Genomic DNA, 57671 nt, shown 5'->3' on the forward strand with positions numbered 1-57671 from the left:
GCTCGACCCGCAGGCTCGGCGCGGCGAGCTTCTTCGGAAAACCCCAGAGCTCGCGCCCGCCCGAGATCGGCGGATCGTCGTCAAGAAACATGGCATGGACATAGCCGCCGGACTGGTGGCCGCCCTTGCCGTCCGGAAACCGCACCGGAATGACCTGCCCGGATTCCGTATAGTCGCCGAAGCCCGTGGAATCCGGCATGCGAATGAACTCGTATTTGACGATCGGTTCGACGATTTCGAGCGGTTCGGGCACGACCCGCTCGAGGGCCTCGCGGCTGGTGCGATAGGTGATGATCAGGAATTCCCGATCGACAAAACGGTAGGGCCCGGGCGGGAAGGACGGGTTTTCCAGGGGCATGGCATAGGCGTTGGCGACGATCTCGGCAGGTTCCATCTCGAGGCATCCTTGGTCTGATGTCAGCAGGCTCAGGCGAGGTAGTCGTGGACGACCGTGCCGAGATCGAGCGTGTAGTCGGCGACGAGGTGCAGGCCCGCCACGTCGCCCGCGACGGGCAGGTCCGTGAGCGGCGCCAGCGCATGCGGGCCGAGGCGCAGCGCGGCAGGCCCGCTCCAGGCCCCCTTCAGACGCACGCCGCTCTTGGTGACGCGCACCAGTTCGCAGATGCGCGGGCGGCCATCGACATGCGGAATGACCTTGAGAAGGAAGCTCGGCTCGACGAAGGCCGCCTCGACCGCGGCCAGGTCGGCCTCCGCGTGCTTGTAGCCCATGCTGCCGGTGGCGACGCGGATACGGCCGAAATCGAGCGTGCCGACCAGCGTGTCGTGCTCGACGGCAAGCTTCGGCCCGGCGAGCTTCTGCGGGAATCCCCAGAGCTCGCGGCCGCCCGAGATCGGCGGGTGGGTGTCGAGAAACATCAGCCTGACATAATTGCCGCTCTCGCCACCCAGCCGCACGGGAATGACCTGGGCCGCGCCGCTATAGGCGCCGAAGCCGGTGGAATCGGGCATGCGCACGAACTCGATGCGCACTGTCGCATCGGTCAATTCGAGCGGCCGCGGTACGATCCGCCGCAGCCTTTCGAGGTCGGTGCGGTAGCTGACGACGAGATATTCTCGGTCGACGAAATGGTATGGCCCGGGCGGAAACGAAGGCCGGTGCAGTGGCATGGCGAATGCGGATGCTCTGATATCCTCAGCCTTCATGAGATCACCTCGGCGCATGGATCGGCGGCGCGGGTCGGTTCGGCATTGCCCGCGCCAGAGATCTATGACGCCGCCCGCGACAGGCCGATGTCACATCACGAGGCGGTGTCCGCCCGCCCCGCCCAGGACGGCCGCTCGGTGCGCCGGTCCTCGAGCTCCATCCGCTGGCGCGGCAGGCAGTAGGGATGCTCGGCCTGCAGGAAGGCGATGAGTTGCTCGCGGATGTCGCAGCGCAGGTCGAAGGCGCGCCCGGAATCGGAGGCGGTCGCGAGAATGCGCACCTGCAGCGTGGTCGTGCCGAAATCGGTCACCTGGACGTTGACCACACGCCTGTCCCAGAGCGGAGAAGCGGCGACGATCTCGCCCACCTTGGCGCGGATCGCCGAAATCGGCGCGGTATAGTCGAGATTGATCATGACCGTGCCGATCAGCGTCGCCTCCTCGCGCGTCCAGTTCTGAAACGGCTTCTCGATGAAATAGCTGAGCGGCAGGATGAGCCGGCGCAGATCCCAGATCTTGACCACCACATAGGTCGAGGTGATCTCCTCCACCCTGCCCCATTCACCCTCGACCAGCAGCGCGTCGTCGATGCGGATCGGCTGGGTGATGGCAAGCTGGATGCCGGCGAAGATGTTCTTGAGCACCGGCTGCAGCGCAAGACCGGCAATGATGCCCGCCGCGCCGGCCGAGGCCAGCAGGCTGACGCCATACTGCCGGACGCTGTCGAAGGTCATCAGGCAGGCCGAGACCGCGAGGGCCACGATCAGGCTGGTGGCGACGCGGCGCAGGATATGGGTCTGGGTGACGTGTTTGCGGGCGGCGAGATTGTCGGTCGAATCCAGCGTGAAGCGCCGGAGATAGACCACCGTCCAGATATGCAGTGCCGTATAGGCAGCCCAGGCGACCAGGACGATGGAAGCCAGGGCGATGCCCTGCCGGAACAGCGCCGCCTGTTCCGGCGTCAGCGGCAGCAAAGGCTGAACGAGCAGGAGGCCGGCAACCACGAAAGCCAGGCGCAGCGGCCGCCGGTTGCGCGAAACGAGCGAGCGCCAGAACAGATCGCGGCCCCGGACGAGACGCGTCGCGAGGCGAAAGGCGAAGCGATGCAGCAGGACCGCCACGAGAATGGTGGCGCCGAGCAGGGCGAGGCTGATTGCCCAGGCCGGCGCAAAGTGGAGATGGTCGACGAGCTGGCGGTAACTGACCATGAAGCCCTCATGAAGCGATCGGCGGGCAGGCGCCGCGGCGGTGCCCGCGGAAACAACAGCCCGCGCGCCGTCGGGTTCATTCGCGGGGCCGCACGCCGCAGGTCTGGTCCGGCTTTTTGCCACTTGCCCGGCGGGCTCCGCCGGCCGACAACGCCATCGGACCATCGCTCAGGATCATAGCCCGTGAACCATCCATCGCCGACCGACGACGCGGCCTACCGGGTCGCGACCGAAGGCCCGCTCGAAAGCCTGCGCTTCGCCGGCCTGGATGCCGGACCAGACCTCCTCGTGCTCGGCGCGGTGCACGGCAACGAAGTGTGCGGGCCGCGGGCGATCGAGCGCGCCATCGCCGCGTGCCGCGCGGGCGAGCTGCTGATCCGCCGCGGCGCGGTTACCTTCGTGCCGGTCGCCAATCCCAAGGCCTATTGGCAGCGCAGCCGCGAAGGTGACCGCAATCTCAACCGCAGCCTGGCGGAAAAGCCGGTCCCGGCGGACTACGAGGACCGCATCGGCAACCGCCTGTGCGACCTGCTGCGCCGCCACGACGTCCTGCTGGACATCCACTCGTTCCGCAGTGAAGGCGAACCCTTCACCTTTTTCGGCCCCGAGGAAGGCTCCGCCGCGCTTCGCCCGTTCCGCCATGCGGCGGCGGAAGGCGCGCTCGCGGCCGCGCTCGGCACGCGCGTCGCGATCCACGGCTGGCTCGAAAACTACGAACGGCTCATCGCCATCCGCAATCGCTTAGGGTTTCCGCCCGGATCGATCGCGGAAGGCTATGGGACCACCGAATATATCCGCTTCCAGGGCGGCTACGGCGTCACGCTGGAATGCGGCACCCATGACGATCCGGCGGCGATCGAGGTTGGCTACCGGGCGATCGTCAACACCTTCGCCCATCTCGGTCTGACGGACGATACGCCGGCGCCGCGGCCGGAACAGACGGTCATCCATATCGTCGACATCGTCGTCTGCGAGGCGGCAGGCGACCGGCTCGAGGGCCGCTGGCGGACCGGCGATCCGGTCGTGGCTGGCACGGTCATCGCTCGCCGCGCCAGCGGCGAGGCGGTCCATGCCCCGTCCGACGGCTTCATCATCTTCCCACATCCCGGCGCAAAACCCGGCGAAGGCATCTGCCATTTCGGCGTGACGAGCCGGCGCGCCATCTGACGCCGCGCCGATCGGTCATTGTTCGAGCACGAGGCTGTTCTGCGCGAATTCGAACCGGCGCAGACGCGACAGGTAACTCATGCCGAGCAGGTTCGTCGACAAGGTGCCGGCCGGCATGACCACGGCCGGCACGGAAGCGACCGCCAGCCCCTCCACTTCGAGCCGCGGGATCGTCACCCGCCGGCCATAGGCGCGGCCGGAGGCCGTCTGCATGACCACGTCCATTTGATCGCCGGGATGGATCAGGTTGAGGTCGAGCGCGGTCTGCCAATTGAGCGCGACGACGCTCGCACCGGTATCGACCATCGCATCGAAGGTGCGACCGCCGACTCTCGCCCTGACCCGGTAATGGCCGTCGCGGTCGGCAATCACCCGGCGCGGGCCGTAAGGCGCAGGAGTTGCGGCCTGCGCCGATCGCGGCTGCTGGGCGACGGCGGCAGGCGCCGGCTGGCGGACCATCTGCGCCATCAGCACGGCATAGATATCCGGCTTGGCGATGGCCACGACGCCGACGGGCAGCATCAACCAGTAGAAGGCCCGAGGCAGCATGGCATTGGGGCTCCGGACGCGGTGATGAAGCTTATCCGCGAACCGCCTGCCGGCCGGTAAACCCTGAGCTGCATTCTCGGACAGGGTGAACGAACGCTGAGGACGGATGCAGCAGACGGGTCAGGGCCGCTGCCTTGACCCGCGCCTCACCGGCGGTCGCGCTGGAACAGCGCCCATTCGTCGATGCGTTCGCCACTGGGCAGCAGGCAGTCGTTCCGATCCCCCTGTGGCGTGCGGACGGCAATGAGTCGCCCGCCCCGCTCGATGCAATGGACCGAAGCCGGGTTGGCCATGCTCGGCCGCGGCCTCTCGCTGCCGCCGGCGGGCATGCAGGCCGCCAGTGCCGCAAGGCCCGCGGCCAAGCCCGCAGCCAGCCCAACGCGCCGTATCGGCCGGATTGCTGCCGGTTTCATCGCCGTCATGCCTCACCAAGTGTAGCGGAGCCCCACCGTACCACGGATCGCGTAGCTGTCGCCGAAACGGTTGAGGCTGGTATCGACGGTGCCCTCGCCATAGAGCGCATAGCGGCCGTTGCCCCAGCTATAGGTGCCGCCCACGCCGATGCCGCCCATCAGCCGTTCGCCGGCGCTGATCAGCCTGGCTCCCGACACGTCGGTGCGCATGCCGCCGAGGAACTCGTAGGTGAGATTGGCGATGCCGTAGACCCGTGAGCGCGACAGGCTGCCGGAGGCATCGCGCCAGCTCTGTTCGAAATCCACGGCGAGGCCGAAACGACCGCGCAGGCTTTCGCCGCGGTCGAGCGAGACCTGGGCGCCGAACGGATCGGCGAAGCGGTCGAACCGGACCGCGGAATAGACGAGCTGGGCCTGGGGCGTCAGGCCAAGCTGCGGTCCGATGGCGAAACGCCGCCCCGCCTCGACGCCGAGCGCATAACCGAAGCCGCCATTGCGGCCCGGATTCATCACGCGGCTCAGCGTGTCCGAGGTCAGCTTGCTGTCGAACCAGGTGGCCTGCGCCTGCGCGTCCACATAGAAGCCGTTCTGGCCGTACCAGGTCAGCGTGCCGCCGAAGCCATAGCCCTGGGACCTGATCCAGCCATTGCCGAACAGCGAGGCGACCTGAGCGGAGATCTCGCCGTAATGCGCGGTGACGCCCGCAATGAGGCTGCCGGCATTGGCCTCCACCAGCCGGCCGTCGAGGCCGATCTGGGCGCGCCAGAGATTGGAGGTGAAGCCGGTGCCACTGGTCGAGGCGGCTGGCGAGAAGCGGTTGTGCGCACCTTCGATACGGCCCCACAGGCCCTGCCGGTCGAAGGCCGCCCAACCCTCGCCCGCCGGCGAAACCGTGGTCTCGCCACCGCTCCAGGTCCGGTTTCCGACGCGCTGCTGCAGGGTCGGCAGGCCATTGAGCTGCGACAGCGCCTGGGCATAGGCCTCGTAGAGCGGCACACCCGGCTGATAGATAGGCTTAGGTGGCGGAGGCGGCTCGGGCGGCTGGGGAGGCGTCGGCAGCAGCGTCGAACGCAGGTACCAGTCGCCGTCGCCGGGCGTCGACACGCCGCCCTTGTGCAGCTGATAACCGTAGGCGCCCGCGATGAGGGTCGGAGCGCCCATGAACATGTAGTCACCGACAAGCGCGAAGGTGCCGTTGGACGCGCCGGCGACGTCGATGACCTTGATGCCTTCGACGGTCGGCGCGCCGATGCCGCCCCGGTTGACGACGGCGAGCATCGTGGCGCCGGACGTGTCGCCCGCAACCACCAGGCGGTCGGTCGGCGAGGCGTCGCCGGCGAGATGCGTGTTGAGCCGCAATGTGCCGCCCGCGCCGGCATAGTCGCCCGTCACGGTCAGCGTCGTGCCCGGCGCGCCGCCGAGGCTGACGAGACCCGCATTGGAGAGCGCCGCGACTCGCTGGTCGAAGCCGTTGAGGGCGAGCGTGCCGGCCGGCAGGACCGAAAAGGCCGAGGCGGCGCTCAGGATGCCGGCCGCGCCCGGTGCGAGCGTGCCCGCCTCGACGATGGTAGGGCCGCTATAGGCACCCACCGCGGTGAGCGTGGTCGTGCCGGGTCCGATCTGGCGCACTGTGCCGGCACCTGAGATCGTGCCGGCAAAGGTGAAGGCATCCGAGCGGTTGAAGGCGAGCGTGCCCGCGTTGGCGACGTCGCCGACGATGCTGCCGGTCGTCCCGCCGACGCCGAGCTGCAGGATGCCGGCCGCGATCGTCGTGCCGCCGGCATAGGTGTTGGCATTCGCGAGCGCCAGCGTGCCGTCGCCCGCCTTGGTCAGCGCGCCCGGCCCGGCGATGACCCCGGCCTGGGTCAGCGTCGTACCCGCCGCCGTCTCGATCGTGCCGCCCCCCGCTTCGAGCGTCGTGGCCCGGCCGGTCGCAAAGCTCGCCGTGGTCCGCAGCGTCGCGCCATCGATGGTCACGCCACCCGAGGCCGCGCCGAGATTGGCATCGCTCGCGACCTGCAGCACGCCGGCACGGATGAAGGTGCCGCCGGAATAGGTATTGGTGCCGGCCAGCACCAGCGTGCCGTCGCCGGTCTTGGTCAGCGCGCCGGGTCCCGACACCACGCCGTCATGGGTCAGCGTGGTGGCCGCGAGCGTCTCGACCGTGCCGCCGCTGCCGCCGAGCAGGGTGGCGCGGCTCAGCGTGAAGCTCGCAGTGGTGCGCAGCGTGCCGTCGTCGATGGCGAGGCCGCCGGCGGAAGTGCCGAGATTGGCGTCGCGCGCGATCTGCAGCACGCCACCGAAAATCGCCGTGCCGCCGGTGTAGGTATTGTCGGCGTTGAGGACCAGCGTGCCGAGATCGGTCTTGACCACCCGCGTGCTGCCGGCCAGCACCGCGTCGATCGTCGCGGTATAGCCGGCGCCGGCCGCGGTACCGTCGCCGACCTTGATGATCGAATCCGGCGCGCCGACCAGCGTCAGCGTGCCACCCTGGATGACATATCCGTCGCTGGCGAACTGCATGCCGACGGCGGCGACGGGACTGGCGGAGTTGATGCCGTTGTCGACCGTCACGGTGCCCGGCGCGGCCATGAATACGGCGAAGGCAGCGGGCGCCCAGGGCGCGTTCGGCGTTCCGCTGACGGTCGTCCAGTTGTCCAGGGCGCCGGCATTCTGCCAGACGCCGTTGCCGCCATTGACCGCGCCGTCATTCTTCGGGCCCCCATTGCCGTCCCAGAAGTTCAGCGTCAGGCCGGCCGTGTTGACGAGATTGACCTGGTTGGCGACCGAGGTCTGGACGAAGAACGTTCCGGGCGGCGTGCCCGGCGGCAGCGACGCGATGGTCAGCGTATTGTCGGTGAGCGTCCCGCCGTAGTTGATGATGCGGTAGACGCCCGGATCGAACGAGCCGCCCGGCGTCAGGTTGACATTGAGCCGCCCCGACAGGTTGAGGTCGCCGGCGACGGTCGTCAGGTCGTTGAACGGGCCGCCCGGCACGTTCGCGCGACCGAAATTGTAGTGGAGCTCGGAGGTCGGCTGCAGCGTCAGGCTGCCGCGAATGGTGAGCTCGCCGGGTACGACGCCGACATTGCCGGGCGCCAGCGCACCGCCGCCAGCGATCGACACGCCGCCGCCGATCGTGCCGGTGCCGCCGATGGTCGCGCCGCTCTGGACCGTCGTCGGGCCGGTCGCCGCGCTCTGATTGCCGTTGACGATCAGCGTGCCGGCTTCGACTGACGTCGCGCCGGCATAGCTGTTGCTGCCGGTCAGCGTGGTGATGCCGGTGCCAATCTGGCGCACCGTGCCGGAGCCGGAAATGACGCCGCCGAAGGTGATGGCGTCGGAACGGTTGAAGATCAGCGAGGCATTGTTGACGACATTGCCGACGATCGAACCCGAGGTGCCGCCATTGCCGAGCGCGAGAGCGCCGCCGGATATGGTCGTGCCACCCGTATAGGTGTTGGCATTGGTGAAGGTTGTGGTGCCGGGACCGATCTGGTCGACCCTCCCGGAACCCGAAATGACATTGCCGAAGGTGACATTGTCGGATCGGTTGAAGGCGAGCGCAGCATTGTTGGTGATGTCACCGATGACCGAGCCGGTGGTGCCGCCATTGCCCAGCTGCAGCGTGCCGCCGGAAATCGTCGTGCCGCCGGTATAGCCGTTCGCCGCCGTGAGGATCAGCGTGCCGGCGCCCGCCTTGGTGAAGGCCCCTGCCCCGGTCATGGCCTGGCTGAGCGTCGACGTCAGCCCAGTCTGGACGTCGATCGTTCCGCCCGGCGCATTCAGTGTGATCGCGCGGGCCGCGCCGATATCGAAGCTGGAGGTGAGGCGCAGCGTACCGCCGTTGAAGGTGAGGCTGCCGGTGGCCGCGCCGAGCGCGCTGTCGGCGCCGACCGCGACGACGCCCTCGTTGAGCGACAGGCCGCCCGAGAAGGTATTGCCGGCTGCCGCCACCGGGGCCAGCGTCAGGACGCCGCCGCCGAGCTTCACGACCGAACCGGTACCGGTGATCTGGCCGATATAGGTGCCGTCGTCACCTTGCGTGAACCGCAGAAGGCCGTTGTTCTGCACGTTGTCGATATTGGTCGCGGCGCCGCCTGCCTTGGTCGGCAGGCTTTGCGCGCGCGCTTCCAGCGTGCCGGCCGGATCGATGATGAGATTGCCGGTATAGCCGGCATTGTTGCCGGTAAGCGCCAGCACACCGTGCTTCACCGTGACGATGGTGAAGCCCGACAGGCTGCCCGACACCGTCCAGCGGCCTTCCCCCTCCTTGGTCAGGGTGGAGAAATTGGTGATGCTGCCGGGCAAGGTGTCGCTGGAGCCGGCGGCGCCCTGCAGCGTCAGATTGTTTGTGCCGGCCCCGCCGTTGATGCTGCCGCTGGCGGTCGAGCCGGCCTCGAAGATCAGGTCATCATTGCCGGCGCCGAAGGAGAGATTGCCGAGAATCCGTCCACCCGTGCGGTTGTAGAAGACGATGCCGGCGCCGACGCCGCTGCCCATGACGGCCCCGCCCCCGACACGCTCGATCGTGCCGTAATTGTCGACCGTGTTGCGCGCGCCGGTGACCTGATCCTCGAACCAGATCGCGGCGCTGTTGGTCGCCTGGATCAATCCGCGATTGATGATGGTGTTGCCGAAGCCCGTCGGATTGATGGCCTCGGAATTGCCCGAACTGCCGTCGGCGATGATGCTGCCGCCCGGCAGGATGGTCAGCGTGCTGTTGCTGCGGAACTCGACCGTATTGTTGCCGGTGCCAGCGGTTCCGACGCCGCCGCTCGACGTCGTACGGACGGTGCCGCCGATCGTGATGGTCGCATTGTTGCCGAGGCTGATGGCATTGGTGTTGACCGTCGCGATGGTCGCGCCGGCATTGACGTCGACCGTGCGGCCGTTGTCGGCCTGCCCCGTGCCGACGCGGCTCGTATAGGGGTTCGGCGCCGTCGTGCCGCAGGTCGTCGCAGCGCCGCTCGTGACGCAGTTGGCGAAGGCCGCCGAGGGAAGGAGCAGGCCCGCCGGCGCGAGTGCTGCCATGACGCCCAAAAGTGCCGTCGACGAGGTCAGCCTGGCCCTGATATGACGCATGATAATTCCCCAACGTAAGATAACGTCATTCTATGCAATCGTCGGATTGCAACCGATTGGCGGTATCATAAGAAATACAAGCGGTATCCTGATCCGACCCGCGGGAAATTATTTTAGTCAAAGTGATTTGGCTAGAACGGGCCCGATGTCCGCTGGCAGCCGTGTCCGCCGAGACACACCGTGTGTATGAGCTGGACGTCCCGCCGCTTGGCGCTCGTCGCACTCGTGGGCGTTGTCCCTGGGGAGCATCCGCTCGCGTTCTTCAGTGGCAGCCCGCCGGAGGGCTCGCCGCGCATGGCGTGCAGCCGCCGGGCGAGCGCCCCCGGGGCGGGACGGCGCCGCTGCTGTCGCAGGCGGCGCGGTTCGGTGAAGAAGATCAACCGTGCTCGGCCGTCACGCCGGCCCTGCGGCGTGATCACGCGGCCGCCGATGCCGGATGCCGGCCGCCACCGGCGCGGGATAAGGCCGGGATGTGGCGCCGCCGGCATCGCATGCCCGCAGCGCGGGCCGAGCGGCAGCCCTGCTCGACGCAGCCGGGGCGGCTCCGATCGACGATCCAGCCAGGCTTGCGCCGGCCGAAGGCGGAGGACCGCGCAAGGCGCGCCTCATCGCCGAGCAGATACGCGGAGCAAAGCGCCTGTTCAGGCCGTCAGGCGCCCGAGCCGGCGGCTGGCAGGCCACGATAGCCCATGGCGAGCACGTAGAGCTCGCTCGAATCGGCCCGGCTCGCCTGCGGCTTGATGTGCTTGACGGTCGTGAAATCGCGCTTCAGGTCGGCCAGCAGCTGCCCTTCGGTGCCGCCCTGCAGCACCTTGCACAGGAAATGGCCGCCGGGCGCCAGCACCTGCCGGGCGAAATCGATGGCGAGTTCGGCGAGATAGACGATCTTCAGGTGGTCGGTCTGCTTGTGGCCGGTGGCATTGGCGGCCATGTCCGAGAGGACGACATCGGCTTCGCCGCCGAGCAGTTCCTTCAGCCGGTCCGGCGCGTCCTCGGCGGTGAAATCGCCCTGGATGAAGGCAACGCCCGGCACGGGGTCGATGGCGAGCAGGTCGATGCCGACGATCTTGCCCTGCCCTTTCTCGAGGCCGATGCGTTTGGCCGCCACCTGCAGCCAGCCGCCGGGCGCGGCGCCGAGATCGACGATCCGCTGCCCCGGCTTGAGGAGCCGCACCTTGTCGTCGATCTCGATCAACTTGTAGGCGGCGCGCGAGCGCCAGCCGTCGCGCTTGGCGCGCGCCACATAGGGGTCGTTGAGCTGCCGCTCCAGCCAGCGCTGCTGGCTGGTGGTGCGCTTCTTGGCGGTCTTCAGCCTGACCGTCAGCTCGCGGCCACCACCGCCCGATCTGGCGCTCATCGCCGGTCTCCGTCGTGATTTCTGTAGAAAGGCCGCCGCCAGACGCCGTCAGCGCGCATCAGGCCGACCAGAATGCCCTCGCGCAGGCCCCGGTCGGCCACCCGCAGGCGCTCGCACGGGAAGTGGCGGCGCATGCCCTCCAGGATCGCGCAGCCGGCCAGCACCAGGTCGGCGCGCTCGGCGCCGATGCAGGGATGGCCGATCCGCTGCTCGTAGCTCATATCCAGGAGCTGCTGCAGGATGATGTCGACCTCGCCCGCCGCCAGCCAGGCGCCGTCGACGCGGCGGCGGTCATATTTGACGAGGCCGAGATGGACGCCGGCCAGCGTCGTGACCGTGCCCGACGTGCCCAGCATGTGCAGGTGCTGCAACTGGCCGCGGATCGCCTCGCGATGGGCGAAACAGGCCACCATGTCGGCGACCTCGTCGACCATGCGCGCGAAGCTTTCGCGCGTGACGCGCTGCCCGCCGTGACGCTCGGCCAGGGTCACGACCCCCACCGGCAGCGAGGTCCAGCCGAGGATGTCGGCGCTCGGCGGCCCGCCGGAGCGGCCGGGCCCGCGCGGCAGCAGCCAGACGAGCTCGGAGGAGCCGCCGCCGATGTCGAACAGAATGACGCCGCGGGCGCGCGGGTCGGCGAGCGGCGCGCAGCCCTGTGCGGCCAGATGGGCCTCGGTCTGGCGATCGACGATTTCGAGCCTGAGGCCGGTCTCCTGCCGGACGCGGTCGATGAAGATGGCGCCGTTCTCAGCCGCTCGGCAGGCTTCGGTCGCGATCAGCCGCGCCCGCGTCACCTGCCTGTCCTGCAGCTTGGCCCGGCAGACCTTCAGCGCCTCGACGGCGCGGTCCATGGCCGCTTCGCTGAGCCGGCCGGTCTGAGCAAGGCCCTCGCCCAGGCGGACGATGCGCGAGAAGGCATCGACCACCCGGAAGCTCGCCCCTTCGGGCTTGGCCACCAGAAGGCGGCAATTGTTCGTTCCGAGATCGAGCGCAGCATAGAGCCGCCGCGGCGGGCGGCCGGACTCGGCCAAAGACCCACCGCGCGCAGCCGCGGCTGGCGCCGCCGGCTGCACGCCCGATTCCCCCGGCGAACCGCCATTCTGCGGTTCGTGGGCCATGGCAACCTTTCCACCGCCGGTTCCGGAACGCCGAAGCGCTCGACGGATCGGGCGATTGATGCTGTTCAGTTGGGCGTGAGTGTAGCAGCCGGGACGGTCGTCGCAAGCTTTGCACACATGGCTGCAATTTGGCCGTCATTCTCCTGCGCCAGGGCCTTGAACTCCGTCCGGCAATCGACTATCACCGCGCCTCGCACCGAGGCAGCGCTTCGGGGCGCCCCTGGTGGGGGATAGTTTAATGGTAGAACAGCGGACTCTGACTCCGTTAGTCTTGGTTCGAATCCAGGTCCCCCAGCCATCCAAAAAGCCCGCCCGATCAAGGATCTGGCGGGCTTTTTTGGCTCGGAACGGACGACGGCGGCGGGCGCGCAGGCGATGTCCGGGCCGGATGTCGGCCGCACATCGTCGCCCCGCACCGCGGTGAACCAGCGGCACCGGACGGAACTGTCCGGTCAGGGCGCCCGAGACCTCATGGGCTGAACACCAGCACCAGGAACACGAAGAACACACCGAGGTGCACCGCGCCCTCGAGCATGGTCGTCCGGGTGCCCGTGAAGGTAAGCGTCGACAGGACCAGCGTCATCGCCAGCAGGATCATGTTGGTCGGCGACAGGCCGAGCACGACGTTCTGGCCGGTCAGGACACCGATGGCGAGCACGGCCGGCACCGTGAGGCCAAGCGTCGAGGCCGCAGCGCCGAGGCAGAGATTGATCGCCCGCTGCAACTGGTTCGCCGTGATGGCCCTGAGCGCGGTGATGCATTCGGGCGTGAACACCACCATGGCGATCAGGATGCCGCCGAGCGCCGGCGGGGCGCCGAGGCGGGCAATGCCGAAATCGAGCACCTTGGCGAGGCTTTTGGCGAGCAGGACGATCGGCAGAATGTTGAGCAGGAGAAAGAGGACCGGCTTGGCGAGCGGGCCCCCGGCATCACCATGGTCGTGGCCGGCTTCCGCCGGCGCCGCCTGCGGGTCGTCCGAAGGCGGCTCGCGATAGAATTCGGCGTGCCGGCCGGTCTGCAGCAGCAGGAAGGCGCCGTAGAGGGCAATCATGAAGATGGAGAAGCTGATCGCCTGGAAGGAGGTCAGGGTGCCGTCATTCGTGGAGGTCGTGAAATTCGGCAGGATGAGCGGAATGACCGAGAGCGGAATGATGATGGCAAGATAGGACGAGGCGCCCTTCAGGCTGTAGCGCTGGGAGAAATGCTTCATTCCTCCGATCAGCAGCCCGACGCCGACCACCCCGTTGAGCACGATCATCAGGACCGCGAACATGGTGTCGCGCCCGAGCGTCGGGGCGCCCTTGGCGCCCAGCATCACCGCCGAGATCAGGGCGACCTCGATGATCACGATGGCCAATGTGAGAATCAGCGTGCCGTAGGGCTCGCCCAGCCGATGGGCCAGGATCTCCGCCTCGTGGACGACGCCGAAGGCGGCCCACATGATCACGGCCAGCAGCCAGGCGAAGACGGCGAGCGCGACGACCCACTGGTCGAGGCCTCCGAGCAGCGCATCGCCGAGAACAAAAAACGCGGCGACGCTGGCCCATGCGACGACGAGGCGGAGAATGACGATCGGCATGACGGGCGAACCTCGGCTGCGAATGACGGATGACGAATGAACGATGAAAAAGGGCGGCTTGACGAAAGCTGACGGCCCGGGCGGCCGCATTCCGATCTTGAAATCTGCCGGGCCGCGCGTCCAGATGGTCCTGTCAAGCCGGCAAACCGATTTGCCCGCAGGACATTCCACTCAATCAGCCGCCCTGCCCTTCAGGGCTGGCGCAGCGGCTCGGCCCTGGCGAGCACAGCCGCGGTCTCGGTGATCATGCCGTCGCTCGCCATCCGGCCGAGCACCCAGTCTCGCCGGGCCCTCGCCCGCCCGGCATTGTCGGCGAGATCGATGCGATAGAGATTCGGCGCCTTCGGCAGTGCGGCGAGCGAAGCGGCTTCGGCAACGCTGAGCGCGGCGAGCGGCTTGCCGAAATAGGTATCGGCGGCGGCCGCGACGCCATAGGCCGCGCCGCCGAAATAGATCTGGTTCAGATAGATCTCGAGGATTCGCTCCTTGGACAGAGCCGCCTCGATCCGGCCGGCGAGGATCGCCTCGCGCACCTTGCGGCCGAGCGAGCGTGGCTCGGCCGCCAGCAGCAGGTTCTTCGCCACCTGCTGGGTGATCGTGGAGCCGCCTTCGGGATCCTCGCCCCGGTTGACGATGTTGCGGACGGCCGCCCGGGCAATCGCCGGCAGGCTGGTGCCGCCGTGATCGAAGAAGCGCCGGTCCTCGGCCGCAAGGAAAGCCTTCACGACATGGGCCGGAATCATGTCGAGCGGGACGAAGTCGCGCCGCTCGAGCAGCCGGCCGGAAGCGTCGCGGCGCAGCACTGTCTGCGGGCGGTAGGTTGCGAGCTGGCCGACTTCCGGCAGGTCCTGGCCGTGGATCGCGACGAGCGCGCCGCCACCCATCCCGAAGGCGATGAGCACCATGGCGCCAGCCGCGGCGGTGCGGCGGGTCCAGCGCGCCATGCGCCCGCCGGCAACCGCGTAGGGCCGGCTCAGGAGGTCGAGCGGGATCGACCAGGCGGCCGCAAGCCGTTCCGCCATCGCCGCCGACAGCATGCGCCGCCGTCCGAGCACCTCCGAGGCGCGCGAGCGTGACCCGAGCACGGCCGCGAGGTCGCGTTGCGAGCGGCCCTGCGCCTGCATGGCGAGTTCCAGCACGGCCACGGGATCGGCCGGCGGAATGGCGGCGCTGCGCCGCTCGTAGTCTGCGACCAGGATCGCCAGCACCTCCAGCCGGTCGGCTTCAGCCGATCCCGGCTCAGCCTCGATCGCGGCGCGGATCGCGTCCAGCGCCCGCCGGTGGTCCTCGGCGGAACGGATCGGTTTCAACGGCTCCATGATTCAGCCTCCGCATCAGTCGAAGCCGGGCCGATCGCGTCGAGCACGACAAGGCCAGCGGCGAAGTTGACCCGCCAGACCAGCACGAGCGCCGGCTTGCCGAGCGTGAGATGCCAGCGCCCTGCGGCGTCGCGACGGCTCGCCGGCAGCGCCGCGGCAATATCCGCGGGGCCCGTCCAGCGCGCCGCCCCGACCAGGGCGTGGAACGCCGACAGCAATGGCGCCGCCGGCGGCTGCGCCCGGATCGCATCGTGGATGAGGGACAGACCGACAATCCGCATCAGGGGAAATTTGTTCCCAATTATGGGAACATTAAGGCGCCCGGCTCAGCCGCGGGCCGGCCGGCCCTGGCCGAAACGCCGGCGGAACCAGTCGTCGAGCATGGCCTTCTCGTAGGGCAGCGGGCCCGATGCGTTGCGCGCGCGGATATTGGAGAGATAGTTGAGGTCGGAAATGGTTTCGCTGCCGGCGGCGATCGTCCTGCCGCCCTCGGTCAGGCGATAGCTGAGCTTGACCCGGGGCGGCGTGATGTCGCGCATCACCCGGACTTCGTTGAAGCCGGTGCTGAAGGGCTCGTAGCGGCCGGCGAGATCGAGATCGGTGATCTCGAGCGTCAAGGTCTGCTGCGGCGGCAGATAGCGCTCGCCGAGCGCCTTGAGATGGAGCTCCAGCTCGCGCATCAAGGCCTCGCGCCGGACGGGCCTGCGGAAATCCTGGTCGGCGAAGCGGTCCGGCCCGACGAATTGAACGACCACCCCGGCCTTGGCAACAACCGGCGCGAGGAGGAGGGCCAGAACCGCTCCGGCAAAATGACGTCGTGTCATGGCCCGACCTGTCCTGTGCGTTGCGCGTTCACAAAGTCTAGGCCGGCCCCGGGGCGGGCGCCAAGCCGGCGGCCTGTCAGCGCGTCGATGTCTGCGGCGCGAGCGACGCCAGATGAGGCGGAACGCGCCGGCCGACCGAAACGAGATAGGCCACCATCGGGCCGACGACGGCGCGCACCGCAGGCCGCTCCAGCATGCGCGCGCGCCAGGCGACGAGCTTCGGCTGGTCGTCCGTGAGGCGGGCGCCCATGCGCTCGCCGAAGAGCTGCGCCATGAAGAAGGCGATGTCGGCGAAGGAATAGGCGCCTGCGAGGAACGGCCGGTCGGCGATCCTTGCCTCCATGTCCCCATAAAAGCTGGCCGCACTGGCGAGGGCGGTCTGCGCTGGCTCCTCGTCGAGCCGCCCCTGCAGGCCCATCAGTCTGATGATGGCGGGGAAATAGACCTCGTCCGACATGTGCTCGAGAAGGCGGGCGCGAGCTCTCGCGGCCGGCGCCGCCGGCCACAGCGCGGGCTCCGGCCGCAAGTGCTCGAAATATTCGAAGATCTGTGTCGAATCGAAGATTTCGAGGTCGCCGTCGACCAGCACCGGCACCTGGCGCTTCGGATTGATGCGCAGCACCTCGGCATGTTTGGGCTCGTAGAGCCGGTCCATGTCGAAGGGCACCATGACGAGATCGAACGCGAGCGCCTTCTCGCGCGCGGCGATCTCGGCCTTGGCTCCGAACATGCTGAGCGGTCCGGAATAAAGCCGCATGCGCGTCATGGGCCGCCTCCCTTCGGGTCCCGATGCCTTGCCATGTCCGGCTCCGCCGCAGGCGCCGGTCAGGCCGTCGCCTCGAAGCCGCCGAGCACGGCGGTCAGGTTGGGCCCGAGATTGTCGGAGAGATAGCCCCCTTCCTGCACGAACAGCGTCGGCAGGCCCATGCGCGCAATGGCCGCGCCGGCCGCGCGGAAGCCGCCCGCCGTCACCTTCGCGCCGCCGAAAGGATCGTCGGCCGAGGCGTCGAGGCCGAGTGCGATGACCAGCACGCCGGGATCGAAGGCGGCGATGGTGCGCGCCGACTGCTCGATCGCCGCGACATAGGCCGCGTCGTCGGCGCCATGCGGGATCGGCAAGTTGAGGTTGAAGCCTTCGCCCGCCCCTGCCCCGCGCTCATGCGCATGGCCCCAGAAGAAGGGATAGAAGCGGTTCGGATCGGCATGGACCGAAACGGTGAGCACGTCGGGCCGGTCGTAGAAGATGTCCTGCGTGCCGTTGCCATGATGGATGTCGATGTCGAGCACCGCCACCCGGTCGTGGACGGACCTGAGATATTGCGCGGCGACGGCGGTATTGTTGATGAAGCAGTGGCCGCCGGCCGCATCCCGGTAGGCATGGTGGCCGGGCGGGCGGCACAGCGCATAGGCGGCGCGCTCGCCCTCGATGACGAATTCGGCGGCAGTGATGGCGACGTCGGTGGCCGCGGCCGCCGCGGCCCAGGTCCCGGGCCCGATGCCGCAGGCCATGTCCTGCATGTACCAGCCGGCCCGGCCGGTCAGCGAGGTCGGGAGCGTGCCGCCGCGGCGCACCGGATGGACATTGCCGAGCACCTCGTCGGAGGCGTCGGCGAGGAGTTTCCATTCTTCCGCCGCCTCTTCCAGGAAGCGCAGATAGTCGACCGAATGGACGCCGAGGCGCGGCCCCTGGCCGAAGCTCTCCGCCGGATGAAGGCTGTGGCGGCCCGCCTGGAGGCCCGCCGCCAGGCGGTCGGCGCGCTCGGGCCGCTCCTCGCCCGGCGCGAATTTGCCGCGCAGGACGAAACGCTTCGGATCGTGGCCACGGTGCAGATCGGAGAAGGCGGCTTTCATGACGGTGTTGTCCCGGCGCTGTCCTGAGATACCAGTTGCCACTGGAATCCGAATTCGCGTGATCATCAGGCCGCGACCAAACACGCTCCAAAGCCGGGCTGCAAGAGCCGGCATGCGCAGCAAGGCTGCATATCAGGCGCTTGTCCCCACCGCCCCGGTCGCTAGGCTGAGCCGGGATCGGAGTTCTGACATGTCACTTGATGCTGCCCTGGCCGCGAAAATCCTGAAGGCGGTGGACGACAATTTCGACCGCCAGATGGCGCTGACTGCCGATCTCGTCCGCTTTGCCTCGCAGCGCGGCGCGGAAGGCCCCTGCCAGGATTTCGTGCAGGGACAGATGGAGCAGCGCGGCTGGGTCATCGACCGCTTCGCCATGGACGAGGCCGCGATCGGTCGCCACCCCGGCGGCTCGCCCTTCGCGCCGGAGCATTCGAAGGCGCCCATCGTCGTCGGCATCCACCGGCCGAAGCAGGAGACCGGCCGCAGCCTGATCCTGCAGAGCCATGTCGACGTCGTGCCGCCGGGCCCCGCCTCCATGTGGACGCGGCCTGCCTTCGAGCCGCATATCGAAGGCGACTGGTTTTACGGTCGCGGCGGCGCCGACATGAAGGCCGGCCATGCCGCCATGTTCGCCGTGTTCGACGCCCTGAAGACGATCGGCCTGCAGCCGGCCTCGACCGTCACCGTCCAGTCGGTCGTGGAGGAGGAAGCGACCGGCAACGGCGCGCTGCAGTGCCACCTGCGCGGCTACCGCGCCGATGCCGTGCTGATCCCGGAGCCGGAGGAGGAAAAGCTCATCCGCGCCAATGCCGGCGTCCTCTGGTTCCGCGTCGAGGTGGCCGGGCTGCCGGTACACGTCAGCCATGCTGGCTCGGGCCAGAACGCCATCGAGGCCGCCTTCGGGTTGATCGCCGCCCTGCGCGGCCTCGAGGCCGACTGGAACGCGAAGAAGGGCGAGCACGCCCTGTTCGCCGACGACCCGCACCCGATCAACCTGAATATCGGCAAGATCGAGGGCGGCGACTGGGCCTCCTCGGTTCCGGCCTGGTGCAGCTTCGACTGCCGCATCGCCATCTATCCGGGCGAGCGGCCGGAGGCCATGCAGCGCGCGGTGGAGGCGACCATCCAGGCCGCCTCGCGCAACGACCGCTTCCTGTCCAACAATCCGCCGCGCGTCGTCTGGAACGGCTTCACCACCGAAGGCTACGTCCTGGAGCCGGGCTCGGAGGCCGAGGCGACCCTGGGCCGGGCGCATGAGGCGGCGACAGGCAAGCCGCTCGAGACCATGGTGACGCCGGCCTATCTCGATACCCGCGTCTACGCGCTCTACGATCAGGTGCCGGCGCTCTGTTACGGGCCGATCTCGGAAAACATCCACGGCTTCGACGAGCGCTTTTCGGTCGCCAGCATGCGCCGCGTGACCCGCACGATGGCCCTGTTCGTCGCCGAATGGTGCGGCGTCGAGCCGATCTGAACACCACTACCCGCCCTCCTGCAGCATCCGTCCGGAGCCTTCCATGCCCCTCGATCCCGTTCTCGCCGACCAGATCCTCAAGGCGGTCGACGACAATTTCGCCGACCAGATCGAACTGACCAAGGCGCTGGTGCGCTTTCCCTCGCGGCGCGGCGAGGAGAACGCGGTACAGGATTTCGTGTTCCGCCAGATGAAGTCGCGCGGCTGGGCGATGGACCGCTTCGACATGGACGAGGAGGCGATCAAGCGCCATCCCGGCGGCTCGCCCTTCGCGCCCGAGCATTCGAAAGCCCCGATCGTCGTCGGCATCCACAGGCCGAAGCAGGAGACCGGCCGCAGCCTGATCATGCAGGGCCATATCGACGTCGTGCCGGAGGGGCCGACCGCGATGTGGACCAGCCCGCCGTTCGAACCACGCATCGACGGCGACTGGTTCTACGGCCGCGGCGCCGGTGACATGAAGGCGGGCCATGCCTCGATGTTCGCGGTCTTCGACGCGCTCCGGCGCATCGGCCTGCAGCCGGCGGCAACCGTCACGGTGCAGTCGGTGGTCGAGGAAGAATCGACCGGCAACGGTGCCCTGCAATGTCATCTGCGGGGCTACAAGGGCGAAGCGGCGATCATTCCCGAACCGTCGGGCGAGACGCTGACGCGCGCCAATGTCGGCGTCGTCTGGTTCAAGGTGGACGTGGCCGGCCTGCCGGTGCATGTGCGCGAGGCCGGCAACGGCCAGAATGCCATCGAGGCCGCCTACGGCATCATCCGCAAATTGCGCGAGCTCGAAGCCTTCTGGAACACGAAGACGTCGGAATACCCGCTGTTCGCCAACACGCCGCACCCGATCAACCTCAATATCGGCAAGATCAAGGGCGGCGACTGGGCCTCCTCGGTGCCGGCCTGGTGCAGCTTCGACTGCCGCATCGCGCTGTTCCCGGGCGAGAAGCCCGAGGCAATGATGCGCGCGATCGAGGAGACCGTCGCCAAGGCGACGCGCGAGGACCGGTTCCTCGCCAACAACCCGCCGCGCATCACCTGGAACGGCTTCACCACCGAAGGCTACGTGCTGGAGCCCGGCTCCGAGGCCGAGGCGGTGCTCGGCCGGGCACATCTGCGCTCCACCGGCGCGCCGCTGACCGAAACAGTGCTGCCGGCCTATCTCGACGGCCGCGTCTATGCGCTGTTCGACAAGATCCCGACGCTCAACTACGGCCCCTATTGTGAGCTGGCTCACGGTTTCGACGAGCGCTTCTCGATCGCCAGCCTCAAGCGCTCGACCGGAACCATGGCCCTGTTCGTCGCCGAATGGTGCGGCGTCGAGCCGATCTGACCGGCCAGGGATGACCCGGAACAAGTTCGGCTCGGATCGGTTTGCTCCGAGCCGTCTTGACCTATGGGGAGTGGTCCCCGACAGTCCGACGCCCCCATGGAGAATCCCCGATGACTACGCCCGTCCGTGACGCTCTCGAAGCTTCGCTCGCCCGGATCGACGCACCAAATTCGGACGGCCGCGTCACCTACACCAAGGTCTATGCCGAGCGCGCGCGCGCCGAGGCCGACGCGGCCGATGCCCGCGCCAGGGCCGGCGTGTCGCTCTCCCCCGTCGACGGCTGGATCGTCTCGATCAAGGACCTGTTCGACGTGGCCGGCGAAACGACCACGGCCGGATCGGCGATCCTGCGCAACCGTCCCGCGGCGACGGCCGACGCGCCCGCCGTCGCGCGCCTGAGGCGGGGCGGCGCGGTCATCGTCGGCAAGACCAATATGAGCGAGTTCGCCTTCTCCGGCATCGGCATCAACCCGCATTTCGGCACGCCCGGCAATGCCGCCGACAAGAGCCGCGTTCCGGGCGGCTCGTCTTCCGGCGCCGGCGTCTCGGTCGCCGAGGGCACGGCCCGGATGGGCCTCGGCTCGGACACCGGCGGCTCGATCCGCATTCCGGCCGCGCTCAACGGCTGCGTCGGGTTCAAGCCGACCGAGCGGCGCGTGCCGAAGGCCGGCGCCTTCCCGCTGTCCCCTACGCTCGATTCGATCGGCCCGCTGGCCACCACGGTCGCCGACTGCGCGGCCGCCGACATGGTGCTGGCCGGCGATGACGCCTGGACGCTGGAGCCGGCGCCGCTGGCCGGCCTGCGGCTCGCCATTCCGCGCGGCCGCCTGTTCGGCCAGACCGAGCCGGAGGTCGAGAAAGCCTTCGAGGCATCGGTGGCGAAGCTGACCAAGGCCGGCGCGCAGGTCAGCGACATTTCCATCGAGGACCTGCTGCAGGAGCTCGCCGACGCCATGGCCAAGGCGCCGCTGGTGGCGATCGAGGCCTCGGCCGTCCATGCCGAATGGCTGGAGGAGCGCGCCCGCGATTTCGATCCGCGCGTGCTCGCGCGCGTCCGCCTCGGCGCCAAGGCTGCGGCCTCGGACTATATCCGGCTCCTCGCCAAGCGGGCCGAGCTCGTCCTGCGCATGCGTGACAGGCTCGCCGATATCGACGCCCTGATCCTGCCGACGACGCCGATCCGCGCGCCGAAGATCTTCGACCTGATCGCCTCGGACGACCAGTTCTGGACCGCCAACGGCCTCGTCCTGCGCAACACGACGGTGGGCAACATCTTCGATTTCTGCGGCGTCTCCCTGCCCTGCCACCAGGGCAAGGGCCTGCCGATCGGCTTCATGATGACGGCGCTCGCCGGCCAGGACCGGCGGCTGCTGCGCATGGCCGCTGCGGTCGAGCCCCTGTTGCAGGGCTGAGAGCAGAGGATCGCGCGGCGCGCGGCCCATCGGCGCGCCGCAAAGCAGCCCGGGCGCGGGCGCGCGATCCTGCCCGCACGGGCATCAGAGCGGCTTGGTCATCCGTTTCAGCCAGGCGAGAGCTGCGCCGTCGAGCTGCTTCGCCAGGACCTTCAGGACGCGGGCGTGATAGGCATCGATCCAGGCGCGCTCCGCCGGGTCGAGCAGGCCGACCTCGATGGCCCGCCGGTCGATCGGACAGAAGGTGATCGCCTCGAAGTCGAGAAAGCCCTCGAAGGAGGCCTCGCGCACGACCAGCAGGTTTTCGATGCGGATGCCGTGCGAGCCGGTCTTGTAATAGCCCGGCTCGTTGGACAGGATCATGCCCGGTTCGAGCGGTACCTGGCTGAGCGGCGACAAGCGTGCCGGCCCTTCGTGAACGCCGAGATAGCTGCCGACGCCATGGCCCGTGCCGTGATCGAAGTCGAGCCCGTGGGCCCAGAGATTGCGGCGGGCGAAAGCATCGATCGCAACCCCGCCGGTCCCCTTTGGAAAACGCGCCGTGGCCACCGCGATATGGCCTTTCAGCACCAGGGTGAAATGCCGCTTCAATTCGCGCGGCACGCGGCCGACCGGAATGGTGCGGGTGATGTCGGTGGTGCCGTCGGCATATTGACCGCCGGAATCGAGCAGGAAGAAAGTGCCCGTCTCCACCGGCCGGGCGGTCTGTTCGCTGGCCCGGTAGTGGACGATCGCGCCGTTCGGTCCGCAGCCGGCAATGGTGGTGAAGCTCGACCCGCGATACATCGGATCCTCGCCGCGGATCTCCTCCAGCTTCGCCATGACCTGCAATTCGCTGAGGCCCAGCGCCTCGGCATCGAACCAGGTCAGGAAACGCACCATGGCAGCGCCGTCGCGTGCGTGAGCCTTGCGGGTGCCGGCAAGCTCGGCGGCATTCTTGCGCGCCTTGGGCAGAACGGTCGGGTCGGCCCCGCGGACGACCGTCGCGCCGGCCGCGGCGAGCCGCGCCTCGATCCAGGCGGTGGCGGTGTCCGGCTCGATCGAAACGGTTTTCCCGGCAAGGTCGGCGAGGCCTTCGGCAAAGGCCTCGATCGGCCGGATCGTCACGGTATTGCCGAGCTGCTGGACGAGCCCGGCCGTCAGCTTCTGCCGGTCGACGAACCAGGTGGCGTGGCCGTCGGCGGCAAGCACGAGGAAGCTCTGCACCAGCGGCGTCGACGGCGTGTCGCCGCCGCGCACATTGAGGATCCAGGCGATCGAATCGAGCTGATTCAGCACCGTCGCCGCCGCGCCGCGCGCAGCGATCTCGGCGCCGAGCCGCTTGCGCTTGTCTTCGCTCGCCTCCCCGGCGAAGGCCAGCGGCTGGCTGTGGACCGAAGCGAACGGGTCGCCGGGCTGGTCGATCCAGATCTGGTCGATCGGATTGGCGTCGAGCGCGACGAGCTCGGCCCCGACCTTGGCGAGGGCGGCGCGCCAGCGCTCCGCCTCGCTGAGCGCGGTGATGCGCGGGTCGTAGCCGACACGATCGCCCTTGCGCAGCTTGGCCGGCAGCCATTCGATCGCCGGCGGCTTGCGGAAATGGCGGCACTCGATCACCGCGGCATCGGTTTCCGCCGGCGCCTGCAGGGTATAGCGGCCGTCGACGAAGAGCGCCGCCGCCTTGCGCAACACCACGGCGAAGCCGGCCGACCCGCTGAAACCGGTCAGCCAGCGCAGCCGCTCGGCGCGGGCGACGATATATTCGCCCTGATGCTCGTCGGAACGTGGCACCAGCAGTGCCGCGAGCTTCAGCTTGGCAAGCAGCTTCTGGAGGGCGGGAATGCGGCTCGAATCACGCTCGAAAGCCGGCTCCGGCGTCTCCGCCAGCATCGCCCTCAGCTGGAAGCGCTGTTCGACCGAGGCATGCGGACAGGCCGCGGCCATCCATTCGTCGGGATGCGGGCTTGCCGGCGTCGCCTTGACGCGGGCGAGGATCGGGCGAAGCCCTTCGGGATCAAATGCCATGTAGGACCTGCTTGGCCGCCTCGCTTCCCGCCAGGCGCCCGAGGACGACGGCGGTAACGAGGCCATTGCCGGAAAGATAACCCGACGAATCCGGTCCTGACACCCCCACCGCCGCGCCACCCGCCGCGAAAAGATTGGGCAGGCTCGAACCGTCGGTCCGGCAGACGCGCGTCTGACGGTCGACCATCAGCCCACCCTGGGTGTGGAACAGCGCGCCGGTCACCCGCACCGCCCGATAGGGCGGCGTGAGCGGGACGAGCCCCGACCAGTCGCGGCCGAAGCCGTCCGTCCCGCCGGCGCGCGCGTGACCTGCCGCAGTTTCGAGAGTCGCATCAAACACATCCCGCGGCATCTTCATCGCATCAGCGAGCGCCGCAGGCGTCGCGGCGCAGACGATGGCGCCGGCCGCCTCGGCCCGGCGGAAGTCCTCGAACTGCCGCGCTATGCCGGCAATGCGCTCGTCGAACACGTCCCAGGCGATCCCGCCGGGCTGGCGGAGCACGGCGATCCCGGCCTCAGAATAGCCCTGCGCCTCGTTCCAGAACCGCCGGCCCGCGGCATTGACCTGGAAGCCGCCTTCCATGATCACCGCCCAGGAGATCAGGATGCCGTGCGGGTGGGCGACCGAGCCGTGCCCCTGATGACCGGTCATATGCTTGAGACCCGCGCCGAGCGCCGTGCCCCAAAGGACGGCGTCGCCCTGATTGCCGGCATGGCCGAAATAGAGCGCCGCGGCGAGATCGGGAATATGGGTGGCGACCATCGCCTTGTTGCCGCCATAGCCGTTGCAGGCGAGGATCACCGCCTCAGCACCGATCCGCTCGGCCGAACCGTCGGGGCGCCTGACCTCGAGGCCGCGCACCCGCCCGTCGGCACCGGCGATCAGCGCCGTCACATGGGCCTCGGTGACGATGCCGATCCCCGCATTTTCCGCCGCCGCGCGCAGCCGGTCGATCAGTTCCGCTCCCGACCGCGAGGCGAGGCCGTGCATGCGGCGGGCGCTGTGGCCGGGATAGGAGAAATCGGCGACGACGGTGAAGGCGAGGCCGTGGCGCCGGGTCAGCCAGTCGATGGCCGGGCCGGCGCCGCGCGCCACCAGGTCCAGAACGACCGGATCGGCCTCGCCATGCGCCTTGGCCTGGATATCTGCGGCGAACCGCTCGACCGTGTCGTCAATGCCGGCCGCTCGCTGGGCATCGGTCGCCGGCGCGGGGATCAGACCCGCCGAGAGGGCCGTCGAGCCCTGCGGCACCGCATCACGTTCGAACACGACCGGCTCGATGCCGGCCTCGGCGGCCGCCAGCGCCGCGCAGAGCCCGGCCGCGCCGGCGCCGACGATCGCGACCGGCACGGTGGTATCGAAAGCTTCCTCGTCGAAGCGAACATGCGACATGACCCGCCTCCCGGCTCAGGCGCCGCGTTCGGTCATGAGCTCGGCGACCGTCGCGATATGGGCGACCGGGCGCAATCCGGCGATCGCCTCCTCGTGCACCCTGGGCGAGAAGGCCGCGCAGCCGTCCTCGATGACGGTCACCTCGAAGTCGCGCACATGCGCGTCGCGCACGGTCGAGGCGACACCGCCGTTGGTGACGATGCCGGCGACCAGGAGATGCTGGATGCCGGCCTTGCGCAGCACCCATTCGAGCCGGGACATGTAGAAGGCCGAGAAGGCCACCTTCTCGACCTTGATGTCGGCCGGCTGCAGGGTGTCGACGAGATCGTGCCCCCAGGCACCCGGGAGGAAGTCGCCCTTGGCAAGAAATGGCCGCAGCTTCTTCAGATGCGGCGAGATGAAGGGCTCCCCGCCCTTGCCGGGCACCAGGGTGAAATGGGTCGAGACGACGAAAGCGCCGCGGCGGCGCAGCTGCGCGGCGAGCGGCGCGAGGCGCGCCGGCAGCGCCGCGATCTCGGCGGCCGTCTGTCCCGCCCGCCCGTAGGCCCCCTTCGGATCCAGGAAATCGTTCTGCAGATCGCAGAGAAGGAGGGCAGTGCTCGCGAGTGTCATCGGCCCCGCTCCATGATGAGATTGCCGAGCGTGTCGACCCGGCCGCGCTGGCCCGGGGGAATGACAGTCGTGGCATCGGGCTGTTCGAGAATGGCCGGCCCGTCGATGATTGCGCCCACCGGCAGGTCGAGCCGCGACCAGACCGAGGTGTCGCGCCAGCCGCCGAACCAGACCTTGCGCTCGCCCCGCCTTGCCGCCTCCAGCGAGGCCCCCGCACCCGGCGCCAGCGCGCCGAGATCCACCCGCGGCCGGCGGCCGATGGCCGACGTGCGCAGATTGACGATCCGGACGCCGAGCCCCGGCAGCAGGCGCGAGAAGGCGCGCGAATAGGCCTTTTCGAAAGCTTCGCGGACGATCGCGGCGGTCACGCCGGTGCGCCCGTCCGTCAGCGTCACCGGCAACGGCACGGCGACCGTGTGGGTCTGGCCGAGATAGTGCATGTCCAATTCGAAGCCGACATCGATGCGCGCAACGGCAAGGCCCGCCCCGGCGACGACCGCATGGGCCGCGGCGCCTTCCGCCGCCATGCGGCGGTCGAGCGCCTCGGCATCGAGGCCGTCCAGGGTCACGTTGAGGGTCTGCACCTGGTCATGCCTGATATCGGCGATGACACAGCCCATGGCCGAGGTGACGCCCGGAAAGCGGGGCACGAGGGCCGCCTTCAGGCCGATATCGGCAATGAGGGCGCCGGCGTGCAGCGCGCCGCCGCCGCCGAACGGCACCAGCGCGAATTTCGCGGGATCATGGCCGCGCTCGATGGAGACGAGACGGATCGCCCCGGCCATGCGCGCGTCGGCGACCCGGATGATCGCCTCGGCCGCTGCCTGCGCGTCGAGGCCGAGCGGCGCACCGACATGGCGGCGGATAGCCTCCGCCGCGGCCTCGACGTCGAGGCGCTGCAGGGCGCCGCCGATCGGCCGCTCGGCATTGATCCGGCCGAGCACGATATTGGCGTCGGTCAGCGTCGGCCGCTCGCCGCCCTGGCCATAGGCGACCGGCCCCGGCCGCGAGCCGGCGCTTTCCGGCCCGACCTCCAGCAGCCCGCCCTTGTCGACATGGGCGATCGAGCCGCCGCCGGCGCCGATCGTGGTGATCTCGATCATCGGGTTGCGGATGACGAGGCCGAAATCGATCGTGGTCTGGGCGGCGAGCGCCGCCGTGCCGCCCGATATCAGCGATACGTCGAACGAGGTGCCGCCGAGATCGCCCGTGATGACGTCGGGATAGCCGGCGGCCTCGGCGATCGCCGCGGCGGCGATGACGCCGGCGGCGGGCCCCGACAGGGCCGTCCGCACCGGCAGCCGGCGGGCGGTCGCCGTCGACATCACGCCGCCATTGGACTGGACGATGTGGAACGGCCCGCCGAAGCGCTCGGCCGCCAGGGCCTCCTCGAGCTTGGCGAGATAGGAGCCGACCACCGGCTGCAGATAGGCGTTGAGCGCCGTCGTCGAGGCCCGCTCGAACTCGCGGATCTCCGGCAGGATCTCGGAGGAGACCGAGACGTGGTCGTTCGGCCAGACCGCGCGGGCGGCCTCGGCGGCGGCCCGTTCGTTGGCCGGATTGGCATAGGCGTTGATGAAGACGATGGCGAGCGCCGTCACGCCCTTGGCAAGGAGCGCCTCCGCCGCGGCACGCACCTCCTCGGGATCGACGGCGTCACGGATCGTACCGTCGGCGAGCGTGCGCTCGCGCACCTCGACCCGCACGTCGCGATCGACCACGGGCGAGAAATCGCCCCACAGCCCCCAGGTGTTGCGCCGGTCGCGCCGGCGCATCTCCAGCGCGTCGCGGAAGCCGGGCGTGGTGATGATGCCGACCCGCGCGCCCTTGCGCTCGAGCAGCGCATTGGTGCCGACCGTCGTGCCGTGCACGATCGAGCCGAGGCGGTCGATGGCGCCGCCGGCCTTCAGGCCGGCCAGAAAGCCGACCGCCTCGTCGCCGCGGTTCGACGGCACCTTGGCCGTGCTGAACGTGCCGGCCGCCTCGTCCATGAAGAAGAGGTCGGTGAAGGTGCCGCCGACATCGACGCCGACCAGGGGAGAGCCGCTCATGCGAGGCCTATGACGTAATTCGTTTCGAGATGATCGGGCGTCACATATTCGAAGATGACATCGCGGGCGATGGCCTGCGGCGTGCGCTTGGCCGGATCGCCGAAACCGCCGCCGCCGGGCGTCTCGAGCCTGACGCGATGGCCGGGCGCGAGCTTGACCCCCGTCACCTTGGAGGCCATCGGCGGCTCGTGCCAGCCGGACTTGTCGCTCCAGGCGAACCGGTTGAGCGCGGCGCTGCCGCCGCCATTGACGCCGAAGGGCGCGTAGCGGCCACGCTCACCGAGCAGGAAGACCTCGGCGCCGCGCGGATCGAGCAGCTCGATCTCGTAGATCGCGCCGAGCCCGCCGCGATGCTCGCCCGCCCCGGCCGAATCCGGCCGCAGCGCCCATTGGGTGAACATGACCGGATAGGCTGCCTCGAGGATCTCCACCGGCGGAATGGTGGCGGTCGAGATCGGATTGTTGGCATGGCTGAGGCCGTCGCTTTCCGGGTTGCCGCCTAGACCCCCGCCGAAAAACGAAAACATCACCCAGCGCGAACCGTCGGCGCGGTGGCCGGCGATGGACAGCGCATTGATGGTGCCGAAGGGGCCGGCGGTCGCGCGCTCCGGCACGGCCTTGGCCAGCGCGCCGAAGACCACGCCGATGAGGCGCAGAATGGTCTCGGTATAGCCGGCCATCGGCTTGGGCGCACGCGCGCCGAGCAGCGTCGTGTCCGGAATGACGAAATCGATCGGCCGGAGGCAGCCGGCATTGGCCGGCACGTCGGTGAAGACGTGCTTCAGCGCGACATAGCAGGCGGCGACCGTCGTCGCGGTCGAAATGTTGATCGGGCCCTGGCAGGGCGGCGACGAGCGCGAAAAATCGAGCGTCATCCGATCGCCCGAAACGGTCAGGTCCAACGCGACGGTCAGCTTCTCGTCGGTGATGCCGTCATTGTCGAGATAGTCCTCGAAGGCGTAGCGGCCGTCGGGCAAGGCCGCGATCGCCTCGCGCATCAGTGCCTCGGCGCGATCCGAAAAGGCCGTGAAGGCGGCTTCGACGACCCCCTCGCCGTAGTCGTCGAGAAGCCCCGCCAGCCGCTTCTCGCCGAGATCGAGAGCGTTGATCTGGCCGTTGAGATCGCCCCAGTTGGAGTTCGGCAGGCGCGAATTGGCCGCGAGGATGTCGACGATGTCCTGGCGCAGCTCACCCTTGGCGATGAGCCGCACAACCGGGATCAGCACGCCTTCCTGGAAGCTCTCAGTCGCGACCGGATTGTAGCCACCGGGCACATTGCCGCCAATGTCGAGCCAGTGGCCGGCGGATGCCAGCCAGCAGAACAGCCGACCGTCCCGGAAGATCGGGCGCACCAGGCGGAAATCGTTGAGATGGGTGCCGCCGGCATATTGGTCGTTGAAGATGAAGGTGTCGCCCGGCTCAGGCCCGCCCTGCGCCCTGGTCTTGTCGATGACGGCCTTCACCGCGAAGGCCATGGCGCCGACGAAGATCGGCAGGCCCTTGGTGCCCTGCACCAGCGTCTCGCCCGTGTCGCGGTGATAGAGCCCGTGACAGGCGTCGCGCGCTTCCGCGATGATCGGATTGAACGCCGAGCGATACAGCGTCGCATCCATCTCGTCGGCGATCTGCTCGAGGCGGCCCTTCAGGACCGCGAGGGTGACCGGGTCGAGTGCCGTCACGCGCCGCCTCCGTCGGAGTCGTATTTGCGCCCCTGCTCCAGAAGTTCGCTGGTGCCGACGATATCGGCAAGCTCGTCGAAGGAATACATCTGGTCGCGGATCGCGTCCGAGGTGCCGTCGGCCATCAGCGTATCGTAGAAGCTCCGCGCGGTCTTCGCCATGGCGCGCACGACGCCGGCCGAGAAGACGACGAGGTCGTAGCCCATGGCCTCGAGCTCGGCGACCGGCGTCATCGGCGTCCGTCCGCCCTCGACCATATTGGCCATCAGCGGGCGCTTGCCGCCGAGCGCCGTCGGCACCGCGGCAAGCTCCGCATTGGTCCGCGGCGCCTCGACGAAGATGACGTCGGCGCCGGCCTCGATATAGCGCTCGGCGCGTTCGAAGGCCCGTTCGAAGCCTTCGACGGCGCCGGCATCGGTGCGCCCGATGACCACGATGTCGTTGATGCGTGCATCGACCGCGGCCTTGATCTTGCCGACCATCTCCTCGGTCGGCACGACGTCCTTGCCGCGCAGATGACCGCAGCGCTTGGGGAAGGTCTGATCCTCGATCTGGATGGCCGCCGCCCCGGCCCGCTCGAAGAAACGGATGGTGCGCTGGACGGTGATGGCATTGCCGAAGCCGGTATCGCCGTCGACGATCAGGGGCACGTCGACCTTGTCGGCGATGCGGGCGACCACCTCGGTGACCTCGGTCATGGTGGTGAGCCCGACATCGGCCATGCCGAGGCGCGAATAGGCGATGCCGGCGCCGGTCAGGTAGAGCGCCTCGAAGCCCGCATTGACCGCGAGCACCGCGGTCAGCGGATCGATCACGCCGGGAGCAACCAGAACAGGGCGCCGCTGCAGCCGCGCGCGCAGAATCTGGGGCGTATTGTTCATGAAGCTCCTCCCGGCATGTGTATGAGCGTCGTCAGTCTTTGTGGGTCGTTCTCGGCATCGAGCGCCGCCACCGCGGCAATCACCCGCCGGGCGCGCGCCTCGCCCCAGACCGGCGCGGTGATCTCGACGAATTTCGCCTCGACCTCGGCCGGCGGATAGGGATCCTCGGTGTCACCCTTGTTGGTGGTGGCCATGGCCGTCAGGATGCGCCCGTCGGCGAGCCGCAGCGTCACCCGGGCCGGCCGGGCCGCCGGCAGCATGGCGGTGAGCGCAGGATCCTCGTCGACGCGCACCCGGCTTGCCAGCGCCAGCACGGTGCGGTCGGCACGCGCCGCATCGCGGAAGGCGTCGATCGAGGCGCTGCCGTGGACGAGTGTCGTCGCCAGCGCGAAGGGCAGCGAGAATTTTGCCGCCAGCATGGTTTTCGGCTCGGGATCGTCGAGCTGCGCCGCCCAGACATAGGTCGAGACGTCGATGCCGAGCACGGCCTTCGGATCGATCCGGCCGCCGGCCTCGGCGACGATCGTGCCGAGCGCGTCGAGCGCGGCATGGGTGTAACGGCAGGCGGCATGGCGCTTGAAATAGTTGCGCGCGATCTCGTAGCGCTCACCGAGCGCTTCGGTCATCGCGGCCGGATCGAAACCGGTCGCGGCGATCGTGCCGTAGACGCTGGCGACGCCGTCGCGCTCGCCGCCGAAGCCGGCGGTCACCAGCTCCCAGGCCATCAGGCCGATCTTGTTGGAGAAGCCGGCATAGCTGTTTCGGATGGTCGCGCCCTCCAGCATGGTCTTGCGGCTGGTGGTCAGGCCGAGCGAGGACGCGACATTGATGGCTTCGACCATCGTCTCGGCGTCGGCCTCGGCGAGCCGCGCAATGGCGACCGCCGCGCCGACCGTGCCCCAGGTGCCGTGCGGATGCATGGCGACATTGAGTTTCGAGGCGATGCCGATGCGGGCGCCGATCTCGTAACCGAGCACGACCGCCGTGATCAGGTCCTCGCCCGAGCAGCCCATGCGGGCCGCGGCGACGAGCGCGGCCGGCACGACATGGATGCCGGGATGGCCGCGGGCATATTGATTGCCTTCGTCGAGCTCCAGCATGGTGCCGGCGACGCCGGCGAGAAAGGCGGCGTTCGAAGCCGACAGGCGCTGGGCACCACCGATGACGGGCGAGGCCCCCGGCCCGTCCAGCGCCTCGAGCCGGAGCGCCAGGGCCTGCATTTCCGGCTCGGCCATGCCCGCGACGATCGCGCCGATACTGTCCAGGATCACCTGTCGCGTCCGCGCCACCACCGGCCCGGGCAGGTCGTGGAAGGTCAGGTTGGCGGCAAAGCGGCCCCAGGCGGCGAGCCAGTCCGCTCGCGGCTCGGCGGCGAGCTCGGTGGCGGTCTTCACTCCCTCGGTTACGATCGGCATGGTCAGAGCCCCAGATAGGCGCGTCTCAGCGCGGGATCGGCAGCGAGATCCTTCGCGCTGCCCTGCAGGGCGAAGGTCCCGTTTTCGAGAATGAACGCACGGCCGGCCAGTTCCAGCGACTGGACGACGTTCTGCTCGACCAGCATCACGGCGAGCCCTTCGGCATTGATCCTGGACACGAGCGCGAACATCTCCTCGACCAGCAGCGGCGACAGGCCGAGCGACGGCTCGTCGAGAATGATCAGGCGCGGCTCGGCCATCAGGCCGCGGCCGATTGCCAGCATCTGCTGCTCGCCGCCCGAAAGGGTGCCGGCGCGCTGGCGCGCCCGCTCCTCCAGCCGTGGAAAGATGGCGAAGACCTTGGCGAGATTGGCTGCCCTGTTGGCCTTGCCGCGCCGGTAGGAACCGAGCTCGAGATTTTCCCGCACGGTCATGTTCGGGAAGATCTTGCGGCCTTCCGGCACATGGATGAGCCCGAGCTCGACGATCGCCTGCGACGAGGCGCGGGTGATGTCCTGGCCGAGGAAGCGGATGCACCCGGATGTCGCCGGGCAGACGCCCGACAGCACCTTGTTGAGCGTCGTCTTGCCGACGCCGTTGGAGCCGAGCACCGCAACGATCTCGCCCGGTGCGACCGTCATGGTCAGGCCGCGCAGGATCTCGGTCCCGCCATAGCCGGCATGCAGCTCTTCGACCGTCAGCAGCGGCTCAGCCATGGCCCGCCTCCGCGCTGAGGCGCTCCGCCGCGCCATGGCCGGCATGCCATCTCCCGACCAGCCCAACGACCTCAGCCATGGCCCGCCTCCGCGCTGAGGCGCTCCGCCGCGCCATGGCCGAGATAGGCCTCCACCACCTTGGGGTCGCCGACGACGCTCGCCGGCGTGCCGGCCGCGATCGTGCGGCCATTGGCAATGACGTGCACGCTGGCGCAAAGGCTCATCACCGCCTGCATCACATGCTCGATCATCAGGATGGTGACGCCGGACGCGCAGACGCCGCGGATGACCGGGAGAATGTCGCGGATCTCGGAAGGATTGAGGCCGGCCAGCACCTCGTCGAGCAGCAGCAGACGCGGCTCCGTGGCGAGCGCGCGCGCGAGTTCCAGCCGCTTGCGGCCGGCGACGGTGAGCGAGGCGGCGGGCTTGTCGAGCTCAGCCGACAGCCCGACCGCGCTCGCCACGGCACGGGCCCGCGCGAGAGCCTCGGCGCGCCGGCCGTGGCGCAGATAGGCGCCGACGGCGATGTTCTCGCAAATGCTGAGGCCGGCGAAGGGCTGGACGATCTGGAAGGTGCGCGCGATGCCCATGGCCGCCAGCGCCTCGGGCTTCATGCCGGTGATGTCGCGTCCCTCGAACAGGATCCGGCCGGAGGTCGGCGGCTCGAAGCCGGAAATCAACGTGAACAGCGTGGTCTTGCCCGCGCCGTTCGGGCCGATCAGCCCCGAGATCGTGCCAGCCTCGACATGCATCGTCACGTCGTTGACCGCGACGAGCCCGCCGAACCGCTTGGTGACGCCTTCGACCTGCAGCATCAGCCCCTCCCCGTGGCGGACAGACGCCGGACGAGTCCCATGACGCCCTGCGGCGCGAAGGCGATCGCCAGGATCAGGAGGATGCCGTAGACGACGAGGTCGACGCCCGGGACGGCCGAGCCGAACAGGGCGTGGATGCCGATCTTGGCGAGCTCGCCGAGGCCGACCAGAGTGAGCGTGCCGAGCAGCGGACCGAACAGTGTGCCGATGCCGCCGATGATCGGGGCGAGCAGCGCTTCCACCGAGATCCACGAGCCATAGGCGATATTGGCGTCGATATAGAGGAATTTCTGGGTGTAGAGCGCCCCCGCCGTGGCGGTGATCGCCGCCGACAGGGCGATCGCCTTCAGCTTCACCTTGAGCGTGTCGACGCCGAGCGCGCGGGCGGCATCCTCGTTCTCGCGCACGGCGACGAGATAGGCGCCGAAACGGGAGAGCTCCATCGCCCTGTTGAGCACCAGGACCAGCGCGACCAGGGCGAGCGCCAGATAGTAGAAGCTCTCGCGCGTCGCGAACTGGAAATTGGCCGACCGGACGTCGAGCGGCACCAGCAGCCCGGCGGCACCACCGGTGAACGGCGCCGCATTGGCGAGAATGCGGAACACTTCCGCGAAGGCGAGCGTGACGAGCGCGAAATAGGAGCCGCGCAGCCGCGCGCGGAAGGCGAGAGAGCCGATGACCGTGCCGACGAGGCCGCCAGCCGCGATCGCCAGCGGCAGGGCGATCCATGGATTGACGCCGAAACGGACCTGCAGGATCGCCTGGGCGTAGGCGCCCGTGCCGAAAAAGGCGGCATGGCCGAAGGAGAACTGTCCGCCATAGCCGCCGGCAATGTTCCAGCCCTGCGCGGCAAGCGTGATGATCAGGGCGAAGACGAGCAGGTTGACCAGCAGGTTCGCGCCGGCCGCGAGCCCCGCCGCGACGGCCAGCGGCACGGCAAGCGGCAGCGCGGCCAGCACCAAGACCGCGACGACGATGGGGCGGAAATCACTGATGGTCATGCCTTGGCTCCGAACAGACCGGTCGGGCGCAGCAGGAGCACCAGGATGAAGATGGCGAAGATGCCGATCTGGCCGAGGCTCTCGCCCAGATAGAGGCCGCAAAGGCTTTCGATGACGCCGATGATCAGGCCGCCGATGACCGCGCCGGGGATCGATCCCATGCCGCCGAGCACGACCACCGTGAAGGCGACCAGCACGAAGGCGTTGCCGACGCGCGGATTGACGTAGAAGGAGGGCATCAGCAGGCAGGCGGCGATCGCGATGCAGGCCGTGCCGAGGCCGAAGGTCACCGCATAGACGTGGCGGACGTCGATGCCGACGAGCGCGGCGCCGAGCTTCTCCTTGGCCACCGCGCGGATCGCCTTGCCGGTATCGGTCAGCGCGAGCACGGCCCAGAGCAGCCCCGCCACCAGGATCGCCACGCCGAAGCCGACCACCCGGGTGAAGGAGAGCAGCGCGAAGCCGACATCGACCACCTGGAAGGAATAGTCGAGCGTCAGCGCGCGGGTATCGGACCGGAAGATGGCCAGCAGCGCGTTTTCCAGGATGATCGAGAGCCCCAGCGTGACGAGCAGGATCGAGCCGTCGTCGTTGCGGCTCGCCGGCCCGATGACGAAGCGCTGGAGGCCGTAGCCGAGGCCGAAGAACAGCGGCGTCAGGACGACGATCGCCAGATAGGGATCGAGGCCGAAGCCGAGATGGACCATCAGCACGGCGAACATGGCGAGCGTCAGCAGCGCGCCATGGGCGAAATTGATGATGTGCAGGACGCCGTAGACCAGGGTCAGGCCAAGCGCCACCAGCGCATAGACCGAGCCTGTCAGGAGGCCGTTGATCAGCGCTTCGAGCACGATCTGGGGCGGATAGGACGGCAGCACCGGATGATCCCTGCGGTTCGCTTCGGGAACGAGAGGCTCGTGCCGGCCGGGACGAGCCGGCCGGTTCTTGCAGTGTCAGCGACGTCTGAGGCGTGGCGCGCGAAGACGGAGCGCCGCGCGCCCTGCTCTAGCCGGTCACGGGGAAGACCGGCTTGGAATCGGCAAACTCGGTGGGGAAGATGACCTTGATGTCACCACCCTGGACCTGCGTATTGACCGGGGCAGCCCCGGTATTCTGTCCGTTTTCGAACTTGGTCGGGCCATAAGGCATGATATGGCCGGCAAAGGTCGATGCGGCGATCGCCTCGATGATCTTCGGCCGCTCGCGCGAGGCGGCCCGCTCGATCGCATCGGCCACCAACTGGACGCAGGAATAGTTGAGCGGCGTGTTGTAGAGCCAGAAGCGGCCGGCAGCCTCGACCTGCCTGCGCAGCGCGGCGGCCTTGGGCTTGCGTGGGTCGGCCCAGTGGTTGCAGTCCATCACATTGGCTGCGGCGTCCGGGAATTCCTTGACGAAACGGAAATTCGAGGCCGCACCGTTCAGCACCGCATAGATGCCCTTCGGCCGGATGCGCTGCTGCTGCATGGTCCGCGCCAGCAGCACGAACTCGGCATAATAGCTGGAGGGGATGACAAGGTCGGGATTGAGCGCGCGGATGCGCAGCGCGACATTGGACATGTCGCGGGCCGGCGTCGGATGGGCGATGGTCTCCAGGATCTGGAAGCCGAGGGCGGAGAGCCGCTCGTTCATCAGCTTGGCGAGGCCGGTACCGAACAGGCCGTCCTCGTGAACGAGGACCACGGTCTTGGCCGGCTTGCCGGCGGCATCGTTCAGCTTGACCAGGTTGTCGATCGCCGCCTTGGTGACCATGCCGAAGCCAGGGCCGAAGCGGAACGTGTTCTTCAGGCCGCGCGACACGATGGCGTCGGAGACGCCGACATCGACGATATAGGCGAGGTCATAGCGCGACGCCGCCTGCGAGGCGGCGAGGCAGATCGGCGAGGCGAAGCCGCCGATGATGGCCGCCACCCCTTCCGCATGCATGCGCTCGACCTCCTGGGTGCCGCCCTCCGGCGTCGAGCGGGCATCGCCGAAAACCATTTCGAGCTTGGCGCCGCCGAGCGACTTGATGCCGCCAGCCGCATTGATCTCGTTGATCGCCGCCTCGGCGCCGAGGCGGCCATATTCGCCATCCTGCGCGAGATTGCCGGTCACCGGCTGCAGGATGCCGAGCTTGACCGGCGCGGGCTGCGCCATCAGGAGGCCGGGCGCCGCGATGAGCGTCGCCCCCGCGGCGCCCGTCTCGATCAGGCGCCGTCGCGTCAGGCCCTTGCCCGAAGACAGCCCTTTGGTGTCCGTCATGTCCCTCCCCCTCGATCTCTGCGCCGCATGCCGGCCGGGTCCTCACGTCGCTCCTAGGTGATCGCGCAAGCCTGGCGGCGTCAATCATTCGGCTTTCACCGTGGTATTGAAATTGCTGCCGCCCCGGAACCGCTCGACCGGCGACCACAGGCGATCGCCGCCTGAATCGATGCGCACCAGATCCATCTGGAAGGAGTAGCGGTCGGGCCGGTAGAAGGCGACGAGATGCTCGATGCCGCGCCGCTTGACGTCGTAGACGACGCGGGTGAGCGCGATCAGCGGCGAGCCGATGTCGATGCCGAGCGCTTCGGCGACGCCGGGACCCGCGAGGGTCGCGGAAATGGTCTGGGTGGCCCGGTCGACCTTGACGCCCGAACGCTCGATCAGGGTCAGGAGCGGCACTGCGGCGAGCTCCTGCTCGGTATAGGTCGTGCCGACGCGCTCCGGCACGTGGGTAATGAGGTAGCTGAACGGCTCTCCGTCGATGATGCGCACGCGCACCGAGCGCTGCGCCTTCTCGTTGTCTTCCAGCCGCAGCGCCTCGGCGACCTCGACGGCCGGACTGACGTAACCGAACTGCAGGAGCCGGACATCGGTCGAACGGCCCATTTCGACGAGGTGGGCGAGCGCGTTGGAGAGATCCGCGACAATCGGTCGCTTGATCATGCGGGCGGTGATGAAGGTGCCGGCGCCCGGCCGGCGCGAGATCAGTCCCTCGCGCTCGAGTTCGGCGAGGGCGCGGCGGATGGTGACGCGGGAGACATCGTGCAGATCGGCAAGGTCCGGTTCGGACGGCAACCGCGCTCCCGGCGCCAGTTCGCCGGACATGATGCGGTCGCGCAGGGTCAGGTAGACACGCCGCGTCTTTGATGTCTCGATTGCGTCTGCCATGATTGCCTTGCCACCCCAATGACTTCCGGCGCCCACTGCCCCACAACCCCTTGCGGAGTGTGGCATTTCGGCAATCGTTTGAGCCCCGAAGTTCATTGGCGTCAACTAGACCATCGCAATTTCCCGCTGATTGTCTAGTCTATGATACAATTCGCGCCGGTCAAGCCGTGATCGAAAGAACTGCCCCATGACGGCCCCTTCAACCCTGTTCGACAAGCTCTGGGATGGCCACGTGGTGACACGCCGCGACGACGGCCTGTCGCTGATCTGGATCGATCGCCATTTCGTGCACGAAGGCTCGCACCATGCCTTCGGCCAGATCGCCGCACGCGACGGCCGCGTCGCCCGGCCGGACCTCACCTTCGGCGTGGCCGACCACTACGTGCCGACGCGCGGCCGCGGCCGTCCGATCCCCGATGCCTCGATCGCCCGCATGGTCGACCTGCTCGCCGCCAACACGGCCCGCCACGGCATCACGCTGTTCGGCCTCGACGATCCCCGCCAGGGCATCGTCCATGTGGTCGGCCCGGAACAGGGACTGACCCTGCCCGGCCTCACCATCGTCTGCGGCGACAGCCATACGTCCACTCATGGCGCCTTCGGGGCCTATGCCTTCGGCATCGGCGCCTCGGAGGTCGCCCATGTGCTGGCGACCCAGACCCTCTGGCAGAAGAAGCCGAAACGGCTGCGCATCCGGGTCGACGGCACGACCGGGCCCGGCATCGCGGCCAAGGACATCATGCTGACCGTCATCGCCCGGATCGGCGCGGATGGCGCTGCCGGCCATGCCATCGAATATGCCGGCTCGGCCATCCGGGCCCTTTCGATGGAAGGCCGGATGACCCTTTGCAACATGTCGATCGAAGCCGGCGGCCGCTGCGGCATGGTGGCGCCCGACGCCACCACGGCCGCCTATATCCGCGGCCGCCCCTTCGCTCCCGACGGCGATCGCCTGGCCGCCGCCGAGGAGGCCTGGTCGCGGCTGGCGAGCGATGCCGACGCCGCCTTCGACCGCGAAGTGGTGCTCGCGGCGCACGAGATCGCGCCGACGGTGACCTGGGGCATCAGCCCCGAGCACGCGCTGCCGATCTCGGCGACGGTGCCTGATCCGGAGCGCATGGACGACCCGGTCAAGGCCGCGGCGGCGCGCGATGCCCTCGCCTATATGGACCTTGCGGCCGGCCAGCGGCTCGACAGCATCAGGATCGACCGGGTGTTCATCGGGTCCTGCACCAATTCGCGCATCGAGGACCTGCGCGCCGCCGCCGCCGTGCTGCGCGACCGCAAGGCGGTGGTGCCGGGCGTGGTCTCGCCGGGCTCGTCGGCGGTGAAGCGCCAGGCCGAGGAGGAAGGGCTCGCCGCCATCTTCCAGGCGGCCGGGCTCGAATGGGTCGATTCCGGCTGCTCGATGTGCGTCGGCATGAATGGCGATCTGGTCGCGCCGGGCGAGCGCTGCGCCTCGACCACCAACCGCAACTTCAAGGGCCGCCAGGGGCCTGGCGCCCGCACCCACCTGATGTCGCCAGCCATGGTGGCGGCCGCCGCCGTCACCGGCCGGCTCACCGATGTGAGGCGCATGCAATGAAACCCTTCAAGGCCGAGACGGCGCCGATGCTGCGGCTCGCGGCCGCCAATATCGACACCGACCAGCTCATTCCGGCGCGCTTCATGAAGGAGCCGCGTGTGCCGGAGGGCTATGGCCGCTTCCTGCTCCACGACCTCGTGGCGGAAGGCCGGCTCGCCGCGCCCTCCCCGGGCGAAGCGATCCTGGTCGCCCGGCGCAATTTCGGCTGCGGCTCCTCGCGCGAGGCGGCCGTCTACGCGCTTGCCGATTTCGGCTTCAAGGTGGTGATCGCGCCGAGCTTCGGCGACATCTTCGCCGCCAATTGCGTCAAGAACGGCGTGCTTCCGGCCCTGGTCAGCGAGGCTGACGCCGAAGCGCTGCTGGAGGCGCCGGCGGCGACCGTGACGGTCGACCTCGCAAGCCAGCGCATCACGGCCGGCAACCTCGCCGTCGACTTCGCCATCGATCCGGTATGGCGGACGCAGTTGCTGAACGGCTGGGACGATATCGACATGACGCTCGCCGAGGCGCCGGCGATCGAAGCCTTCGTCAAGCAGGATGCCGCGGCGCGGGCCTGGGCCGAGCCGCGGCGCTGATGTTCCGCCAGTCGACGCTGGCCAGACCGATCACATCCATGCCGGCACCGACCTGCACAGCCAGGCGATTGTGCAAGGCCCAATCATTCCGCGCGTTCAGGTTGGCCGAAACGTTGCCCCGTCCGGCGTGATGCCGGCTGGCGCCCAAGCGCCATGACCGTCGCCGGGAACGGCGGGTGATGCCGGCGCGACTGCGGCGACGCGACGAGCCGGACCATGAACGGTCATGCGTCTCGGGGCGTCCCCGCGATGACACCGTCGATCTCTGCCGAGGTGAATCCGTACTTCGCGACACGCGCCCGGTGATCGGAGGTGCCGAGATAGCGGCGGAGCTCCGTGTTCACCGCCTGAAGCAGGCCGGGATTGCTTTTGCTGAACGAGAAGCCGCCGATCAGTTCGGCCCCCGACTTGCCCGCATCAACATCCACCGCGTCCAGCGCGGGATGGGCGCGGGCTGCGGTACGATTGCCGAGCGCGGTGGCGGCAAAGGCGTCGATCCGCCCCGCCATCATTGCGGCGATGGCCTCGGACTGATCCTTGAACAACACGATCTGATCATCCCGGACGCCAGCCGCTTTTGCGGAATCGACCTGCACCTGGGCCGGGATAAGCCCCAGCCGCGCATCGGCACGCCCCGCCACGGCCTCGTAGCTCGTCAACGCTTTCGGATTGCCGGACCGAACGAGGAACCCGTCGCCGATTGTCCAGACCGGCACGCTGAAATCCACTTGCTGACCGCGTTCCGGCGTGATGAAAATCGGCACATTCATATCCCAGCGCCCTTCCTGCACCCCGGGCAGGAATTCCGCGAACGACGTCCGCTGATAGCCGATGGCGGATACGCCGATCGCGCGCAGCACGACCTCCGCCAACTCGATGTCGGCGCCTGTCGGCCGGCCATCCTCTCCGGTCCAGTAGAACGGCGGCTCTTCGATATAGGCAATTCTCACTTTCATGGCCTTGCTCGCTTTTGACTGTCGAATGGCGAGAGCGTCATGCGGCGGCCGCGCTCTGCCTTGAGCGTAGACGCCGTCTGCTGATTGCCGGCGTCTGTGGGGAAAGCCTTCATGTGCGCATCATATGGCTCGCGCCTCGACCATAACAGGCACAGTCGTCCGCATATCGAACCATAACAGTTTTCTGGAAACCCGACCGCGCGGCGTTATGGTGCCTGGATTTCATCCGCGAGGTTCCATGACTGCCGCCACGACGTTTCGATACGAACAACTGGCCGGGCTTATTACCGCCATGATCGACAACGGCACGCTCGCGCCGGGCGCCCGCGTCCCGTCGGTGCGCACGCTGAGCATCCGGCATGGCGTCAGCATGTCGACCGCCTTAAAGACATACCGGACGCTGGAGGACCGCGGTGTCCTCGTCGCGCGGCCGCAATCGGGCTTCTACGTCGCAGCGCCCCGAAACGGCGCATTCGCACTGCCGTCGATGTCGCGCCGGCGCGCGAAGGCCTCGACCGTCTCGATCAGCGGCGCCGTCGCGGCCCTGCTCGAGTATTCGTCGAACCGCGCGTTCATCCCCTTCGGCTGCGCCGTGCCCGACGGCGAACTGCTGGGATCGAAACGCCTCGATGTCGCGCTCGCACGCGCGGCGCGCCGAGAGGGGGCACGATACAATGTCTATGGCCCGCCACAGGGTGAACTAAGCCTGCGCGGAGAGATCGCCAAGCGGGCTATGCGTGTCGAGCACATGCTGTCGCCCGACGACGTGGTGATCACGAGCGGCTGCACAGAGGCGCTGACACTTGCGCTCACCGCGGTCGCCAAGCCCGGCGACACGATCGCGGTGGAATCGCCGACCTATATGGGATTGCTGCATACGCTCGAAATGCTCGGCCTGAAGGCGTTCGAACTGCCGGTCGATCCCACCCGCGGTATCGACGTCGGCGCGCTCGCGCAGCTCCTGGCGACCGAACGCGTGGCCGCCTGCGCGTTCGCTTCGAACTTCAACAATCCACTCGGCTCGGCGATGTCCGAAGCCGACAAGCGCGCGCTCCTCGCCGTGCTTGCGCGGTATGACGTGCCGCTCATCGAAGATGATGTCTATGGCGATCTCTATTTCGGGCGCGAGCGGCCGAAGCCATTCGTCGCGTTCGATGGCGGCGCCAACACGATCTACTGCAGCTCCTTCTCGAAAAGCCTGGCGCCCGGCTACCGTATCGGCTGGATCACCGCGCGCGGCCGCACGCAGCGGGTGATCGAGCGCAAGCTCGCTTTCAGTCTCTGCGGTGCAGTCCTGCCCCAGATCGCGGTTGCCGAATTCCTGGCCAGCGGCGCTTATGACACCCATTTGCGCAGCGTCCGTCGCGTGTTTCAGGACAATCTCGTCCATATGGCTCGTGTCGTTGAGGCGAGCTTTCCGCCCGAAACGAAGATGAGCCGACCGGTCGGCGGCTTCGTGCTTTGGCTCGAATTGCCGAAACACTTCGATTCCCGCGCACTCTTCGATGAAGCACTCAAGCAGGGAATCTGTTTCGCTCCGGGCGACGTCTTCTCGGCCAGCCGGCGCTTTCGCAACTGCCTGCGACTGAGTGCCGGACACGGCTGGGACGATCGCATCGAAGACGGCGTGCAGCGCCTGGGCCAACTCGCTCGAGAGCAACTGGCGCAGTAGGAACAGGGTCGTCACGGCTCCTTCGCGGTCGCGTCGCCGCTCGCGCCCCTCAGGCGGCGCGTCTTCGCCTGCGCATTGCCGCCAGGCGAAAATGCCCGACGGAATGCAGGCCAGCTTCATTGCCCCGGTTACGCCGGCTTCAGGCGTCGCCGGCGACTGCCCTCTGCACCGCCGGGCGCTCGCCCATGCGCTTGAAATGGTCGGCGACCTTCGGGAAGCGCGCGATGTCGACACCGTCGCCCTCGAGCCAGCGGGACATGGTGTAGAGATAGGGATCGGCGATCGTATAGTCCTCGCCGAAGACCCAGGGGCCGGCGATCATGTCCCGCTCGATCAGCGTGAAGCTCTCGGCCATGCTCTGCGGCACCTTGCGCTTCATGTCGGCATAGGATGTCTCTTCGTCCGCCCAGCGATAGCCGCGCATCTTGTGGGCGTGATTGATGTGCACGGTCGAGCACAGATAGCTGTTGAACGCCTGCACCTGCGCGAAGGCGAACGGATCGTCGATCGGCGCCAGCTTCGCCGCCGGATAGGCCTGGGCGATATAGGCGAGGATCGCCGGCGTTTCGGTCAGGACGCCATGGGCGGTGACGAGCGCCGGCACCCTGCCCTTCGGATTGACCGCCAGATAGTCCGGCGTGCGCTGCTGGCCGCCGGCCATGTCGAGCCGCACCGCCTCATAGGCGACGCCGGCTTCCTCGAGCGCGATGCGCGAGGCCAGCGCGCAGGTCTTCGGGCCAAAGAAAAACTTCAGGCTCATGAGGCATCCATCCCGTTAGCCGGCCTTGATCAGCACGTGCTTCTTGCGACCGAAGGACAGCTTGATGACGCCGTCCTTCAGATGTCCCGATGATACCGTCATCTGCGGATCCGTCACGGCCTCGTCGTTGAGCCTCAGTCCTCCGCCCTGCACCTGGCGCCGCGCCTCGCCATTGGAGGCGACGAGGCCGGCCCGCACGAACAGGGTGAGCACGCCGATGCCGGCGCCGAGCTCGGCCTCGGGCACCGCGACCGTCGGAAGATCCGCCGCGGCCTGACCCTGCTCGAAGGTCTGGCGCGCCGTTTCCGCAGCTGCAGCGGCGGCCTCGCGGCCGTGGATCAGCGCCGTCGCCTCGGTCGCCAGGATCTTCTTGGCCTCGTTGATCTCGGCGCCGCCGAGCGCGGCGAGCCGTCCGACCTCGCCGAGCGGCAGGGTCGTGAACAGCTTCAGGAAGCGCTCGACGTCGGCATCCTCGGTATTGCGCCAGAACTGCCAGTAGTCATAGGCCGAGAGCATGTCGGCATTGAGCCAGACCGCGCCGGCGGCGGTCTTGCCCATCTTGGCGCCGGACGCCGTGGTCAGCAGCGGACAGGTCAGCGCATAGAGCTGGTGCGTGCCCATGCGGCGGCCGAGATCGATGCCGGTGACGATATTGCCCCACTGATCCGAGCCGCCCATCTGCAGGTTGCAGTTGTAGCGGCGGGCCAGCTCGACGAAGTCGTAGGCCTGCAGGATCATGTAGTTGAACTCGATGAAGCTCAGCTCCTGGTCGCGGTCGAGCCGGAGCTTGACCGAATCCATGCTGAGCATGCGGTTCACCGAGAAGTGCCGCCCGATGTCGCGCAGCATTTCGATATAGTTGAGCTTGGTCAGCCATTCCGCATTGTCGGCCATGACCGCGTCGGTCTTGCCGTCGCCGAAGGTCAGGAACTTCGAGAACACGCCCTTGATGGCGTTCTTGTTGGCCTCGATGTCATCGAGCGACAGGATCTTGCGCGTCTCGTCGCGGCCCGAGGGGTCGCCGACGCGGGTCGTGCCGCCGCCCATCAGGGTGATCGGCCGGCCGCCGCCGGATTTCTGCAGCCAATGCAGCATCATGATCGACAGGAGGTGGCCGATATGCAGCGAGGGGGCGGTGCAGTCATAGCCGACATAGCAGATCACATCGCCCTTGGCCGCCAGGGCGTCGATGCCGGCGAAGTCGGAGGACTGATGGATGTACCCGCGCTCTTGCAGAATGCGCAGGAAATCTGATGTCGGAGCGGTCATGATCTTTCCGAGACAGGGGGTGGCTGCACGACGGGCCTCGCGCCCGGCGGGCAGCCGGTGTAGCAGAGGCATCCGGTGATTTCACCTCTTGAGTCGTCTGGATCGGGAGAGCCATGCGCGCGATCGGCCTGATGTCGGGGACATCGATGGATGGTGTCGATGTGGCTCTGATCGACACCGACGGCACCAGCATTTCGGGCTTCGGGCCGACCGGCTACCGCGCCTACGGCGACGAGGAGCGCGCCCTGCTGCGCGAGGCGCTGAAGGAAGGCGCGGCCCTGCACGACCGGCTGACCCGCACGCCCCTGCTTGCCAAGGCAGAGGACCTGATCACCCGCGCCCATGCCGAGGCGGTGGAGGCATTCCTGGCGACCCACGGGCTGAGCCGGGCCGATATCGGCGTCGTCGGCTTCCACGGCCAGACCGTCATCCATCGGCCGGACCTGAAGATGACCGTGCAGATCGGCGACGGCCTGGCGCTGCGGCAGCGGCTCGGCATTCCCGTCGTCTACGACCTCAGGCAGGCCGACATTGCCGCCGGCGGCCAGGGCGCGCCGCTGGTGCCGGTGTTCCACCGCGCGCTCGCCACCCAGAAGGAGCTGCCGCGGCCGCTCGCCGTGGTCAATGTCGGCGGTGTCGCCAATGTCACCTTCATCGGCTCGAACGACGAGCTGACCGCCTTCGACACCGGCCCCGGCAACGCGCTGATCGACGACTGGATGCGCGAGCGCACGGGCAAGCCCCTCGACGACAACGGCGTCATGGCGGCGCGCGGGCGCGGCGACGAGGCCCTGCTCGCCTGGCTGCTGGTGCATCCGTTCTTCGCCAAGTCGCCGCCGAAATCGCTCGACCGCAACGCCTTCGCCCATCGCATCGTCGGCAATGTCTCGACCGAGGACGGCGCGGCGACGCTCACCACCTTCACCGCCCGCTCGATCGCCAGGGCGGCCGATTTCGTCCGCGAGCGTCCGGTGCTCTGGATCGTCTGCGGCGGCGGCGCGCGCAATGCCGAGCTGCTGCGGCTCATCGCCTACCACACCCGCGCCGAGGTCAGGACCGGCGAACAGGTCGGCTGGTCGTCGGACTTCCTGGAGGCGCAGGCCTTCGCCTTCCTCGCCGTGCGCTCGATGGCGGGACTGCCATTGACCTTCCCGTCCACGACGGGCGTGCGCGAGCCGGTCACCGGCGGCGTGCTGGCCGGGGCTTGAGCCGCGGCGCGCCCCGGGCGCGCTTCGTTGCAAGGCCCGCTCCGCGGCCGGCGCCTGCCCCTCCGCCCTTCGCCCCTCTCGCGAAGCCGTCGACGGCTGCCTATCTTGGCGGAACCGAAGGGAAGATCCATGGCCTATACAGTCGAAGACCTGAGCCCCGATGCGGTCGCGGCCGCTCTCGCCAATGACGAGATCCTGCTCGTCGACGTGCGCGAGCCGCATGAGCTGGCCATGGCGCGCATTCCGGAGGCCGTCAACGTGCCGTTGTCGCGGTTCGACCCGGCCGCGATCCCCGATCCGCAGGGCAAGCGCGTCGTCTTCATGTGCGCCGGCGGCGTCCGGTCGATCCAGGCGAGCGAGATCGCGCAGGGCCACGGCCTGCCCTATGGCCAGCATCTCGCCGGCGGCCTCAAGGCCTGGGCCATGGCCGGCCACGGCTTCGAGCGCGGCTGACGCGCCGGCTCGTCCTCCACCGCTTCGGGCTCGACGGCCTCGCCTTTGACGATCGCCCCGCGCCGCCGCCGGGCCCCGGCGAAGTCGCGATAGCGATGGAATCGGCAGCGGCCAGCCTGCCCAGCGCGGCCTCGCCGCCTGGTCGGCGCTCGCCACCCATGGCGGCGTCAAGGCGGGCGACACGGTGCTCATCCAGGGCACCGGCGGCGTCGCCATCTTCGCCCTGCAGTTCGCCAAGCTCTTCGGCGCCACCGCCATCGTGACGACCTCCTCCGAGCGCAAGGGCGAAGCGGCCCGTGCGCTCGGCGCCGACCACATCATCAACTACGCCACCCGGCCGCGCTGGTCGGAGGAAGCTCGCCGGCTGGCCCCCGGCGGCATCGACCACGTGATCGAGAGGGCGGCGCCGAAACGCTGCAGGGTGCCCTGCGCGCGGTCCGCCCGGGCGGCGTCATCTCGCTGGTGGGCGTGCCGTCCGGCGCGATCGCGCCGCTCAACCTGCCGCTGGCGGTTCATGCGGCGCATCCGGCTGCAGGGCATCACGGTCGGGGCGGTGCGCGAGTTCGAGGCCATGCTGAAGGCGATCGAAGCGTCCGGATTGGAGCCGGTGATCGGCGCCAGCTACGGCTTTCCCGAAGCGGTGGACGCCTCGGCAAGATCGCCATCGACTTCACCCGATGATTCATCTCGAGGCAGTCGAGAAAAAGAGTCCGGAAAGCTCGCTAAACTTTTGATATGCGATCTCTTTTCGGCTTCAGCGAAGACCGCCGGTGGCCGGATCGTCGGACCTGACGACGCTGCGCCCGCGGAATTCGAACATCTTGCGCAGGAAGCCCGGCGCGACCGCCGAGAGCGGATTGACCGTCAGCCGCGGCTGGTTGAAGGCACCCGCGATCTCGTAGGTGATGCCGAAGACGCCTTCGTCCGGAGAGCCGCCGAGAAAGACGCCGAGCACCGGGATGCGTGCAAAGAGATTGTTCAGCGCATAGGCGGGCACATAGGTGCCGCGCAGCTTGAGCTGGTCGTGGGCGGTGTCGACCTCGCCCTCGACCGTCGCACCGATGGCCGCGCCCCACAGAAGGCCGTCGCTCACCTCCACCTTGCTGCCCGTGCGGGTGAAGGCCGCGCGCAGGCGCGAGAACGCGAAGGCGTCGTTGGCTTGCGGCGGCGGCCCACGGCGGCCGCCGCGCGGATCGCCGGCGGCGGCGACCATGCCGGCAATGGCCCTGTCGCCGCGGATGGTGAAATTGGTGATCTCGACATTGCCGTCGCGGATCGTGCCGTCCGGACGCGGCGGCGTCATGATCAGCGCGAGACTGCCGCCCTGCATCGTCGTCCAGAGGTCGAGGAAGCGCAGCACCGCGCCGGCATCGCCCGAACTGACCGCGAGCCGCATGGCGCTGCCCTGTCCGCGCGTGCCGATGGCGAAGGGCGCGTTCCGCCCGACGCGGCCGCTGGCGGTGAGATTGCGGATCTCGGCGCCACGCTTCACAAGCCGCATCTCGAACTGCCTGATGACCTCGCCGTTGCCGCCGGCAATGGCGGCGGTCTTCATGTCGATATCGAGCTCGGTCGCCTGGCCGGCGGACGCGCTGGTGCCGCCGAGCTGGGTCGGATCCTGCATGTGCCGGATCAGCTGGCGGGCGTCCATCATCTCGCCACGCACGGTCACCTTGTGGCCGTTGCCGGCCCGCTCCACCCGCACATTGATGCGGTCGCCGTCCGAGAGGTTGTAGGCCGGGAACAGTCCGGACACGAGGCTGCCGCTGTTGTCGAGCAGCGCCGAGCCGCGCACCAGGACGCCCCGGCCCTCGACCACGAGATCCTCGAGCCGCCAGCCGCCCTCGCCTTCGATCGCGGTGAAGCGCGCCTTGGCGGCCTGCCCGCGCGGCTTGTTCCAGCCAGGCAGCAGCTCGGCGAGCGTTGCCTGGGTCAGATCAGCCTCCACCGCATAGCGGCCGGAATCGTCCCCCTCCGTCGTCACCTTCAGCGGGGTCGGGCCGACGATGCGCGAGCCGATATTGAGGCCGAGGCGGTTGCGGCCGGCATCGTCGAGCGTGGCCGTGAGGCGGATGACCGGCTTCGCATCGGGCCGCGGCTTGCGGTATTCGAAATTCGCCTGGGCACCGCCGAGCCGGCCGTCGCCGCGCAGCAGGAAGTCCCGCGGGGTGGTGACCACCTTGAAGCTCGCATTCTCGATGCGCATCTCGCCGAACACCTTGTCGCCGGCAAAGGCGGTGAAATCGGCGTCGACGCGATAATCGATCTGGCTCGGCTGCAGCTTGTCCGAAATCGGCACGTTGACGGTGACATTGGCCACGACATTGCCGCGCACCGGTCCGGTCGGCAGGGCGGGACCGGTCGCCGCGCCCTTGAACGCATCCTGCCCGAGCAGCGCGAAGGCCGCTTCCGCCGACCCTTCGAGACGGAACCGGCTCGCCGAGCGCGGATCGGCCACCCGGTGCTCGGCAATCGTGAAACTGCCCTGGCTCAGCGTCAGGCGCTTGCCGGGCGCCGGCTCCAGGATGCCGCGCTGCACGTTCAGGCGGGTGGCCTGGCCGTCGACCAGGACGTCGATATCGGCCGCCTTCAGCGGCGTCAGATTGGGCAGGACGCGCAGCGCCGTGCCGCGCAGCTTGGACTGCACCAGCAGCGCATCGGGCTCCAGCAGCATGGGCATGGTGGCGAGCTGACCCTCGGCGATCTCGATGCGCACGATGGTGTCCTCGGCGACGCCGCCGGACAGGTTGTCGACCACCCAGTCGCGCACGTGCGGATTGGTGATGCGCGGCCAGAGCCTCAGCCCGTCAGCCAGCGCCAGCCGCGGCGCCTCGACGCGCAGCGAGATCGCCGGAGCGGCGCTGGTGAGCGTCGCCCGGCCGGTGACATTGGCGACCGTCGCCGCGCCCTGATTGACGTTCATCCGCTCGATGGTCAGCACCCGGCTGTCCGGCTGATAGACGAAGCGCGACTGCGTCAGGCCGAGCGGCACCGGCGGCTCCTGCGGATTGAGCAGGGACGTGACGGTGGCGGCGTTGGCGATCTCGACGACCAGCGGCTCGCCGCGCGCCGCCGGCGTCCAGACCGTGCCGTTCATCTCGCCCTGGTTCTGCCCGGCGGAGAAATGCACCCGTTCGATGCTGAGGCCGCGCGTGCCGGCCTGCCAGCGTACGTCGGCGGCGGCCTGATCGATGGCGATGCGCATCTCGGGATTGCTGACGTCGCCGACCGTGCCGGCGCCCAGCGCCACCCGTCCGGCGAACTGGGCGGGGTCGCCCGAGGAATCGAGCTCGGCCTTCAGCGAACCGGAGATCGGCGTGTCGGCGTGGAACAGTTCGGGGTTCTGCAGGGCGAGGCTGAGATCGCGCGGCGACAGTCCGGCCACCACGAGGTCGATCTTGCGGCGGCCCTCGGCATCGCGCGGCGTGATCGCAGCCTGCGAATTCCAGCGCGCGCCGGATCCGGAGGCGGCGACCGACAGGGTGAGGCCGCCGGCGGCCGGCGCCTTCATGTCGAAATCGATGCCGCCGAAGATGAACCGCTTGCCGGAGCGCACGTCGTCGACGATGACCGTGCCATTGCGCAGGCCGACGCCGATCAGGCGGTGGCCGTCGAGCCCGGATTTCTCCATCAGGTCGAGCCAGATGCCGAGGCGCCGGAACGGCGACATGTCGGGTTCGGCGAGGTTCGAGCGGATCTCGGCCTGCGGCGCCTGGTCGCCGCCGGCCTCGGGAGCGGCCGCCGGCGGCAGTGGGGACGTGCGGAATTCGCCGGCGGCAAAGGCGATCTGGCCGTCCTCGCCGAGCTTCAGCGCGACGGAAGCGCCGACGAGATCGATGCGGCGTACCGATGGCCGGCCGAGCAGCGGCATGCCGTCGAGCCCGAGCGCGACACGCGGCATGGAAATGATGCGCCGCCCCTCCGCGTCGTGAATGGTGACGTTCTCGGCCTCCACCTCGACGCCGCCGGACACGTCGCGCGCGGCCACCGCCGAGCCGATGGTGACCGAGCGGCCGTCGCCGAGCTGGCTCGACAGCGAGCTGGCGATCCAGGGCGTGAGAAGGTCGAGCGCGACCGTTCCGCCGCGGCTGATCTGCCAGGTGAGATAGGCGCAGGGCGCGGCGACCGCCAGGAAGAGAGCGGCGACGGCGGCGACGACACCACGGCGCCAGGACCACCAGCGGCGCTGCAGCCAGCAGGTCAGGAACGGCGGAACACGCCGGTTCTCCCACAAGGCGGCGAACCGACCCGGCCGGGTCGGTGCGGGCGCGCAGGGGCGGCCGTGTTCGGCGCCAATGTCCATTCCGCCTCGTCCCTCGCTGCTGCCGCCACAGAGGCGCGTGTCAGATATGGCGCGGGCGCGCCGGATGCTTCATTCTGCCCACGGCTTGTTAACCGAACCTTGGCCACGAATCGCAAGCGCGGACCAGAGGCAATCGGTCCTTCACCCATTCGTCGGCCAGCGGCAACCCTCGGCCTTGCCAAGGGTCGGTTTTCGGGCTCGGACGGGGCGCCTCGGAACCTTGTCGCTCAAATTCGCCCATAAACCAGACAAAAGGAAGGCATCATGGCGCTTGCGCCCGGCGATCCCGCCCCGGATTTCACGCTGCCCACGGCCCATGGCGGCACTATCAGCCTCTCGGGCCTGCGCGGCCGCAAGGTCGTCGTCTATTTCTACCCCAAGGCCAATACCGAGGCCTGTACGCTCGAAGCCCAGGACTTCACCCGCCTGAAGGGCGAATTCGACAAGGCCGGCACCACGGTCGTCGGCATTTCGCACGACCCGATCAAGGCCATCGATAGGTTCCAGAGCAAACACGGCCTCGCCGTACAGCTCGCCTCCGACGAGACGCTCGATACGCTCGAGGCCTATGGCGTCTGGGCCGAGAAATCCATGTATGGCCATACTTTCATGGGCATCATCAGGACCACCGTGCTGATCGGCGCCGACGGGCGGATCGCGCGGATCTGGCCGAAGGTCCGGGTCAAGGGCCATGCCGAGGACGTGCTGGCGGCCGCGCGGGACCTGTAGCCCCGCGCTCCGGCATCGGACGCTGCCGAACTTTTCGCCGGCGGGCGCTCCGCCGCATTGCCAGAGCACGAACTATTAGTTACATATGAAACTGATTTTTCGGAGGACGCGCACATGAACATCCAGAGCGCTCAGACCCTCGCCGGCCGGCAAACGGCCCCCGAGAGCGCCATCCAGGCCGGCTACATGTCCGGCTTCGGCAACGGCTTCGAAACGGAGGCGCTGCCCGGCGCGCTGCCGCTCGGGCGGAACTCGCCGCAGCAATGCGCCTACGGCCTCTACGCCGAACAGCTCAGCGGCTCCCCGTTTACCGCCCCGCGCACCACCAACGAGCGGTCGTGGCTCTATCGGATCCGGCCGACGGTCGGGCACTGGGGTCAGTTCAAGAAGGTCGATATCGGCCTGTGGCGGACGGCACCGGCGCCGGAAGTCGACATGCCGATCGCGCCGCTGCGCTGGGACCCGATCCCAATTCCGTCGGAACCGCTCAGCTTCATCGAGGGCATGCGCACGCTGACCACGGCCGGCGATGCCGGCGCGCAGGCCGGCATGGGCGCGCATGTCTATCTGATCACCCGCTCGATGGCGGACGAATATTTCTACAATTGCGACGGCGAGATGCTGTTCGTGCCGCAGCAGGGCTCGCTGCGCCTTGCGACCGAGTTCGGCATCATCGACATCGAGCCGGGCGAGATCGCGATCATCCCGCGCGGCGTCAAGATCCGCGTCGAACTGAAGGACGGCCCCGCCCGCGGCTATATCTGCGAGAACTATGGCGGCGCCTTCACCATGCCGGAGCGCGGTCCGATCGGCGCCAACTGCATGGCTAATCCGCGCGATTTCCTCACCCCCGTCGCGGCCTACGAGGACCGCGAGGTGCCCTCCCGCCTGTATGTCAAATGGGGCGGCAACCTGTGGGCCGCCGATATCGGCCAGTCGCCGCTCGACGTCGTCGCCTGGCATGGCAACTACGCACCCTACAAGTATGACCTCCGCCGCTACTCGCCGGTCGGCCCGGTGCTGTTCGACCATGCCGACCCGTCGATCTTCACGGTGCTCACCTCGCCCTCGGAGACGCCGGGCACGGCCAATATCGATTTCGTGCTGTTCTCCGACCGCTGGCTGGTGGCCGAGAACACGTTCCGGCCGCCCTGGTACCACATGAACGTGATGAGCGAGTTCATGGGGCTGGTCTACGGGCAGTACGACGCCAAGACCGGCGGCGGCTTCGTGCCGGGCGGCGCGTCGCTGCACAACACCATGCTGCCGCATGGGCCGGACCGCGACGCCTTCGAGCGGGCGAGCAACGCGGAACTGAAGCCGCACAAGCTGGAGAACACGCTGGCCTTCATGTTCGAGACGCGGTTCCCGCAGCGCGTCAGCGCCTTCGCGGCCAATTCCGGCGCCCTGCAGCAGGACTATGGCGGCTACGGTCACAAGCTGACCAAACATTTCGACCCCAGCCGTCCGTGAGTTCACAGATGCCCGCACAGCTCCCGGCCGATCTCGACCAAAGCCACGATCCAGCCCGCACGAGCTGGGTCGCATCGGCCAACGGCCATGCCGACTTCCCGATCCAGAACCTGCCGCTCGGCATATTCAGCCCGCCGGGCGGCGCGCCCCGCGCGGGCGTCGCCATCGGCGACGAGATCCTGGACCTGCCGGCGGCGCTCGCCGCCGGGCTGTTCGCCGGCGACGCCGAGGAGGCGGCGCAGGCGGCCAATGGCAGCGACCTCAATGCGCTGTTTGCGCTCGGCCGCGGCCCGCGCCAGGCCCTGCGCCGGCGCCTGTCGGAGATCCTGAGCGCCGACAGTCCGGACCGGTCCAAGGCCGAGGGCCTGCTGCAGGCCGCCGCCACCGTCGCGCTGCATCGGCCGGCCCGGATCGGCGACTACACCGACTTCTATGTCGGCATTCATCACGCGACCCATGTCGGCAAGCTGTTCCGGCCCGACAATCCGCTGCTGCCGAACTACAAGCACGTGCCGATCGGCTATCACGGCCGGGCCTCCTCGATCGTCGCCTCGGGGGTGCCGGTGCGCCGGCCGAAGGGCCAGATCATGCCGCCGGGCGCCACGGCGCCGGTCTTCGGGCCGAGCCAGCGGCTCGACTACGAGCTCGAGCTCGGCGTCTGGATCGGAACGGGCAACGACCTCGGCGAGCCGGTGCCCGTCGGCAGCGCCGGCGATCACGTCGCCGGCTTCTGCCTCCTCAACGACTGGTCCGCCCGCGATATCCAGGCCTGGGAATACCAGCCGCTCGGCCCGTTCCTCGCCAAGAACTTCGCAAGCTCCATCTCGCCCTGGGTGATCACGCCCGAGGCGTTGGCGCCGTTCCGCATGGCGCAGCCGCCGCGTCCGGCCGGCGACCCGGCGCCCCTGCCCTATCTCACCGATGCGGGCGACGCGGCGGCCGGTGCGTTCGATATCGAGCTCGAAGTGCTGATCAGCACCGAGGGCCTGAAGGACAAGGGCCTGCCGCCGCATCGTCTCGCGCTCTCGAACACGCGCCACATGTACTGGACGGTCGCGCAGATGATCGCCCATCACACCAGCGGCGGCTGCAATCTGCAGCCGGGCGACCTCCTCGGCTCCGGCACGATCTCGGGGCCGACCCGCGGGGCGAGCGGCAGCATCCTGGAAACGACCGACGGCGGCCGCGAGCCGATCCGCCTCGCGTCCGGCGAGGAGCGACGCTTCCTGGCCGACGGCGACGAGGTGATCTTCACCGCGCGGGCGCGCCGGGGTGGCTTCGCGTCGATCGGCTTCGGCTCCTGCCGCGCAACGATCCTGCCGGCGCGCTGAGCGATGCCGTGACCAACGCCACGAAGGGCCGGCCCGATGCCGGCCCTTCTTGTTTTCGCAGGCCTTTTTCGCCTCGCGGGGCCGGGAAACAGCAGGGCAGCGCCGTGATTTGTACGGTTCGTTAACCTTAATCGGCGGTAATGGCTCGTCTCGTTCGCGTACGGAATCGTTCGCCTATGTCACAGAGCAGCCGTATCGACCACGCGCAGGCCGCACCCGACGCACAGCGGCGGGCCGCCATCCCGAAAGGCGCCGTCACCTTCGTCTGGCGCGGGCGCAGCGGCCTGAAGACTGCCTCCCTCTCCTATCTCGCCTGCGGCTCGCTGAGCGCGCTGACTCTGGCGCTCGGGGTCTGGGGCGCGGCCACCGCCAGCTACCTGGTCTTCAAGGACGACATCCTCGGGGGCCTGATGAACCGCCAGGCGGCCATGCAATATGCCTACGAGGACCGGATCCGCGAGCTCAAAGGCCAGCTCGACCGCTTCACCAGCCGCCAGCTCGTCGACCAGAGCGAGGTCGAGCGCCGCATCGAGCAGATCGTCGAGCGCCAGTCGCTTCTGGAAAGCCGCCAGTCGATCGTGCAGGCGATCTCCGCCTCGGCCCCGGTCCGGCCGCGCCCATCCGCCGGCACGGTGCCGCTGTCGCCGCCCCTGCCCGAGGCCCGGCCGCTGCCTGCCGGCGACACCTTGCGCCTCGCCCCGCCGGTCGAGCGGCAGTCCCGGCTCGAATCCCGGCCGCAGCCGTTCGAGATCGCGGCCGCATCGGCGCCCATTCCGGCCGCCGCCATGGCCAGCACCAGCGCCGGGCGCGATGCCGCCATGGCCAAGGTCGAGCGCTCGCTCGAGCAGATCGAGCTCGCCCAGCAGGCCGAGCTGCAGACGCTGGAAACGCGCACCGAGCGGCAGGCCCGCCGGATCCGCACCGTTCTCGCCGATCTCGGCCTGGACCAGGGCCGGCTGGCCGCGCCGGCCGCACGCGCCGCCGGCGGCACCGGCGGCCCCTATCTGCCGATCGCGCCGCCGACCGCCACCGGCACGCCGTTCGAGCGGCAGGTCGTCCGGCTGCAGGCGGTGATGCGCGATCATGAGCGGCTGAACCAGCTCGCCGCCAGCATTCCGCTCGGCCGGCCCCATGCCGGCGATCTCGAACAGTCCTCCGGCTTCGGGCCGCGGCTCGATCCGTTCCTGCGCACATGGGCGCTGCATTCCGGCATCGATTTCCGCGCGGCGACCGGCGAGCCGGCGCGCGCCACGGCCGCCGGCAAGGTCACCCATGCCGGCTCCATGGGCGGCTATGGCCTGATGGTCGAGGTCGACCACGGCAATGGCATCGCCACGCGCTATGCCCATCTCTCGCGCATCGACGTCAGCGTCGGCGACACGGTCACGGTCAATCAACGCGTCGGCCGGGTCGGCTCGACCGGGCGCTCGACCGGCCCGCACCTGCACTACGAGACCCGCGTCAACGGCGAGCCGGTCGACCCGCTCAAGTTCCTGCGGGCCGGGCTGCGCCTCGCAAGCGCCGAGTAATTCCGGCCGCTCCAAGGCCTCGCCCGCTTCGGTCCGTCGCGCGCTCGTCGCGGCGCGTTGCCGTCGGGACCTCCCCTCGCTAACGTCGGCGCCTGCCCGCCGGCGCATCACGGCCCGCACGGGCCAAAAAAGCGGGGGAAGACCATGCCTGATGTCGGTTCTGCGAGCGGGCACGGCCCGCGCCTCTCCTTTTCGATGCATTGGTGCGGCTTCGTCCGATGCTGGGCGGCCAATCTCGCCATGGTCGCGGGCCTGCTGCTCGCCATGGCTCCGCGCATGGCGGCCGCCCAGTCCACGCTCCGGATCGCGCTCCATTCCGATCTCAAGATCGTCGATCCGATCTGGACCACGGCGCTGATCACGACCTACCACGGCTTCATGGTCTACGACACGCTGTTCGCGCTCGACGAGACCATGAGCGTGCGCCCGCAAATGGTCGATCGCTGGAGCGTCAGCGACGACAAGCTGACCTACACCTTCACCTTGCGCGACGGCCTCGAATGGCATGACGGCCAGCCGGTCACGGCGGAGGACTGCGTCGCCTCGCTCCGGCGCTGGGGCGCCCGCGACGGCCTCGGCCAGACGCTCATGGAAAAGACGGCCGAACTCGCCGCGGTCGATGCGAAGACCTTCACGCTCCGGCTGAAGGAGCCCTATGGGCTGGTGCTGTCGACGCTCGGCAAGGTCTCCTCGAGCGTGCCGTTCATGATGCCGAAGCGGATCGCCGAGACCGATCCCAACACGCAGATTACCGAAACGATCGGCTCCGGTCCGTTCATCTTCGTGCGGGACCAGTGGAAGCCGGGCGAACGGGCGGTCTACATCCGCAATCCGCGCTATCGTCCGCGCGCCGAACCGCCGTCCGGCATGGCCGGGGGCAAGGTGGTGAGGGTCGACCGGGTCGAGTGGATCTGGATCTCGGATGCCCAAACCCAGGTCAGCGCGCTGCTGCAGGGCGAGATCGACATCGTCGAGGCGCCGCCGCACGATCTCCTGCCATTGCTGGAAAAGGACCCGAACGTCGCGCTCAAGGTGCTGGCGCCGATGGGCCGCCAGTATGCGCTGCGCTTCAATGTGCTGCACAAGCCGTTCGACGACCCGCGCATTCGCCAGGCCGTCGTCCATGCGCTGAACCAGCGCGACTTCCTGGAGGCGACGATCGGCGATGCCCGCTATTTCGTCACCTGCAAGTCGCTGTTTCCGTGCGGCTCGCCGCTGGCGACCACGGCCGGCTTCGAGGATCGGCTGGAAAGCAATTTCGCCCGGGCCCGTGCCCTCTTGCAGGAGGCCGGCTATGACGGCACGCCGGTCGTGCTCATGCAGTCGACCGACGTCGCCTCGCTCGCCAATCTCGCGCCGGTCGCCAAGGCCCTGATGGAACGGGCGGGCTTCAGGGTCGACCTGCAGGCGATGGACTGGCAGACGCTGGTCACGCGGCGGGCCCGGAAGGACGCGCCCGCCGCCGGCGGCTGGAGCATCTTCCTCACCTCCTGGGGGTCGATCGACGTGCTCGATCCGGCCGCGACCGCCTTCCTGAACGCCTCCTGCGAGCGGGCCACCTTCGGCTGGCCCTGCGATGCCGAGTTGCAGCGGCTGCGCGACGCCTTTGCCCGCGAGGCCGACCCGGAGAAACAGAAGGCGCTCGCCGAAGCGGTGCAGCGGCGGGCCGCCGTCTATCCCACCCACGTCCAGCTCGGCCAATATCTCCAGCCGACAGCCTATCGCCGCAACATTTCGGGCCTGCTCGCCGCTTCCAACCTGGCGCTGTGGAACGTCGAAAAGCGCTAGGAGGACGCAGGATGACCTGGTCGATCGTTGCCCACGATCCGGACAGCGGCGCCTTCGCCGTCGCGGTGGCGACCCGCTCCCTCGCCGTCGGGGCGAGCTGCCCTTTCGTGCGGGCCGGTGTCGGCGCCGTCTCGACCCAGTCGATGACCAACCGCTATCTGGGGCCCGCGGTGCTCGACGGGCTCGAAGCCGGGCTCGACCCGGCCGAGGCGATCGAGCGGGCGCTCGGCCGCGATGACGGGCGCGGCCTGCGCCAGGTCCATGCGGTCGACGCCCAGGGGCGTGCCGCCGCCTTCACCGGCCGCCATTGCGTCGAATGGTGCGGCGAGCGCACAGCGGCGCACGTCTCGGTCGCCGGCAACATGCTCGCCGGCGCAGCCGTCGTCGCCGATTGTTTCGATGCTTTCGCGGCATCGCGCGGGCTCGCCCTGCCGGAACGGCTGATGGCGGCCATGCAGGCCGGCGAAGCCGCCGGCGGCGACCGGCGCGGCCGG

Annotated in this window: 46 protein-coding genes, 1 tRNA gene and 1 pseudogene (2 of these 48 only partly in view); 17 read left to right on the forward strand and 31 right to left on the reverse strand. The window is 68.8% G+C overall.

What is annotated here, in order from left to right:
* From OZ671_RS06490 to OZ671_RS06500, 3 genes are all read right to left on the reverse strand, one after another.
* A protein-coding gene (locus tag OZ671_RS06490; RefSeq protein ID WP_268859979.1) for an acetoacetate decarboxylase crosses the window boundary here: on the reverse strand, positions 1 to 394 show its 5' portion. The gene continues 359 nt to the left of window position 1, outside the view; the window shows 394 of its 753 coding nt (coding positions 1-394); its start codon is at positions 392 to 394; its stop codon lies beyond the left edge, outside the window.
* Positions 395 to 426: 32 nt separating this feature from the next.
* Positions 427 to 1164: an acetoacetate decarboxylase gene (locus tag OZ671_RS06495; protein ID WP_268859980.1), complete on the reverse strand. Its 738-nt coding sequence runs from the start codon at positions 1162 to 1164 to the stop codon at positions 427 to 429.
* A 95-nt stretch (positions 1165 to 1259) separates the two neighbouring features.
* The gene (locus tag OZ671_RS06500; RefSeq protein WP_268859981.1) at positions 1260 to 2372 is read right to left on the reverse strand and encodes a mechanosensitive ion channel family protein; all 1113 of its coding nucleotides are present in this window, start codon (positions 2370 to 2372) and stop codon (positions 1260 to 1262) included.
* 183 nt (positions 2373 to 2555) lie between these two features.
* On the opposite strand from OZ671_RS06500, the gene OZ671_RS06505 reads away from it, so the two are divergent.
* The gene (locus OZ671_RS06505) at positions 2556 to 3539 is read left to right on the forward strand and encodes a succinylglutamate desuccinylase/aspartoacylase domain-containing protein (protein WP_268859982.1); all 984 of its coding nucleotides are present in this window, start codon (positions 2556 to 2558) and stop codon (positions 3537 to 3539) included.
* 15 nt (positions 3540 to 3554) lie between these two features.
* Here the strand turns inward: OZ671_RS06505 and OZ671_RS06510 are convergent, their stop codons facing one another.
* The 5 genes from OZ671_RS06510 to OZ671_RS06530 form a co-directional block, all read right to left on the reverse strand.
* A complete protein-coding gene (locus tag OZ671_RS06510) occupies positions 3555 to 4088 on the reverse strand; it encodes a retropepsin-like aspartic protease family protein (protein ID WP_268859983.1) in 534 nt (177 codons plus the stop codon).
* A 146-nt stretch (positions 4089 to 4234) separates the two neighbouring features.
* Complete coding sequence (locus OZ671_RS31945; RefSeq protein ID WP_328286343.1) at positions 4235 to 4510, reverse strand: putative hemolysin; 276 nt, start codon at positions 4508 to 4510, stop codon at positions 4235 to 4237.
* Positions 4511 to 4513: 3 nt separating this feature from the next.
* On the reverse strand, positions 4514 to 9586 hold the full coding sequence (locus OZ671_RS06520) for an autotransporter outer membrane beta-barrel domain-containing protein (protein WP_268859984.1): 5073 nt from the start codon (positions 9584 to 9586) through the stop codon (positions 4514 to 4516).
* A gap of 649 nt (positions 9587 to 10235) precedes the next feature.
* Positions 10236 to 10943: an RlmE family RNA methyltransferase gene (locus OZ671_RS06525; RefSeq protein ID WP_268859985.1), complete on the reverse strand. Its 708-nt coding sequence runs from the start codon at positions 10941 to 10943 to the stop codon at positions 10236 to 10238.
* Positions 10940 to 12061: a Ppx/GppA phosphatase family protein gene (locus tag OZ671_RS06530; protein WP_268859986.1), complete on the reverse strand. Its 1122-nt coding sequence runs from the start codon at positions 12059 to 12061 to the stop codon at positions 10940 to 10942. Before OZ671_RS06530 ends, OZ671_RS06525 begins: the two co-directional genes overlap by 4 nt.
* 224 nt (positions 12062 to 12285) lie before the next feature.
* On the opposite strand from OZ671_RS06530, the gene OZ671_RS06535 reads away from it, so the two are divergent.
* Positions 12286 to 12359, forward strand: a tRNA-Gln gene (locus OZ671_RS06535).
* A gap of 171 nt (positions 12360 to 12530) precedes the next feature.
* Here OZ671_RS06535 and OZ671_RS06540 read toward each other — a convergent pair.
* The 6 genes from OZ671_RS06540 to OZ671_RS06565 all read right to left on the reverse strand — a co-directional run bounded on the left by OZ671_RS06540 (position 12531) and on the right by OZ671_RS06565 (position 17634).
* Positions 12531 to 13640 carry a calcium:proton antiporter gene (locus tag OZ671_RS06540; protein ID WP_268859987.1) on the reverse strand — a complete coding sequence of 370 codons (1110 nt, stop codon included), beginning with the start codon at positions 13638 to 13640 and terminating at the stop codon, positions 12531 to 12533.
* Positions 13641 to 13831: 191 nt separating this feature from the next.
* On the reverse strand, positions 13832 to 14959 hold the full coding sequence (locus tag OZ671_RS06545; protein WP_268859988.1) for a transglycosylase domain-containing protein: 1128 nt from the start codon (positions 14957 to 14959) through the stop codon (positions 13832 to 13834).
* Entirely contained in the window at positions 14947 to 15177 is a 231-nt protein-coding gene (locus OZ671_RS06550; protein ID WP_268859989.1) for a hypothetical protein, read from the reverse strand. The genes OZ671_RS06545 and OZ671_RS06550 overlap by 13 nt, the downstream gene beginning before the upstream one ends.
* A 108-nt stretch (positions 15178 to 15285) precedes the next feature.
* Entirely contained in the window at positions 15286 to 15783 is a 498-nt protein-coding gene (locus tag OZ671_RS06555; protein WP_268859990.1) for a DUF3016 domain-containing protein, read from the reverse strand.
* A gap of 76 nt (positions 15784 to 15859) precedes the next feature.
* Positions 15860 to 16549, reverse strand: coding sequence for a glutathione S-transferase family protein (locus OZ671_RS06560; RefSeq protein WP_268859991.1), 690 nt, complete (start codon positions 16547 to 16549; stop codon positions 15860 to 15862).
* Positions 16550 to 16608: 59 nt separating this feature from the next.
* Positions 16609 to 17634 (reverse strand): histone deacetylase family protein, encoded by a 1026-nt coding sequence (locus OZ671_RS06565; protein ID WP_268859992.1) that lies wholly within the window; start codon positions 17632 to 17634, stop codon positions 16609 to 16611.
* Positions 17635 to 17824: 190 nt separating this feature from the next.
* Here OZ671_RS06565 and OZ671_RS06570 point away from each other — a divergent pair, with 190 nt between their 5' ends.
* The 3 genes from OZ671_RS06570 (at position 17825) to OZ671_RS06580 (ending at position 21847) form a co-directional block, all read left to right on the forward strand.
* A complete protein-coding gene (locus OZ671_RS06570; RefSeq protein WP_268859993.1) occupies positions 17825 to 19108 on the forward strand; it encodes an ArgE/DapE family deacylase in 1284 nt (427 codons plus the stop codon).
* A 43-nt stretch (positions 19109 to 19151) separates the two neighbouring features.
* Positions 19152 to 20435 (forward strand): ArgE/DapE family deacylase, encoded by a 1284-nt coding sequence (locus tag OZ671_RS06575; RefSeq protein WP_268859994.1) that lies wholly within the window; start codon positions 19152 to 19154, stop codon positions 20433 to 20435.
* Between the two features lie 110 nt (positions 20436 to 20545).
* On the forward strand, positions 20546 to 21847 hold the full coding sequence (locus tag OZ671_RS06580) for an amidase (RefSeq protein ID WP_268859995.1): 1302 nt from the start codon (positions 20546 to 20548) through the stop codon (positions 21845 to 21847).
* An 84-nt stretch (positions 21848 to 21931) separates the two neighbouring features.
* Here OZ671_RS06580 and OZ671_RS06585 read toward each other — a convergent pair whose 3' ends face one another.
* From OZ671_RS06585 to OZ671_RS06645, 13 genes are all read right to left on the reverse strand, one after another.
* The gene (locus tag OZ671_RS06585) at positions 21932 to 23851 is read right to left on the reverse strand and encodes an aminopeptidase P family protein (protein ID WP_268859996.1); all 1920 of its coding nucleotides are present in this window, start codon (positions 23849 to 23851) and stop codon (positions 21932 to 21934) included.
* Entirely contained in the window at positions 23841 to 25244 is a 1404-nt protein-coding gene (locus tag OZ671_RS06590; protein WP_268859997.1) for an FAD-dependent oxidoreductase, read from the reverse strand. The genes OZ671_RS06585 and OZ671_RS06590 overlap by 11 nt, the downstream gene beginning before the upstream one ends.
* Before the next feature lie 15 nt (positions 25245 to 25259).
* On the reverse strand, positions 25260 to 25856 hold the full coding sequence (locus OZ671_RS06595) for a cysteine hydrolase family protein (RefSeq protein ID WP_268859998.1): 597 nt from the start codon (positions 25854 to 25856) through the stop codon (positions 25260 to 25262).
* On the reverse strand, positions 25853 to 27907 hold the full coding sequence (locus tag OZ671_RS06600) for a hydantoinase/oxoprolinase family protein (RefSeq protein ID WP_268859999.1): 2055 nt from the start codon (positions 27905 to 27907) through the stop codon (positions 25853 to 25855). The genes OZ671_RS06595 and OZ671_RS06600 overlap by 4 nt, the downstream gene beginning before the upstream one ends.
* Positions 27904 to 29586: a hydantoinase B/oxoprolinase family protein gene (locus OZ671_RS06605; RefSeq protein ID WP_268860000.1), complete on the reverse strand. Its 1683-nt coding sequence runs from the start codon at positions 29584 to 29586 to the stop codon at positions 27904 to 27906. The genes OZ671_RS06600 and OZ671_RS06605 overlap by 4 nt, the downstream gene beginning before the upstream one ends.
* Entirely contained in the window at positions 29583 to 30467 is an 885-nt protein-coding gene (locus OZ671_RS06610; RefSeq protein ID WP_268860001.1) for an isocitrate lyase/PEP mutase family protein, read from the reverse strand. The genes OZ671_RS06605 and OZ671_RS06610 overlap by 4 nt, the downstream gene beginning before the upstream one ends.
* Positions 30464 to 31882: an MmgE/PrpD family protein gene (locus OZ671_RS06615; RefSeq protein ID WP_268860002.1), complete on the reverse strand. Its 1419-nt coding sequence runs from the start codon at positions 31880 to 31882 to the stop codon at positions 30464 to 30466. The genes OZ671_RS06610 and OZ671_RS06615 overlap by 4 nt, the downstream gene beginning before the upstream one ends.
* A gap of 2 nt (positions 31883 to 31884) precedes the next feature.
* The gene (locus tag OZ671_RS06620) at positions 31885 to 32586 is read right to left on the reverse strand and encodes an ABC transporter ATP-binding protein (RefSeq protein ID WP_268860045.1); all 702 of its coding nucleotides are present in this window, start codon (positions 32584 to 32586) and stop codon (positions 31885 to 31887) included.
* An 83-nt stretch (positions 32587 to 32669) separates the two neighbouring features.
* A complete protein-coding gene (locus OZ671_RS06625) occupies positions 32670 to 33413 on the reverse strand; it encodes an ABC transporter ATP-binding protein (RefSeq protein WP_268860003.1) in 744 nt (247 codons plus the stop codon).
* Positions 33413 to 34414, reverse strand: coding sequence for a branched-chain amino acid ABC transporter permease (locus tag OZ671_RS06630; protein ID WP_268860004.1), 1002 nt, complete (start codon positions 34412 to 34414; stop codon positions 33413 to 33415). Before OZ671_RS06630 ends, OZ671_RS06625 begins: the two co-directional genes overlap by 1 nt.
* Complete coding sequence (locus OZ671_RS06635; RefSeq protein ID WP_268860005.1) at positions 34411 to 35292, reverse strand: branched-chain amino acid ABC transporter permease; 882 nt, start codon at positions 35290 to 35292, stop codon at positions 34411 to 34413. The genes OZ671_RS06630 and OZ671_RS06635 overlap by 4 nt, the downstream gene beginning before the upstream one ends.
* A gap of 127 nt (positions 35293 to 35419) precedes the next feature.
* On the reverse strand, positions 35420 to 36655 hold the full coding sequence (locus OZ671_RS06640; protein WP_268860006.1) for an ABC transporter substrate-binding protein: 1236 nt from the start codon (positions 36653 to 36655) through the stop codon (positions 35420 to 35422).
* Between the two features lie 84 nt (positions 36656 to 36739).
* Positions 36740 to 37546, reverse strand: coding sequence for a GntR family transcriptional regulator (locus OZ671_RS06645; protein ID WP_268860007.1), 807 nt, complete (start codon positions 37544 to 37546; stop codon positions 36740 to 36742).
* Positions 37547 to 37733: 187 nt separating this feature from the next.
* On the opposite strand from OZ671_RS06645, the gene leuC reads away from it, so the two are divergent.
* Together leuC and leuD are read left to right on the forward strand one after the other, a co-directional pair.
* On the forward strand, positions 37734 to 39131 hold the full coding sequence (leuC, locus tag OZ671_RS06650; protein WP_268860008.1) for a 3-isopropylmalate dehydratase large subunit: 1398 nt from the start codon (positions 37734 to 37736) through the stop codon (positions 39129 to 39131).
* Entirely contained in the window at positions 39128 to 39706 is a 579-nt protein-coding gene (gene leuD / locus OZ671_RS06655; RefSeq protein WP_268860009.1) for a 3-isopropylmalate dehydratase small subunit, read from the forward strand. Before leuC ends, leuD begins: the two co-directional genes overlap by 4 nt.
* A 224-nt stretch (positions 39707 to 39930) precedes the next feature.
* Here leuD and OZ671_RS06660 read toward each other — a convergent pair whose 3' ends face one another.
* Entirely contained in the window at positions 39931 to 40662 is a 732-nt protein-coding gene (locus OZ671_RS06660) for a transporter substrate-binding domain-containing protein (protein WP_268860010.1), read from the reverse strand.
* Positions 40663 to 40900: 238 nt separating this feature from the next.
* Here OZ671_RS06660 and OZ671_RS06665 point away from each other — a divergent pair, with 238 nt between their 5' ends.
* A complete protein-coding gene (locus OZ671_RS06665) occupies positions 40901 to 42334 on the forward strand; it encodes an aminotransferase-like domain-containing protein (RefSeq protein WP_268860011.1) in 1434 nt (477 codons plus the stop codon).
* Positions 42335 to 42473: 139 nt separating this feature from the next.
* Here OZ671_RS06665 and OZ671_RS06670 read toward each other — a convergent pair whose 3' ends face one another.
* On the reverse strand, positions 42474 to 43094 hold the full coding sequence (locus tag OZ671_RS06670) for a glutathione S-transferase family protein (RefSeq protein WP_268860012.1): 621 nt from the start codon (positions 43092 to 43094) through the stop codon (positions 42474 to 42476).
* 15 nt (positions 43095 to 43109) lie between these two features.
* Positions 43110 to 44363 (reverse strand): tyrosine--tRNA ligase, encoded by a 1254-nt coding sequence (gene tyrS, locus OZ671_RS06675; protein ID WP_268860013.1) that lies wholly within the window; start codon positions 44361 to 44363, stop codon positions 43110 to 43112.
* Positions 44364 to 44476: 113 nt separating this feature from the next.
* On the opposite strand from tyrS, the gene OZ671_RS06680 reads away from it, so the two are divergent.
* From OZ671_RS06680 to OZ671_RS32045, 3 genes and pseudogenes are all read left to right on the forward strand, one after another.
* A complete protein-coding gene (locus tag OZ671_RS06680; protein ID WP_268860014.1) occupies positions 44477 to 45571 on the forward strand; it encodes an anhydro-N-acetylmuramic acid kinase in 1095 nt (364 codons plus the stop codon).
* A 129-nt stretch (positions 45572 to 45700) separates the two neighbouring features.
* Positions 45701 to 46024 (forward strand): rhodanese-like domain-containing protein, encoded by a 324-nt coding sequence (locus OZ671_RS06685; RefSeq protein ID WP_268860015.1) that lies wholly within the window; start codon positions 45701 to 45703, stop codon positions 46022 to 46024.
* 259 nt (positions 46025 to 46283) lie between these two features.
* Positions 46284 to 46544, forward strand: a pseudogene (locus tag OZ671_RS32045) (zinc-binding dehydrogenase); the annotation flags it as partial.
* A 234-nt stretch (positions 46545 to 46778) separates the two neighbouring features.
* On the opposite strand, the gene OZ671_RS06695 reads toward OZ671_RS32045, so the two are convergent.
* Complete coding sequence (locus OZ671_RS06695; RefSeq protein ID WP_268860017.1) at positions 46779 to 50327, reverse strand: YhdP family protein; 3549 nt, start codon at positions 50325 to 50327, stop codon at positions 46779 to 46781.
* 264 nt (positions 50328 to 50591) lie between these two features.
* Between OZ671_RS06695 and OZ671_RS06700 the strand changes: the two genes are divergently transcribed.
* The 6 genes from OZ671_RS06700 to OZ671_RS06725 form a co-directional block, all read left to right on the forward strand.
* The gene (locus tag OZ671_RS06700) at positions 50592 to 51056 is read left to right on the forward strand and encodes a peroxiredoxin (protein ID WP_268860018.1); all 465 of its coding nucleotides are present in this window, start codon (positions 50592 to 50594) and stop codon (positions 51054 to 51056) included.
* 114 nt (positions 51057 to 51170) lie between these two features.
* The gene (gene hmgA / locus OZ671_RS06705) at positions 51171 to 52529 is read left to right on the forward strand and encodes a homogentisate 1,2-dioxygenase (protein ID WP_038314289.1); all 1359 of its coding nucleotides are present in this window, start codon (positions 51171 to 51173) and stop codon (positions 52527 to 52529) included.
* Between the two features lie 8 nt (positions 52530 to 52537).
* Positions 52538 to 53860, forward strand: a complete 1323-nt coding sequence (gene fahA, locus OZ671_RS06710; protein ID WP_268860019.1) for a fumarylacetoacetase — start codon at positions 52538 to 52540, stop codon at positions 53858 to 53860.
* Positions 53861 to 54036: 176 nt separating this feature from the next.
* On the forward strand, positions 54037 to 55389 hold the full coding sequence (locus OZ671_RS06715; protein ID WP_268860020.1) for a M23 family metallopeptidase: 1353 nt from the start codon (positions 54037 to 54039) through the stop codon (positions 55387 to 55389).
* 144 nt (positions 55390 to 55533) lie between these two features.
* Entirely contained in the window at positions 55534 to 57177 is a 1644-nt protein-coding gene (locus tag OZ671_RS06720) for an ABC transporter substrate-binding protein (protein ID WP_268860021.1), read from the forward strand.
* Between the two features lie 11 nt (positions 57178 to 57188).
* Positions 57189 to 57671: the 5' portion of a DUF1028 domain-containing protein gene (locus OZ671_RS06725; RefSeq protein WP_268860022.1), read on the forward strand. It continues 237 nt past the right edge of the window; the window shows 483 of its 720 coding nt (coding positions 1-483); its start codon is at positions 57189 to 57191; its stop codon lies off the right edge, out of view.

The organism is Phreatobacter sp. AB_2022a (assembly GCF_026847585.1).
In the GTDB taxonomy this organism is placed as follows: Bacteria; Pseudomonadota; Alphaproteobacteria; order Rhizobiales; family Phreatobacteraceae; genus Phreatobacter.

Excerpts from the sequence above, each read along its gene's own strand:
- OZ671_RS06645 (WP_268860007.1), bottom strand. The coding sequence starts at position 37,546 with ATGGCAGACGCAATCGAGACATCAAAGACGCGGCGTGTCTACCTGACC.
- OZ671_RS06625 (WP_268860003.1), bottom strand. The coding sequence starts at position 33,413 with ATGCTGCAGGTCGAAGGCGTCACCAAGCGGTTCGGCGGGCTCGTCGCG.
- OZ671_RS06615 (WP_268860002.1), bottom strand. The coding sequence starts at position 31,882 with ATGCCGATCGTAACCGAGGGAGTGAAGACCGCCACCGAGCTCGCCGCC.
- OZ671_RS06555 (WP_268859990.1), bottom strand. The coding sequence starts at position 15,783 with ATGACACGACGTCATTTTGCCGGAGCGGTTCTGGCCCTCCTCCTCGCG.
- fahA (WP_268860019.1), top strand. The coding sequence starts at position 52,538 with ATGCCCGCACAGCTCCCGGCCGATCTCGACCAAAGCCACGATCCAGCC.
- OZ671_RS06695 (WP_268860017.1), bottom strand. The coding sequence starts at position 50,327 with ATGGACATTGGCGCCGAACACGGCCGCCCCTGCGCGCCCGCACCGACC.
- OZ671_RS06715 (WP_268860020.1), top strand. The coding sequence starts at position 54,037 with ATGTCACAGAGCAGCCGTATCGACCACGCGCAGGCCGCACCCGACGCA.
- leuD (WP_268860009.1), top strand. The coding sequence starts at position 39,128 with ATGAAACCCTTCAAGGCCGAGACGGCGCCGATGCTGCGGCTCGCGGCC.
- OZ671_RS06565 (WP_268859992.1), bottom strand. The coding sequence starts at position 17,634 with ATGAAAGCCGCCTTCTCCGATCTGCACCGTGGCCACGATCCGAAGCGT.
- OZ671_RS06680 (WP_268860014.1), top strand. The coding sequence starts at position 44,477 with ATGCGCGCGATCGGCCTGATGTCGGGGACATCGATGGATGGTGTCGAT.
- OZ671_RS06700 (WP_268860018.1), top strand. The coding sequence starts at position 50,592 with ATGGCGCTTGCGCCCGGCGATCCCGCCCCGGATTTCACGCTGCCCACG.
- OZ671_RS06545 (WP_268859988.1), bottom strand. The coding sequence starts at position 14,959 with ATGGAGCCGTTGAAACCGATCCGTTCCGCCGAGGACCACCGGCGGGCG.
- OZ671_RS06530 (WP_268859986.1), bottom strand. The coding sequence starts at position 12,061 with ATGGCCCACGAACCGCAGAATGGCGGTTCGCCGGGGGAATCGGGCGTG.
- hmgA (WP_038314289.1), top strand. The coding sequence starts at position 51,171 with ATGAACATCCAGAGCGCTCAGACCCTCGCCGGCCGGCAAACGGCCCCC.
- OZ671_RS06525 (WP_268859985.1), bottom strand. The coding sequence starts at position 10,943 with ATGAGCGCCAGATCGGGCGGTGGTGGCCGCGAGCTGACGGTCAGGCTG.
- OZ671_RS06510 (WP_268859983.1), bottom strand. The coding sequence starts at position 4,088 with ATGCTGCCTCGGGCCTTCTACTGGTTGATGCTGCCCGTCGGCGTCGTG.
- OZ671_RS06580 (WP_268859995.1), top strand. The coding sequence starts at position 20,546 with ATGACTACGCCCGTCCGTGACGCTCTCGAAGCTTCGCTCGCCCGGATC.
- OZ671_RS06575 (WP_268859994.1), top strand. The coding sequence starts at position 19,152 with ATGCCCCTCGATCCCGTTCTCGCCGACCAGATCCTCAAGGCGGTCGAC.
- OZ671_RS06610 (WP_268860001.1), bottom strand. The coding sequence starts at position 30,467 with ATGAACAATACGCCCCAGATTCTGCGCGCGCGGCTGCAGCGGCGCCCT.
- OZ671_RS06560 (WP_268859991.1), bottom strand. The coding sequence starts at position 16,549 with ATGACGCGCATGCGGCTTTATTCCGGACCGCTCAGCATGTTCGGAGCC.
- OZ671_RS06540 (WP_268859987.1), bottom strand. The coding sequence starts at position 13,640 with ATGCCGATCGTCATTCTCCGCCTCGTCGTCGCATGGGCCAGCGTCGCC.
- OZ671_RS06500 (WP_268859981.1), bottom strand. The coding sequence starts at position 2,372 with ATGGTCAGTTACCGCCAGCTCGTCGACCATCTCCACTTTGCGCCGGCC.
- OZ671_RS06670 (WP_268860012.1), bottom strand. The coding sequence starts at position 43,094 with ATGAGCCTGAAGTTTTTCTTTGGCCCGAAGACCTGCGCGCTGGCCTCG.
- tyrS (WP_268860013.1), bottom strand. The coding sequence starts at position 44,363 with ATGACCGCTCCGACATCAGATTTCCTGCGCATTCTGCAAGAGCGCGGG.
- OZ671_RS31945 (WP_328286343.1), bottom strand. The coding sequence starts at position 4,510 with ATGACGGCGATGAAACCGGCAGCAATCCGGCCGATACGGCGCGTTGGG.
- OZ671_RS06585 (WP_268859996.1), bottom strand. The coding sequence starts at position 23,851 with ATGGCATTTGATCCCGAAGGGCTTCGCCCGATCCTCGCCCGCGTCAAG.
- OZ671_RS06520 (WP_268859984.1), bottom strand. The coding sequence starts at position 9,586 with ATGCGTCATATCAGGGCCAGGCTGACCTCGTCGACGGCACTTTTGGGC.
- OZ671_RS06595 (WP_268859998.1), bottom strand. The coding sequence starts at position 25,856 with ATGACACTCGCGAGCACTGCCCTCCTTCTCTGCGATCTGCAGAACGAT.
- OZ671_RS06570 (WP_268859993.1), top strand. The coding sequence starts at position 17,825 with ATGTCACTTGATGCTGCCCTGGCCGCGAAAATCCTGAAGGCGGTGGAC.
- OZ671_RS06685 (WP_268860015.1), top strand. The coding sequence starts at position 45,701 with ATGGCCTATACAGTCGAAGACCTGAGCCCCGATGCGGTCGCGGCCGCT.
- OZ671_RS06720 (WP_268860021.1), top strand. The coding sequence starts at position 55,534 with ATGCCTGATGTCGGTTCTGCGAGCGGGCACGGCCCGCGCCTCTCCTTT.
- OZ671_RS06665 (WP_268860011.1), top strand. The coding sequence starts at position 40,901 with ATGACTGCCGCCACGACGTTTCGATACGAACAACTGGCCGGGCTTATT.
- OZ671_RS06660 (WP_268860010.1), bottom strand. The coding sequence starts at position 40,662 with ATGAAAGTGAGAATTGCCTATATCGAAGAGCCGCCGTTCTACTGGACC.
- OZ671_RS06640 (WP_268860006.1), bottom strand. The coding sequence starts at position 36,655 with ATGACGGACACCAAAGGGCTGTCTTCGGGCAAGGGCCTGACGCGACGG.
- OZ671_RS06600 (WP_268859999.1), bottom strand. The coding sequence starts at position 27,907 with ATGAGCGGCTCTCCCCTGGTCGGCGTCGATGTCGGCGGCACCTTCACC.
- leuC (WP_268860008.1), top strand. The coding sequence starts at position 37,734 with ATGACGGCCCCTTCAACCCTGTTCGACAAGCTCTGGGATGGCCACGTG.
- OZ671_RS06630 (WP_268860004.1), bottom strand. The coding sequence starts at position 34,414 with ATGACCATCAGTGATTTCCGCCCCATCGTCGTCGCGGTCTTGGTGCTG.
- OZ671_RS06495 (WP_268859980.1), bottom strand. The coding sequence starts at position 1,164 with ATGAAGGCTGAGGATATCAGAGCATCCGCATTCGCCATGCCACTGCAC.
- OZ671_RS06590 (WP_268859997.1), bottom strand. The coding sequence starts at position 25,244 with ATGTCGCATGTTCGCTTCGACGAGGAAGCTTTCGATACCACCGTGCCG.